Raw genomic sequence first — 55,015 nt, 5'->3', positions numbered from 1 at the left:
CTTCAGGTCGAGCATCCCGTCACGGAGGCGATCACCGGGCTCGATCTGGTCGAGTTGCAGCTCAAGGTCGCGGCGGGCGAGCCGCTCGGCTTCACGCAGGCCGATGTGAAGGCGACCGGCCATGCCGTTGAGGCGCGGCTCTATGCGGAGGACCCGGAGAAGCGCTTCCTGCCCTCGACCGGCAAGCTCTGGGCGCTGCAATTCCCCGATGGCGAGGGCATCCGCATCGACACCGGCGTCGAGGCCGGCGATACGGTGACGCCGTTCTACGACCCGATGATCGCCAAGGTGATCGCCCATGGCGCGACCCGCGACGAGGCGCTCGACCGGCTCGGTGCGGCGCTGGGCGAGACGATCGTTGCCGGTCCGCGCACCAATCTCGCATTCCTGAAGAAACTGACCGAGGCCGACGGCTTCCGGGCCGGGCCGTTCGATACCGGCTTCATCGACCGCAACATCAGCGCGCTCGGCGCCGAACCGCAGCCGCTCGACGCGGCGGCGGTGGCGGCGGCTGCCCTGCAACTCGAGGAGGAGCGGCAGGAGGCCGGCATGATCGAGGCGGCCGGACGGGCGGAGGGCGAGTCACGCTCGCCCTGGCTTGACCCGGACGCCTTCTCGCTGATGCCGCGCCAGCCGCTGGGGCTGCCCTTGCTCGTCGATGGCGAGCGCATCGAAGCGCAGATCGAATGGCATGGCGAGGACGCTCGCGTCAGCCTGCCGGGCCACGAGATCGGCGAAGGCGAGCACGAGATCGCGCTGGCCGAAGGCGAGGGCGGTACGTGGTTTGCGCTGCATCGCGGCCGCCAGACGGCGGTGTCCCTGTTCGATCCCTTCAAGGTCGATCTCGAGGCGGCCGCCGGTTCGGGCGGCGTGGTCAAGGCGCCGATGCATGGCAAGCTGGTGGCTCTCTTCGTGGCGCCCGGCGAGGCGGTGACCAAGGGCCAGCGGCTCGCCATCGTCGAGGCGATGAAGATGGAGCATGTGCTGACCGCGCCGCGCGACGGCACCGTCAGCGAAGTCGCAGGCGAGCCCGGTGCGCAGGTGGCAGAAGGTGCCAAGGTGGTTGTGATCGGTGAATAGCTGAATCGGCGGAATCGCTTGCGGGCGATTGCTTCGATTCTGATTCAGGCGGTTCCCGTCATGGTCGGGCTTGTCCCGACCATCGACGTCTTGGTCGATGCCGTGCGGTGAAGACGTGGATGCTCGCCTCAAGGGCGAGCATGACGGCCCTCAGCCGTCCAACGCCGCGATCGCTCGTTTCGCAACGGCGAGATTGACCTCCGCCAGCGGGTCGCCATCCGCCATGAACCAACTGGCCGACAGCCCGCACCAGGCGACGATCCAGCGTAGCAGCCGCTTTCGCACCAGCCCGGATTTCGCCAGCACGATCTCCAGCCGCCGCTCGAAGATGCCGGGCGCGACGGCGACCGGCGGCTCGGGATCGGCGAGGTCGGGGTCGCAGAACAGGATGGTGTATTCGAAAGCGCGGTCGCCGATCACCGATTTCGGGTCGATAGCGAGCCAGCCGCGGCCTTCGAAATCGAGGACGTTGTCGTGATGCAGATCGGCATGGAGCGGCAGGATTTCCCGCTGGGCAGGCAGGAGCGCGCTTGCCTCCGCAGCGGCCCGAGCAAGCAGGCCGCCATGCCGCGCCGCCGCCGGAAAGAGGTCCTTGAACCAGATGTCGAGCGGGATCAGCCCCGCGGGGGCCGCGCCGCGCGGTTTTTGCAAGGCGGCGATGGCGTCGCAGAGGATGGCGGTGGCCTCGTCATCGCCCTTCGCGCCGCTGCGGGCCATGGCGGCGAGCGAGCGCCGGCCCGTGGCGCGCTCGATCAGCATCGCCCCGCCATTCTCGCTGCGCGCGAGGAGACGGGCAGCGCCGTCACCGCTCCAAAATTCCAGCGGCAGGTAACCGCGGCGCTCGTCCTCGCAGGCCGGCAGCTTCAGCATGGCCGGCGCGCTGTCTTGCAGGACGGGCAGGAGCAGGCTGCCGCGCGTCGCGATTGGCGCGCCATCCGGGACAAGCTCCCAGCGTGTGAGCCAGGGCTCGAACGAGCTTGGAGAAATCGCGTTCATCCGCGGCCGATGATCGGGAACTGCTCGGCTTCGTAGATCTGGCCGGATACCGGCGCGCTGTCGTCCGACAGCCAGAAGGCGGTATGGGCGGCGATTTCCTCCGGCTGCATGATGCGGCCGGTCGGCGCGTCGCGCAGCGGCAGATGGTTCTGCCAGCCGGGCTTTCGTCCCTCGCGCTGCTGCGTCGCGTCCTCGTTGGCGGTCCAGGTCCAGCCGACATTGAGCTGGTTGGCGCGGATGCGCTCCGGGCCGAGCGTGTTGGCGAGATTGCGCGTCATCGTCATCAGCGCGCCCTTCGACATCGAATAGACGGTCAGATTCGACAGCCCGCAATAGGCGTTGATCGAGCCGACGGTGACGATGGCGCCCGGCGACTTCTGGGCCCGGAAGGCGTGGATCGCGGCCTCGGCGCAGAGCAGCGGCGCCCGCGTGTTGATCGCGAACATATGGTCGAAGAAGGCGGCGGTGGTCTCGCCGAGGATGCCGCGCGGATAGATGCCGGCATTGTTGACGAGCCCGTCGATGCGGCCGAAGGCGCCGACCGTGGCATCGACGATGGCCTGTGCCGTGGCAGGCTCGGCGAGGTCGCCGGTGATGCCGCTGGCGGCGGCGCCGAGCCGGGCGACCGCCGCGTCGACTTCGGCCCGGTCTCGGCCATGAATCAGTACCTTTGCCCCCTCGGCAATGAGGCGCTCGGCCATCGCATAGCCGATGCCGGTGGAGGAACCGGTGATGAGGATGGCCTTGCCTGCAAGTCCGCGCATGATGATCGTCCGTAGCCTGTCGAGGGAAAGAGCATGACGGTGAAGCGTATCGTGGCGAACATGCTAACCGCCGAGCCGGCGCTGGCAAAACCCTTCTACGGCAGCATTTTTGACATGCACCCCGTCATGGACCACGGCTGGATACAGACCTATGCGGCAGGCGGCGACCCCGCCGGGCCGCAGCTCAGCTTCGCCAGCGAGGGCGGCTCGGGCGCGCCGGTCCCGGACCTGTCGATCGAGGTCGATGACCTCGACGAGGTTCTGCGCAAGGTGGAGGCGGCCGGGCTGCCGATCGAATACGGTCCTGTCGACGAGCCGTGGGGCGTGCGCCGCTTCTTCTTGCGTGACCCGTTCGGACGGCTGGTCAATGTGCTGGCGCATCGCGGCTGAGGCGATCTGTGGAGAAGGGCCGGGGAGGCTGGCCGGCGGGCGCTTCGAGGCCTATTTTACCGGCCATGTCCCTTCACCTGCTCAAGCTCTGCGTCGGCGCGGAATCGATCGGCGACCTCGAAGAGTGGATCGCCGAACGCCAGGCGCAGCGGCGTGCCCGTGGCGAGCCGGCCGAACAATTGCACACCACACGCATGGTGCCGAAGAAGGTCGAGGAAATCCTCGATGGCGGCTCGCTCTACTGGGTGATCAAGGGGCAGATCTCGGCGCGCCAGCGCCTGACCGATATCCGGCCCTTCACCGACGCCGAGGGTATCGGGCGCTGCCATCTCGTCATGGAGCCCGTGGTGGTTCCGGTCGAGCCACGCCCGTTCCGCCCGTTCCAGGGCTGGCGCTATCTCCAGCCCAAGGACGCGCCGCGCGATCTCTCCGAGCATGGCGGCGATCTCGGCGAGATGCCGGAGGAATTGCGGCGGGAACTCGCGGGGCTCGGGTTGCTGTAGGCGACCGGCTCAGCCTTTCAGGCCGAGGAAGGCGAAGGGCTTGGCCGGGACGAAGCTCCCGGTCGCGTCGCCCGCATAGGTGTGGTCCTGGTCCTTGCCGAGATCGAGCTTGCGGGTGCCGCCCGCAGTCGAGAAGTCGATCTTCTCGAGGTCCACCCAGAAGGTGTTCGGCGTCAGCGCCGACTCGAAGAAATACAGTTTGCGGGCATGGTCGAAGACCGTGCGCCAGCGCGTCGAGGAGATGTTCGGCTGGTCGGGCGTCGTCAGCCCATAGGGCACCGAGACGTTGCGGAGCACGCTGAAGACGCTGGCAACGGCGCGGTTCGGATCGGGGTCCTTCGGGATCGCGTTCGCGTAGAACGCGGCGCGGACGAAACGATCGGAGGCGCGGTTGGTGCCGGGCAGCATCACGGTGCCGCCGATCTGCTTCCAGTATTCGGCGAGCGCGAGCTGCTTCTCGAAGATCGGCGAGTTGGTCATGACCTGATAGGCGCGGTCATGATGGATGACCTGCCTGCCGCCGACATACTCGATGATGGCGCTGTCACCGCTGGAGTCGGAGAGCGAGAGATGCACGGTGGCGAGACGATTCTCGCCCGGCATCATGTCGGTGACGAGGGTGAAAGGTTCCTCGCGCAGCGCGGTGACCGCCTCGCTCACCGTGGCGAAGTTGTCGAGCACGTATTGCGCCCAGAGTGAGATGCTCAGCCCCGGCTTCGAGGCGGCCTCGAACTTCGGATATTCGGATTCGACCAGCCAGAGCAGATTGGCCGAGAGCCCGGCCTCGTTGACGCCGTCGCTGCTGGAGATGTCGTAGGCGGAGGCGATCACGCTGCCATATTTCGCCGTCCAGCGCACTGTGTTGGCGCCGGTCTCGCCGGTGCGCTCGACGCCGCGCGGCAGGATCCAGAGATTGGTGGCGATGTCGCTCTTCCAGTCCATCGAGCGCGCTGTGACGACGCTGCCATTCGCTCCGAAATAGACGAAGCGCGTGCAGGCCTGGACAGCCGTGTCGGCGAGCAGCGCGCAGGCGAGAAGTATGGCGGCGCCCCGGCGCAGGAACGCGTTTCGGCCGCGCGCTGCGCTACCCGATGCATGGATCATCCACCGCTCTCCTCTGGCTCTGGCGCTTTCAGCATGCCGACCGCTAACCAGACGGCTGCCCGGATACGGCCAGCGTAGCGTTTCCGTTTGGCGCCGCAATCACAGCGGCGGCGGCGTTCAGACCGGAATGTTGTCGATCAGGCGTGTGCCGCCGATGCGGGCGGCGAGCAGCAAGCGGATCGGCCCATCCGCCAGCCCGGTAATCGGGGCCAGCGTCTCGGCGTGGCGGGCTTCGAGATAGTCGAGTTCGAAGCCGGCGGTGATGATCTCGTTCTGCGCGTCGGCGACCGCCCGGAACAGCGGATCCTCGTTGCGGATGCGCGCGGCAAGGACCTGCATCACGCGGTGGAGGACCGGCGCCAACGCCCGATGCTCGGGCGAGAGGTAGCGGTTGCGCGAGGACATGGCGAGGCCGTCCGCCTCGCGGAATGTCGCGAGAGGAACGACGGTGATGCCGAGATCGAGATCACCAGCCATCCGCGTGACGACCTTGAGCTGCTGATAGTCCTTCTCGCCGAAGATCGCGCAATCGGCGCGGGACTGCGTGAAGAGCTTGCAGCAGATTGTCGCGACGCCCTCGAAATGCGTCGGGCGGAAGCGGTCTTCGAGGCCKACGGCGGCTGGGCCCAGCAACAGCACCCGCGTGGCGAAGCCCGCCGGATACATCTCTTCGACCGAAGGGAAGAAGACGGCATCGGCGCCGGCAGCGAGGAGCTTGGCGCAGTCGTCGTCGAAGGTGCGCGGGTACTTCTTGAAATCCTCGTGCGGAGCGAACTGGGTCGGGTTGACGAAGATCGAGACGATCACCCGCTTCGCGTGGCGTTGGCCTTCGGTGACCAGCGCGATGTGGCCCGCATGCAGCGCGCCCATGGTCGGCACCAGCGCGACCTTTTCGCCGGCCGCGTGCCAGCCGGCGACGGCTTCGCGCATCGCCGCGACCGTCTCGAAAACCGTGATCCCAGCCATGGACTTCTCTTTCTCGTCTGCGTCGATCTTCGCAGCCCTCATCCTGAGGAGCCGCGTAGCGGCCTCTCGAGGATGCCCCAGGAGGTTCCGGAACCGTCTGAAGCACCTTTCGAGACGCGGACTTCGTCCGCTCCTCAGGATGAAGCCTGAGAGGAACAGGCCGATCTCCGTCCGGGACGGGTAGCAAATCCGGTGTCGATGGCCAATATCAGAACCAACGAGAACGATTCCGTCGGATCGATGGGTTGATGAGCGACAAGAACGATCGCGCTGTCGGCAAGGCCGCCGCGACCACGCCGACAGGGCATTCGCAGCCAGGCGAAATCGACCGCTTCCTCGGAGCGGCGAAGCGGCTGGCGCCGCTGGCAACGGGGCAGGCCGGACGGCTGGTCTTCGCGCTCGATGCCACGATGAGCCGCCAGCCGAGCTGGGATCTCGCCTGTTCGCTGCAGGCGCGGATGTTCGAGGTCGCCGGGCAGAGCGGGGGGCTCGCGGTCCAGCTCGTCTATTTCCGGGGTATCGGCGAATGCCGCGCCTCGGGATGGGTCGGCGAGCCCGAACGGCTGACCGGATTGATGCGCAGGATCGCCTGCGAGGGCGGGCAGACGCAGATTGCCCGCGTTCTGCGCCATGTCCGCGACGAGGCGGCAAAGGTGCCGTTGCGCGCTTTCGTCTTTGTCGGCGACGCAATGGAAGAGGATGTCGATGCGCTGGGGGCGCTGGCGGGCGAGCTCGGCCTGCGCGGCATCCGCGGCTTCGTTTTCCAGGAGGGGGGCGATCCCGCCGCGAGCGCGGCCTTCGCGACGATCGCGCGGCTGACCGGCGGCGCGCATGCGCGCTTCGACGTGACGGCGCCGGCTTCGCTATTGGAACTGCTGCGCGGCGCGGCGGCTTACGCCGCTGGCGGGCGCGAGGCAATGCTGCGGCTCGCCGGATCGAGCCCGGCGGTCAAGGGCCTGCTCGCGGCCATGGACGGAGGGCGCAAGTGAGCCTGCTCTACGGCGTTGCCGTCCTGATCCTGGTCTGGTGGCTGGCGAAGCTGTTCGCCGGGACCAATCCCAAAATGCTTGCGCGGCTGATGAAAACTGTCGGCGGCGTCGCCTCGCTCGGCGTGGCCGGGCTCTTGATGGTGCGCGGACGCCTGGATATGGCGGTCTTTCTCGGCGGCATYGGCGCCTGGCTGCTCGGCTGGAGCGCGACAGGGCCGGGCGGTATCCGTTTTCCCTGGGCCGACCGGTCCGGGCCGAGCCCGGGCGCCAGCTCGAAGGTCGGCTCGGCGCTGCTGGAGATGGAGCTCGACCACGATAGCGGCGCGATGACCGGCAGCGTCAAGGCGGGCGCCTTTGCGGGCCGGCCGCTCGACAGCCTGGGAATGAGCGAGCTCAGCGCGCTGATGCGCGAATGCCTGGCGCGCGATCCCGATGGCACGCGCCTGCTAGAGGCATATCTCGACCGCCGGTCGCCCGGCTGGCGTGAAGACGCTCAGCGTGATCGCGACGCGGGGCAGGGCGGCGCGGCGGGCACGGGCGCGATGACGCAGCAGGAGGCCTACGAGATCCTGGGGCTTCAGCCGGGGGCGAGCGAGGAGGCGGTCCGCGAAGCCCACCGGGCTTTGATGAAGCGCATCCACCCGGATGCCGGGGGCACCAGCGGCCTTGCCGCTCGCGTCAACCAGGCCAAGGACGTCCTTGTGAAGCAGCGATAGCGAAGGGTGCGGGGAGTGCGTCTGCGACATGGCGTGAACTCCTTTCCCTGGCCGGTCAGCCCGCCCTGCGTCCTGACGGACGCAGGTTCGGCGATCTGTCTTTGCGATTGCGCATCGGATTCTCCCGAAAGCCGGATTCCACTTGTCGGTCCGATGCTCAGCTGCGGGTGGCGAAGCAGGAGAAGCCGCCGCGCTTCAGCTGCGCGCAGGCGTTCTGCGCGTCCTTCGGATCTTCAAAGCCGGCGAAGCGGGCGCGGAAAAGGGTGGAGCCGCCCTTCTCGACCTTCTCGGTGAAGGGCGAGGCGCTGGCCAGCGAGCCGGAAGCCTTGGCGCGAGCACGGGCCAGGATCTCCTTGGCCTTACCCTCGTCATCGGTCGCACCGAGCTGGATCACCCATTTTCCGGAGGCCACGACCGCAGCCTGATGAGACATGGCGGGAGCGGGCTCGGGGGCCTGCACCTTCGCCGGCGCGGCTTCTGCCTTGCGGGCCACGCTGGCGGCCGGCGCTTCGGCCTTTGCCTCGGCGACCTTCACCGGCTCGGCGACGGGCTCGGGCGCCCTGGCGATGGAGGAGGTGACGTCGACATTCGCCGGCGGGCGCAGAACCTTGGCGTCGGCCGGCTGGGCGCCGATCGACCAGCGCATCGCTGATGGCGTCGTGGTCGCGGAGACCGGGCGCATGCCGGAGATCTGCAGCGGCTGGCCACCGGCGACGGCGACCGGGCGCGGCGGCGCGATCGGCGTGGTGGTCGGCATCGGGGCATAGGCGCGGGCGGCGGCTGGGAGCGGCTGTTGCTCTTCAGCCTGGGGCTGCTGGCGCGGGCGCGGAACCGGGATAGGCGCCGGCTCGGCAGCGGCCTGCTGGCTGGCGGCAGCGCGCGGGCGCTCCTCCGGCTCAGGTGCCTCGGCGACCATCACCGAGGAACGGCCACTGGTCGCGGCGCGCGGCAGATTGGCCAGCACGAGGTCGGTCATGATCTTGTCGCGCGAAGCACCGGAACGGCCGCCGAGCACGACCGAGACGACGTGCCGGCCTTCAGACTTGGCCGAAGTCATCAGGTTGAAGCCGGAGGCGCGGGTGTAGCCGGTCTTGATGCCGTCGACGCCCTCGACCTTGCCGAGCAGGCGGTTATGGCCGCGGATGGTGCGGCTGCCATACTGGAACGCCCGCGTCGAGAAGAGCGGGTAGTATTTCGGGAAGCGCTCCTGGATGGCGCGGGCGAGAATGGTGAGATCGCGCGCGGTGGTCAGGTTCGGCGGCGAATGCGGCAGGCCGTGCGGGTTGTAGAAGCGCGTCGAGCTCATGCCGAGCGACCGCGCCTTGCGCGTCATCTGCTCGGCGAAAGCCTCTTCGGAGCCGGCGATGTTCTCGGCGACGACGACAGAGGAGTCGTTGGCCGAGAGCGTGATCATGCTCTTGATCACGTCCTCGACCGCAATGGTCGAGCCGGGGCGCAGGCCGAGCTTGGTCGGCGGCTGCGAGGCGGCGTAGGACGAGACCTTCAGCCCGGAATCCATCGAGAAGCGGCCGCGCTCCATCTGCTCGAACAGCATGTAGAGCGTCATGACCTTGGTGAGCGAGGCCGGGATGCGCGCGGCATCCTCGTTGACCGCGTGCAACGTGCGGCCGGTCCTGGCATCGACCACCATCGCCGCGTAGGGCGGCGTGTAGCCGCCGCCTGCCGCATGATGCCGGCGCTTGCGCGCCTCGGCCGGGGAGGAGGCCATCGTGGCCGCGACTGCGGCGATGCCGATCAGCCCGACAACGGCCCGCAGACGCGGCCGCTGAAACACAACGCAACCCAGAACCATGAACTCGCCTCGAACTCACTGTCGTTCCCGTCCCGCGCTCATTTTCGTGGCACGCAGGACACAGTAGGGGGAGGTTAGGAGGATGCGGTTACGGAGCCGTTAAAACTTGAACGGTTGCGACCGGAACGATCTGCGTTTGGTGCAATGCAGCGTCCTGTTGACATTCATGTTGCAATGCACAATATGGCGCCAGTCCCGGTGGTGATCTCTTCATACGACCTTGGGGCGACGCGTAGGGCCGCTTTGGCCCATTCACTCTGAGGCGGCACCCAAGGTGCCAGGGAGAGACGACCCATGATCCAGCAGTTCGAGACCATCCAGAAGGCTTCCAAAGAGAACGTCGACGCCGCCCTGAAGGCTTTCGGCGTCACCTCCAAGAGCGTGCAGACGATCGCCGTCGAGGCGACCGACTACGCCAAGAAGTCCTTCGAGGCCGGCACCGCCACGCTCGAGAAGCTCGCCGGCGTGAAGACTTTCGACAAGGCCCTGGAGATCCAGGCCGACTACTTCAAGACTTCGTTCGAGGGCGCGGTCGCCCAGCTCACCAAGATGGGCGAGCTCTACACCGCTCTCGCCAAGGACGCTTACAAGCCGTTCGAAGGCATCGTCGCGAAGGCTGTCCCGACCGCTCCGAAGGCGTGATGCCGGCAGGCCGCCGAAAGGTGGCCTGACCTTGAGCGAGTTTCGGTTGCGTATGGAGCCCGGTCGCGAGACCGGGCTTTTCTGTTGGGGCCGACGGGCTCGGCGTTACGGTGTGAATATCGGGCGTTCGCCGCCAGGCCCGGCATCAAGCTTCGAAAATATGGCCAGCGCGCTCGAGCAAGTTTTTGGATTTATCCCAATCGCCGCCGGGAACGAGGATATGCTCGCCGTCGAAGGTGCAAATCACGAAGACGCCGACGCCATTCGCGGAGAGGGGCGCAATTAGCGAGCGCACGATTCCGGTCGCGTTGAAGGGGATGGGGCCGATGCTGCGGAAGCAGCGCCAATTCAACTCGGCTTCGACTGTTTCGGGAATCCGCTCCTGCAGGCAGACAAGAGTGAGTTCGTCGCCGGCCCGTATCGCAGCGGAAAAGCCAGGGCCGTCGAACCAGTTCGGAAGAGGCGATGCGGCTCCAAGGCGCGCGACGCCGTAAATGCCGGAAACGCTGCGCAGCTTTACGGCAATCGACATCGTCGGACCCTCCGTCGCGGTCTTCGCTTCCGCCCATCCGCCGGCCTGGGAGCGGGCGTTGCCCCTGAGCCGGCGCTTTGATCCCTTCGCCGCGACATCGGGGGCGAGGCGGATCCCCTTGTCACGGAACAGATTTCAATCGGCAAGGCCATCCCGGCACATCGTCGGTCTCGCGGTGGCGGCCGATTGCGCAGGAGTGCATGCCGACCTTCTTTTTGAACCGATTGAAAACGCGGCCCGTTGGGCGCATCTCTAGGGGGGAATGCGCCGCCGTCGCGGTGCCGGAGGTTTCGGTTCTCGCCATGCTCGACAAATCAGTGCCGCCCCGCACGCTCAAGCTCAACGCCGCCGACAACGTCGTCGTTGCGGTCGACCCGGTCGATGCCGGCGTGACGGCGGCGGGCGTCGAGGCGCTGAAGCGGATCCCGCGCGGGCACAAGATGGCGATCACCCCGATCGCCAAGGACCAGCCGATCCGCAAGTTCGGGCAGATCATCGGCTTCGCGACGAACGACATTGTGCCGGGCGAATGGGTGCACGAGCACAATACGGGCTTCCATGCCTTCGATCGCGACTACGCCTTCAGCGCCGAGGCCAAGCCCGAATTCGTGCTGCCGGTCGAGCAGCAAGCGACGTTCGAGGGCTTCCGCCGGGCCAATGGCAAGGCCGGCACGCGCAACTATGTCGGCATCCTCACTTCGGTGAACTGCTCGGCCTCCGCCGCGCGCTTCATGGCCGAGGAGGTGAAGCGTTCCGGTTTGCTCGACGATTATCCCAATGTCGACGGGGTGATCGCGCTCACCCACGGCACCGGCTGCGGCATCGACTACAATGGCGAGAGTTTCGAGGTGCTGAAGCGCACCACCTGGGGCTATGCCTGCAACCCCAACATGGCGGCGGTGCTGGTCGTGGGCCTCGGCTGCGAGGGCTTCCAGATCAGCCGCATGAAGGAGGCCTATGGCGTCACCGAGAGCGACGTCTTCCGCACGCTGACGATCCAGGAGACGGGCGGGACGAAGAAGGCCGTCGCCGCCGGCATCGACGCGCTGAAGACCATGCTTCCGATCGCCAACAAGGCGGCGCGCGAGACAGTGCCGGCTTCCGAGCTGATGCTTGCGCTGCAATGCGGCGGCTCGGATGGCTATTCGGGCATCACCGCCAACCCGGCGCTGGGGGCCGCCGTCGACATCCTCGTCGAGCATGGCGGCACGGCGATCCTCTCCGAGACGCCCGAGATCTACGGCGCCGAGCATCTGCTGACGCGCCGCGCCGCGACGCGCGAGGTCGGCGAAAAGCTCGTCGGTATCATCAAGTGGTGGGAGGATTACACCGAGCGCGCCCGGATGAGCATGAACAACAACCCCTCGCCGGGAAACAAGGCGGGCGGGCTCACCACCATCCTGGAGAAGTCGCTCGGCGCTGCCGCGAAGGGCGGCACGAAGACGCTCTCGGCGGTCTATCACTATGCCGAGCCGGTGACGGAGAAGGGCTTCGTCTACATGGACACGCCCGGCTACGATCCGGTCGCGGCGACGGGGCAGGTGGCCGGTGGTGCCAATATCCTCGCCTTCACCACCGGCCGCGGCTCCGCCTATGGCTGCAAGCCGACGCCCTCGATGAAACTCGCGACCAATACGCCGATCTACGAGAAGATGATCGACGACATGGACATCAATTGCGGCGATGTGCTCGACGGCGTCTCGCTGGAGCAGAAGGGCCGCGAGATCTTCGAGAAGCTGCTCAAGGTCGCCTCGGGCGAGAAGACCAAATCCGAGCAGCTCGGCTATGGCGACGCCGAATTCGTGCCCTGGCAGATCGGCGCGACGATGTGAGGGCGGCCGGGCAGGGCTTTCCTCAGCCCTGCAGCAGCCTGACGCGCGTGCCCCAGGGGTCGAGGCTCTCGAACCCGCCGGAGAGCGGCGTTGTCGTGACGCCGGCCGCAGCGAGGCGGTCGGCCTGAGCGGCCATCAGCTCGCGCTTTTCCGCCATCAGCGAGAACCAGGCGAGGCCGGTGCTGCCTTCGTCGCGCGGCCCGGCGCCCGCGCTGTTCCAGGTGTTCAGCGCCAGGTGATGATGGTAGCCGCCCGAGGACAGAAAGCTCGCGGTATCGCGCCGGCTCGTCGGCGCCAGACCGAGCAGATCGCGATAGAAGCGGTCGCCCGCATCGACATCGCCGACGCGCAGATGGATGTGCCCGATGCGCAACCCGTCCGGCGCCTTGGCGTAGTCGGTTGCGCGCGTATCGGTGAGCGCCAGGATGCCGTCGACGTCGAGCCGGTGGGTGCCCATCACGACCCGGCCGTTTTCCCAGCGCCAGCCTTCGGCGGGGCGGTCGGCATAGACCTCGATGCCGTTGCCTTCGGGATCGTTGAGATAGACGGCCTCGCTGACGCTGTGGTCGGCGAAGCCCGTCAACGGCGTGCGGTTGCGCGCGACATGGATCAGCCAGCGCGCCAGATCGCGCCGGCTCGGCATCAGGAAAGCGATGTGGAAGAGCCCGGCGGCGGTCGGAGGCTCCAGCGCCGCATCCGGCCGCGGCTCCAGCGTGAGCAGGGCGCCTTCGCCGGTGCCGAGCGTGACGGAGGCGGCGCCGCGCGCCAGCACGGACAGGCCGATGACGTCGCGGTAATAGTTGGTCACACGCTCGACATCGCGCACCTTGAGCGCCGCGGCACCCACCCTGATCGGCGTCCTGCTTGCGAAGCCCGGCCCCGCTGCGGGTGCTGCGACCGGTCCCCCCTCGGCGCGGGCGGCGAAGGATGCGGCTGCCGCGAGCGAGGAGGCTCCTGCGAGCTGAAGCAGGGTGCGGCGGGTGTGGGCGCTGTTCATCGCTCGGCATGCTCGCACATTGGAGAAAACGTGCGGCTTCAAGGCCATGAAATTCCGCCCGGCGCATCTCACAAGCGCGTGGCGGATTGTCCGCCGATGATTTTCGGCAGGTCTCGCAGCAGGGCTGCGGCGATTTTTCGCGACGCCCTGAACCGGATCGGTTCAGGCTGCGACCAAGCAGCGGGCCGGCGCGACCGTCGAGGTGGGCCGGCTTATCTGCCATCGGTTGGGGACATCATGAAGACCGTGTTTCTCGTAACGATCCCGCGTGTTCTGCTCGGGCTGCTTTTCCTCGTCAGCGCCATCGACGGCTTTTGGTGGCTGGCGACCGGGACCAATCTCATTCATCCGCCGACGAGCGAACGCGGGCTCGCCTTCGAGGCGGCCCTTCAGAACTCGGGCTTCATCTGGCCGATGGTCAAGGTGGTGAACCTGGTCGGGGGATTGAACCTGCTGTTCAACCTGGCGCCGGCCTTGGGCCTCGCGCTGCTCGCGCCGATCATGACGGTGATCGTGTTCTTCCACCTCGTGCTGAACCCGCAGGGTCTTCCCATCGCGCTCATCATGACGGTGCTGGGCTTGCTGCTGGTCTTCGCCTATCGCGACCGCTACCGGGCGCTGTTCCGGTAGAAGCGGTCTCCTGTACGGAAGCTCTGGCCCATTCTCGCGTCATGGTCGGGCTTGGCCCGACCATCCACGTCTTCGTTCACAATATGCGGTGCCCAAGACGTGGATGCTCGCCACAAGGGCGAGCATGACGGGGCAACTGCGCTCCCGGCAAATCTCTCAGATCGAGAAGCCCTTGAGCCGGTCGCCGAGCAGGCCGATCCGCTCGGCTGCGACATTGGCGATCGCGATGCGCAGATGGTTTTCCTGCCCAGGCCCGAAATAGGGGCCGGGCAGGGCGAGGACGCCGCGCTCCTCTACCAGGCGGCGCACGACCTCGGCTGCCGGCGTGCCTTCGAAGGGGTGGGCGACATAGGCGAAATAGGCGCCTGCCGACAGCACACGCCAGTCGTTCAGCGGCGCCATCGCCCCGCGGAACGATGCCGCGCGGTCGTTGATCTCGGCGCGGTTGCGCTCGCGCCAGTCGCGGATGCCGTCGATGCCCCAGGTGATGGCGGTCTGCCCGGCTCGAACCGGGCTGATCTGCACGCAGTCGAGCACCTTGCCGATCTGGGTTAGGACGGCCTCTCCTGCCGTAATGGCTCCGAGCCGCCAGCCGGGAACGGCATAAGCCTTCGAGAAGCTGTAGAGACCGATCACTGAATCCTGCCAGCCGCTTGCGGTGAAGACCTCATGCGGCGTTGCGATAGTGGCGGGCAGGAAGTCGCGATAGGTCTCGTCGAGCACCAGCCAGATGCCGCGCCGGGCACAGAGTGCGGCGAATGCCGCAATGGTTTCCGGTGGGTAGACCGCGCCCGTCGGGTTGTTGGGCGTGACCAGCACGATCGCGCGGGTGCGATCGTCGATCAGCGCCTCTGCCGTCGCCGTGTCGGGGACGAACCCGGCCTGGGGTGCGCAGGGCAACGGGCGCGGCTCGATGCCTAGCATCGTCAGCGTCATCTCGTGATTGAAGTACCAGGGCGTCGGCAGCAGCACGTTGTCGCCGGCTCGGGCGAGCGCCATCATGGTCACGGCGTAGGCCTGATTGCAGCCCGAGGTGACGGCCACTTCGCCGGGGGCGAAGGGCGCGCCGTAGATCCGCGAAATCTCCGCCGCATAGGCTGCGCGCAGCGATGCGTCACCGGTGATGCTGCCATAGCGCGTGGCGGAGGCGTCCGCAGCCGCCTCGGCGAGCTTGTCGAGCAGCACCTGCGGCGGCGGCGAGCCGGGGACGGCCTGCGACAGGTCGACCAGCGGTCCGAAGCGCCCGTCATAGGCGCGCGCCCAGCCCTGGGCCTCGGGGATGGGCGGGGTGCCGGTGTCGATGAGATCGGGATTGAGCGGGGCGAGCAGGGGCGTCGGCATGATCCGACTGGTTTGCTGCCTGCGCCTCGTTGCGTCAATCGCCTTGGAAGCGTCGCAAGCGCGGCCCATATCTGGCGGGCTTCCAGTTCAACCGGGTGAGCGCAGCCATGCAGGACGAGACCGAGGACGCGATCGCCGAGCTTCATGCGATGCTCGACCGGGCCGACAGCATTCTCAGCTTCACAGGCGCCGGCATCTCGACGGAATCGGGCGTGCCGGATTTCCGTTCGCCCGGTTCGCCCTGGATGGTCAACAAGCCGATCCCGTTCGAGGCGTTCGTGCAGAGCCGCGAGGCGCGGATCGAGGCCTGGCGGCGCAAATTCACGATGGACGACCACTATCGCGAGGCCCGGCCCAATATCGGCCATCAGGCCCTGGCGAAGCTGGTCGCGGACGGGCGTTCCCCCGCCATCATCACCCAGAACATCGACGGGCTGCACCAGGCCTCCGGCGTGCCGGCCGATCAGGTGATCGAGCTGCACGGCAACGGCACCTACGCGACCTGCCTCACATGCGGCTGGCGCCATGAGCTCGCGGCGATCCGCCCGGCCTTCGAGGCGAGCGGCGAGCCGCCGAGCTGCATCATGTGCACGGGGCCGGTGAAATCGGCGACGATCTCTTTCGGCCAGGCGATGCCGCAGGAGGCGATGATGCGGGCGCAGGCGCTTGCGCTGGATTGCGACCTCTTCCTCGTCGTCGGCTCGTCGCTGGTCGTCTACCCTGCGGCGACGCTGCCCGTGATCGCGAAGCGGCAGGGCGCGAAGCTCGTCATCCTCAATCGGGAGCCGACGGAGCTCGATCCGATCGCCGATCTCGTCATCCGCGCGGAAAGCGGAGCGGCCCTGGGGCGGCTCGCCCCCTGAGTCGATAGGCTCGATAGGAGCCATCCGAGGCCGGTCCCGCATCCTGACGGGCGCGAGCGGCAGTTTCCGCACCATCGGAGCCCGCGGAGATGTGGACGACGGCGTGGGGGCTGTATACCGCATCCTTAGCGATGCTATCGTGGCTACACGAATCAAGCGTTGTGCGTGGGGGCGAGCGGCACATGTCCGACGAATTCGGTGAGAGCGGGCGGCCACCGATGGGTCCCATCCAGTCACTCAACCGCGTCATGCGGCTCGATGGGCCAAGCGGTCACGCTTCCGAGGTTCCGGTCGAGATTGCCGGCTACGTCAAATGGTTCGACGTCTCGAAAGGCTACGGCTTCGTCGTTCCCGAAACGGGCGGCGCCGATATCCTCGTGCATGTCACCATTCTGAAGCGCGATGGTTTCAATACGATAGCGGAAGGCGCTCGCATCGTGCTCGAAGCCGTCGAGAAGAATCGCGGGCGCCAGGCCGTGAGGGTGCTCTCGATCGACACCTCCTCCGGGCGCCACCCCTCCGAGATGCCGATGGCGCGCACGAACGTCGCGGTTACGCCGACCAGCGGGCTCGAGCTCATGGTGGTGAAATGGTTCAACCGGCTGCGCGGCTTCGGCTTCGTCTCAAAGGGCGAGGGCGCACCCGACATCTTCGTGCATATGGAGACGCTGCGGCGCTACGGCCTCGTCGAGCTGATCCCGGGACAGACAGTTCTGGTGCGCTACGGCCCCGGGCCGAAGGGGTTGATGGCCGCAGAGATCAGGCTCGAGCAGGGCGGTGCTGCCGTCTCGCATTGACGAACCGCTAAGCATGACGACGAAATCGGGCGCGTCGCCGAGCCGCTGTCGGCGACATTCCGGCCGATCGGCTTAAGCACGCAGTTCGCTTTTACGCTTCCTCAATCGACGCGCTTATGATGAGGCTTTCTCGGGAGGCCTCTCCATCCTCGTTCTCGTCAGCGATCACGACGGCCGGCGCCATTCACTGCAGCGTACGCTCTCGCTCTGGGGCGCCTGTTCGGCGTGCGGCCCGAGCGAGCTGGGCTCCGTTACGGCAAGCGGTCGGCTGCTCGTCGTCGATCTCGACCTGTCGAGCCGCGCCGCCATCGAGACGGCGCGTACCATCCTCGCACCCTATCGACTCGCCGGAGCGCCCTGCCTTTTCTTGCTGGGAGACATGTCGCCGCGTTCTCAGACGCAGGCTCACGCACTCGGTGCGCGCGAGGTGCTGTCCGTCGACGCGCCTCGCTCCGTTCTGCTGGACAGGGTCGGCCATCTGCTCGGCTCGGCCGCTCCGACGAGCACCGGCGCCGGGCTCCAGGGCCGTTTCATCGCAGCCTCGGCAGCCCTCGGCGATCTGCTCGATGCGGCTGCGACCGGGGGACATCTGCCGGCAGCGGCGATCAACGGCAGCGTCGAGGCGCTCAATCGTGCGGCGGAAGGCGGTGACCTCGATGCGTGGCTCGATCTCGTCTGGCAACATGACGACGCCACCTATCAGCATTGCCTGCTCGTCTCGGGGCTGGCGGCCGCTTTTGCGCACCGCCTCGGCTTCGGCGAGGCCGATCGACGGCTCATCACCGGCGCGGCCGTGCTTCACGACATCGGCAAGGCGCGGATTCCGCTCGCAATTCTGCGCAAGCCCGGCGGACTGACGGCGGAGGAGCGCAAGACCATCTGGCAACATCCGCAGATCGGCCATGACATGCTGGTCGCGCAGGGTGGATACGCGCCGATGATTCTGGCTGTGGTGCTTTCACACCACGAATACCTCGACGGATCCGGCTATCCGCAGGGACTGATTGGCGGCCAGATTCCGGATCCGGTTCGGATGATCACGATCTGCGACATCTATGCGGCCCTGATCGAGCGGCGCCCCTACAAGCCGCCGATGCCCCCGGAGGAGGCCTATGCCGTGCTGGTCGGGATGGCGGGAAAGCTCGATCGCGATCTGGTGCGGGTTTTTGGCGAAGTGATCGTCGCCGCCTCGGCCGCCCGCCTCGGACGGCATATCGAGACGAGGGCGATGCCGACGCGGCTGTCCGGAACCGCGGGCTAGGCACCTAGACGGCGAAGGAGGTTCCGCAACCACAGGAACTCGTCGCATTCGGGTTGGTGATGCGGAAGGACTGACCAATCAGGTCGTCGACGAAGTCGATGGTGCAACCCTCCAGCAGATCGAGCGAGGTCTCGTCGATCAGGACGGTCGCGCCGTCGCGCTCGATGACGAGATCGTCCGGCGCCCGCTCCCGGTCGACGTCGAAGATATATTGGAAGCCGGAGCAGCCGCCACCGGCGACGCTGACGCGCAGCATCGAGCCCGGCGGCTCCTGAGCCATCACCGAGAGAATTCGTTTCGCGGCATTTGCGGTGACCGCGATGCCGCGCGGGTTGACCGCAAGATCGGTCGACATGGGCAGATGCTCCTTGCACCCTGGTTGTCCTGAAAGGTAATGGCCCCGCAGCGCCTCTACAAGCACGGCGCCGCGACGGGGCTGCCATGCCGGATCCACAGAGCCCACCCTTCGGCTTTTCCTTCGCTGCCGGCATCGAGCCGGGAGAGCGCTGGCGCGCGCCTTATGCCTGCCGCTCCAGCATGAGCCGCGGGCGGCTCGTCGGCGAGCCGGCCTCCGCGACGCGCGGCGAATTCCAACGTGATCGCGACCGCATCATCCATTCGACCGCCTTCCGCCGGCTGAAGCACAAGACACAGGTCTTCGTGTCGCACGAAGGCGACCACTACCGGACCCGGCTGACCCACACGATCGAGGTCGCACAGATCGCCCGCGCCCTGGCGCGCGCGCTCGGCCTCGACGAGGACCTGGCCGAGGCGCTGGCGCTGGCGCACGACCTTGGCCATACGCCCTTCGGCCACACCGGCGAGGACGCGCTGGAAGAGTGCATGACCGGCTTCGGTGGTTTCGACCACAACGCCCAGACGCTCCGGATCGTGACGCGGCTGGAGCAGCGCTATGCCGATTTCGACGGACTCAATCTGAGCTGGGAGACACTGGAAGGCCTCGTCAAGCACAACGGCCCGTTGCTCGACCGAGAGGGCAGGCCGACGGCGCGTTATGCCAAGGCCGGCATCCCCATCGCGATCGTCGAGTATCAGCAGCGTCAAGATCTCTGGCTCGATAGCTATGCCTCGGCCGAGGCGCAGGCCGCGGCACTGGCCGACGACATCGCCTACAATGCCCACGACATCGACGACGGCCTGCGGGCCGGGCTGTTCGGCCATGCCGAACTCAGAGCCGTGCCGTTCCTGGCGGAACTGCTTGGCGAGATCGAGCGATTGCATCCGGGATTGGAACGGCCGCGCCTGACCAATGAGCTCGTCCGCCGGGTGATCACCCGATTCGTCGAGGACGTGATCCGGGAGGCGCAGGCGCGGCTCGTGGCGCTGGCGCCGGCCGACGCCGATGCGATCCGGCGCGCGGACGCGCCGGTCGTCGCCTTCTCGCCAGCGATCGAGGCCGCCGACCGCGCCATCAAGGGCTTCCTCTATCCCAACATGTACCGGCACCCGCGGATCGCGCCGATCCGCGAGCAGGCGGCGCAGGTGGTGCGCGAGCTGTTCGAGCGCTTCAGCGCCGATCCTGCTGCAATGCCGGAGGAATGGGCGGCGGGCTGCGACGGGCTCGACGATCACCGCCGGATGCGCCGCATCGCCGACTACATTGCCGGCATGACGGACTGGTATGCGCTCGACGAGCACCGTCGTCTGTTTGACGTTACCCCCCCGCTGCGATAGGGCCGGGCGGCTTTCCTCCGCATTCGTGGCCGCAATGAACCTGTTCGAGATCTATTCCGCCCGTCTTCACGCCGCGCTCTCGGCACTCGCCGAGCGAGGCTCGCTTCCGGCCGGCCTCAATCTCGCGCGCGTCGTGGTCGAGCCGACCAAGGATCCGGCCCATGGCGATCTCGCCACCAATGCCGCGATGGTGCTGGCCAAGGATGCCGGCACGAACCCACGGGCACTGGCAGCGCTGCTGGTCGAGGAACTGGCGAAGGACCCGGAGATCACCAAGGCGGAGATCGCCGGCCCCGGCTTCATCAACCTGACGCTGCAGCCGGCCGTGTTCACGGCGGTGCTGAAGGCGGCCATCGAGGCCGGGCTGGATTACGGGCGCGGCGCGCAGAAGCCGGAACCCAGGGTCAATGTCGAGTATGTCTCGGCCAACCCGACCGGGCCGATGCATGTCGGCCATGGCCGCGGCGCCGTGTTCGGCGACGCGTTGGCGAGCCTGCTCGCCTTCGCCGGACATGACGTCACGCGCGAATACTACATCAACGATGCCGGCGCGCAGGTCGACGTGCTCGCCCGCTCGGCGTTCCTGCGCTACCGCGAGGCGCTGGGGGAGGATATCGGCGCGATCCCGGAAGGGCTCTATCCCGGTGATTATCTGATCTCGGTCGGGCAGTCGCTGGCCGACCGATACGGGCCGGCGCTGCGCGACAAGGCCGAGTGGGACTGGCTCCCGCTCGTCCGGCAGGCCGCGATCGACGGCATGATGGCGATGATCCGCGACGATCTTGCTGCGCTCGGCGTCGTCCACGACCTCTTTTTCTCGGAGCGCTCGCTGCAGGGCAGGGACGGCGATGTCAACGCCGTGCACCAGACCATCGAGGATCTGCGCTCGCGCGATCTGGTTTACGAGGGCCGGCTGCCGCCGCCGAAGGGGCAAAAGGACGAGGATTGGGAGGATCGCGAGCAGACCCTGTTCCGCGCCACCCGGTTCGGCGACGATGTCGACCGGCCGCTGCTGAAGTCGGACGGCAGCTACACCTATTTCGCCAACGACATCGCCTATCACCGCTCGAAGTTCGTCCGCGGTTTCCCGGAGATGATCGACGTCTGGGGCGCCGACCATGGCGGCTATGTCAAGCGCATGCAGGCGGCGGTGAAGGCGGTGACGAACGGGCAGGGCTCGCTCGACGTCAAGCTCTGCCAGCTCGTGCGCCTGCTGCGCAACGGCGAGCAGGTGCGCATGTCCAAGCGCTCCGGGGATTTCGTCACCCTGCGGGAGGTCATCGACGAGGTCGGCCGCGACGCCGTGCGCTTCATGATGATTTTCCGCAAGAACGACGCGACGCTGGATTTCGACCTCGCCAAAGTGGTCGAGCAGTCGAAGGACAATCCGGTCTTCTACGTCCAGTACGCGCATGCGCGCTGTGCTTCGATCTTCCGTCAGGCGCGCGAGGTTTTCCCCGATCTCGATCTCTCGCCGGCGGCGCTGGCCGGAGCCGATCTCTCGATCCTGACCGACGAGGCCGAGGTCGGCATTCTCAAGACGATCGCGGCCTATCCGCGAATCATCGAGGGAGCGGCCGCGGCGCACGAGCCGCATCGCGTGGCATTTTTCGTCCACGAACTGGCGAGCGCTTTCCACTCATTGTGGAACAAGGGCAAAGACTCGCCGCAATTACGATTCGTTAATCAAACTGATCGAAAGTCGACCTTGGCGAGATTGGCGTTCGTGCACGCAGTGCGCAGCGTCCTTGCTTCCGGTCTGGCTGTCGCCGGAGTTGCGGCGCCGGAAGAGATGCGCTGACGGAGATTTCCGGCGGCGCGCACGAGGTCAAGTTGACCGCGCGGGATATCGCCTTTTCCATAGGGGGAGGCGGCTCGTGCTGCAATGGATCGTACCATGAGTGAGCCCGCTAGGAATCGTTTCGCGCTCGATCTTGAAGATCTCGAGCGCCAGCTTCGCGGGGCAGGGCAGGCGCCGCGCTCCGGCCATGCGCCCGATCCGCTGGCGGAGCTGACCCGCATCGTCGGGCAGGACGACCCGCTGAAGGATATCTTTGCCGAGCGCCGTGCGGCGGCGCCGCGATCGGTGCCGCGACAGGAGCCGAGCTTCGAGGTTGTGCCGCCGGCTCCCGCGCCGGCCGTGCCCCTTCAGGCTGCGCCGCCGGCCGAGCTGCGCGGTGCCCTTGATGAATTCGAGGCGCTGCTGCGGCAGACCGAGCCGAGGCGGCAGGCGCAGACCTCCGCCGCTCCGGCCGCGCCGCCGCAGGTTCATGCCGAACCTCAGTATGACGATTATGATCTGCCCGAGCCGCTGCCTTACACCCAGCCGGCACCGATGCGCGGCGGCGTGCAGGCCCGCGACCTCGATGAGCAAGGCGGCGTCCATGCGATGCAGGCCGCCTATGCCGAAGAGCCGGCGCAATATTCCTATGCGCAGGCCCAGCACTCCTACGCCCAGGCCCAGCACGGCGCTCAGGCCCAGGAATATGCCGAAGACGATCTGCCGGATCTGGAACCGCGTCGCTCGCGCAAGGGGCTCTGGGCGGCCGCGGCGGTCATCGCCGTCGGCCTCGTCGGCGTCGGCGCGACCTTCGCAATGCGCGGCGGTTCGGCGACCAAGGACGGCCAGCCACCGATGATCGCGGCCGACCGTGGCCCGGTCAAGGTCGAGCCCGCCAATCCGGGCGGCGCCGAGATTCCGAACCAGAACAAGCAGATCTACGAGCGCAGCGCCGAGGCTCCGCAAGGCCAGAGCAAGCTGGTCAACAATGAGGAGCAGCCGGTCGACGTTCAGCAGGCCGCCCGCTCGATGCCGCCCCGCGTCGTCATGCCGGGGCCCGGTGCCGGATCGGCTCTGGCCGCCGCGCCGAGCGCGCCGGAGCGCAGCATCACGCCGGCCGAGCCCGGCCTGATCCCGATGCCTCCGGTGCCGGGGCTGGGCGAGCCGCGCAAGGTCCGCACGGTCGCGATCCGTCCCGATGGAACGCCGGTTCCCACCGGAATCGACCAGCCGATCGCGACGGGCTCGGCCCCGAGCCGCTCGCTCGGCACTGCCACGGCGAGTGCGCAGCCCTCGCCGCAGCGCTCCGCAGCTGCGGCGCCCGCTCCTGCCGCGCCCAAGGTTCAAGAGCGTGCGACGACACCGCCTGCCGCGACCACGCCGGCGGCTCCGACCCGTCTTGCCAGCGCTCCGGCGTCGGCCGCACCCGAGGCTGCTCCGGCGACGGCCGCGGTACGGGCCGGGACCGGCGATTTCGTGGTGCAGCTCGGCGCGCCGGGCAGCGAAGCCGAGGCTCGGGCCACCTTTGCCGCGCTGCAGCGCAAATATCCGCAGCAGCTCGGCGGCCAGTCGCCGATCGTCCGAAAGACGGAGCTGGCCGGCGGCAAGACCGTCTATCGCCTGCGCGTCGGACCTTATTCCCGCGAGGATGCGTCGACGATGTGCTCGGCGCTCCAGGCCGCGGGCGGGCAGTGCTTCATCGCGAAGAACTGAGCTCGCGCGGAGCAGGTTGAGAATTGGGCGGCGGCATCCGGAAGGGTGCCGCCGTTCTGCTTTGAAACCGGCGCATGGCGGGGTGAGGGGCGTGCTTGTTTCACCGCCCCGACCGTGCGAGTAGCCTGCCAACAACAGAAGGCTGCCAAGGATATCACGGCAGCCGTTGCTAGCTGGAGGTTACCCCATGGATCGCCGTCATTTCGTCAAGGTCGCGGGCGCGGGCGCGGCCGGGAGCGCGGCCATCGCTGCCCCCGCAATCGCGCAGTCGCAGCCCAAGATCAACTGGCGGCTGACCTCGAGCTATCCGAAGAGCCTGGATACGCTCTACGGCATCTCGACCCATGTCGCGAAGCGCGTCGCAGAGGCGACCGACAACAACTTCCAGATTCAGGTCTTCGCGCCCGGCGAGATCGTGCCGGCCCTGCAGGCTCTCGACGCCGTCCAGAACGGCACCGTCGAGTGCAGCCACACGCTGGCGAGTTTTTATATCGGCAAGGACCCGGCCTTCGCTTTCGAGACCTCGCTGCCCTTCGGCTTCAACACGCGCCAGCAGAATGCCTGGCTCTATCAGGGCGGCGGGCTGGAGCTCTGCCGCGCCTTCATGAAGAACTACAACATCTACACCATCCCGTCCGGCAACACCGGTGCGCAGATGGGCGGCTGGTTCCGCAAGGAGATCAAGTCGCTGGAGGATCTGAAGGGGCTGAAGTTCCGTATCGCCGGCCTCGGCGGCCGGATCATGGCCCGCCTCGGTGTCGTGCCGCAGACCATCGGCGGCGCCGACATCTATCCGGCGCTAGAGCGCGGCACGCTCGATGCGGTCGAGTTCTCCGGCCCCTATGACGACGAGAAGCTCGGCTTCGTGAAGGTCGCCAAGTACTATTACTATCCGGGCTTCTGGGAGGGGAACGCCAATGTCAGCTTCCTCGCCAACCAGGACAAGTGGAACGAGCTGCCGGCCTCCTACAAGGCGATCGTCGAAGCGGCCTGCGCCGAGGCCAATGCGCTGTGCGTGGCCAAATACGACCACAACAATCCCGATGCGCTGATTCGCCTTGCCGGCACTGGCGCCGAGCTGCGGCCCTTCCCGCAGGAGGTGATGGCGGCTGCGTTCAAGGAGGCCTTCGCCATGTATGGCGAGCTTGCCGCCAGCAATCCCAACTTCAAGACTTTCTATGATTCCTTCCTTCCCTACTGGAAGAAGGAGCAGCTCTGGTTCCGCATCGCCGAGCTGCCGTTCGACGCGTTCAACGCGCAGAATTACCAGCAGGTGAAGTAACGCGATGGACGGGCGCGGATCATTCTTGACCGCGCCCGCGCCGCTTTCTAACCCGGTACGATGACATCGCGCGCCTTCATCGCCGGCTGCCTCGGCACGAGCCTCACTGCGGACGAGCGCGCCTTCTTCCGCGACGCCCGGCCCTGGGGCTTCATCCTCTTCAAGCGCAACACGCAGACGCCCGAGCAGGTTGCGGCTCTAACGGCGGAGATGCGCGAGACCGTCGGCTGGCATGCGCCGATCCTGATCGATCAGGAGGGCGGGCGCGTCCAGCGCATGGGCCCGCCGAACTGGCCGAAATATCCGTCGGCGCGCGCTTTCCACGCCATCAACGACCGCGTCCGCCAGCGCGAGATCGTCCGGCTTTCGGCGCGGCTGATGGCGCATGACCTGAAGAGCGTCGGCATCGACGTGGACTGCCTGCCGGTGCTCGACGTTCCCGTGGCGGGCAGCCATGACGTGATCGGCGACCGCGCTTATGCCTATGATCCCGATCAGGTGGCGCGGCTCGGCCGGGCGGCGGCCGAAGGGTTGATCGCCGGCGGCGTGCTGCCGGTCGTCAAGCACATGCCCGGCCACGGCCGCGCACGGGCCGACAGCCATCACGACCTGCCTGTCGTCGATGCTTCGCTCGACGAACTCAGGGCGCATGATTTCCGCCCGTTCCGGCACCTCGCCGACATGCCGTTGGCGATGACGGCGCATGTGGTGTTCACGGCGCTCGATCCGAAGCATCCGGCGACCGTCTCCCGCAAGATCGTGCGCGAGGTCATGCGTGGCGAGATTGGCTTCGACGGGCTGATCATGACCGATGATATTTCGATGAAGGCGCTGTCCGGTTCCTTCGAGGCCAAGGCGCGCGCCGCCATTCGCGCCGGCGTCGACGTGATCCTGCACTGCCACGGCATCATGGAGGAGATGGTCGCGATCGCCGGCGCGGTTCCGGAAATGACCGGAATCCGCGCACGCCGCGCGGCGGCGGCACTCGGCCGCATCCGGCACGAGCCCGAGCCGATCGATCTTGAGGCTGCGCGCGCGGAATTGGCCGCCGCGCTTGCGCTGAGCGCCTGAACAGCCGAATTTGCTTCGGTGCCGACCCTAGATCTCAGCCCTCATCCCGAGGAGCCGCGAAGCGGCGTCTCGAAGGATGGTCCAGAACGCACTGGATCCTCCTTCGAGACGCAGCCTGAGGGCTGCTCCTCGGGATGAGGGCAGAGAGATCGAGAGGCTCGATCGCGGCAGAGGGCAGAGCTGCATGACGGCCGAGTTGCCATTCGAGGAGGATGCCGCGCGCCGTGAAGGCGAGCCCTCGCTCGTTGTCGATGTCGACGGCTATGAGGGGCCGCTCGACCTGTTGCTCGATCTCGCGCGCCGCCAGAAGGTCGATCTTCATCGCATCTCGATCCTGGCGCTGGCGGAGCAATATCTCACCTTCGTCGAGGAGGCGCGGGCGCTCAGGCTGGAGCTCGCGGCCGACTACCTCGTGATGGCGGCGTGGCTGGCCTATCTGAAGTCGCGGCTGCTGCTGCCCGAGCCGCCCAAGGGGGAGGAGCCGAGCGCGGCCGATCTCGCTACGGCGCTGGCGCTCCGCCTGCGCCGGCTGGAAGCGATCCGCGCCGCCGCACGCAAGCTCGCCTCGCGCGAGCGGCTGGGCCAGGACATCTTCGCGCGCGGCGCCCCCGAGGAGATCGTCGCAGGCGCCCGTCCGGTCTGGGAAGCCGAGCTCTACGACCTGCTCGCGGCCTATGCCCATCAACGCCAGAAGCGGGTGCAGGGGCATATCTCGGTCGGCCATCGCGTCGTCTGGTCGCTGGTGGAAGCCCGCGAGGCGTTGCAGCGACTGATCGGCGAGGCCGGGGACTGGACCGAACTGGACAGCTATCTGACGCAATACATGACCTCCCATGGCCTGCCGGCGCGGGAGATGCGGGCGACGGTCAGGGCCTCGGCCCTGTCGGCCATGCTCGAAATGGTCAGGGAAGGGGTTCTCGACCTGCGGCAGAACGAGGCTTTCGCGCCGATCGAGCTGCGCCGTCGTTCGGCACGGCCGCAGATTCTGCCCTTCGCCGGCAAGGATGCCTCATGACTGCCGCGACGGCCGAACCTCTGGACGCTGCGGATGGCGGCGGCGTCGAAGCTTTCGCCCAGGCACAGCGCATCGTCGAGGCGCTGCTTTTCGCGTCGGCGGTGCCCCTGTCGGCGGAGGCCTTGGGCCGGGCGATCCCGCCCGGCATCGTGGTCGAGCAGGTGCTGGCCCGGCTTGCGGAGAGCTATGCCATGCGCGGCGTCAACCTGCGCCAGGTTGCCGGCGGTTGGGCCTTCCGGACGGCGCCGGACCTTGGCTATCTGCTCGCCGCCGAGGCCGAGCCGCCGCGCAAATTGTCGCGCGCCGCGCTCGAGGTTCTGTCGATCATCGCCTACCACCAGCCGGTGACGCGGGCCGAGATCGAGGATATCCGCGGCGTCGCCACCGCCAAGGGCACGCTCGATATTCTGCTGGAGGCCGGCTGGGTGCGGCTGCGCGGACGGCGTCGCTCGCCGGGGCGCCCGGTGACCTACGGCACGACGCCCGGCTTCCTCGATCATTTCGGCCTCGACCGGATCGACGACCTGCCGGGCCTGGAGGAGTTGAAGGGAACCGGCTTCATCGAGGGCCGCCTGACGCGGGACTTGCAGGTGCCGGTTCCCGACGACGATCCGGGCTTGCGCGACGACGAGGACCCGCTCGGCGATCTGTTCAGCCCGCTTGACGACGGCGAGGGCGGGCCGCAACAGGGGTGAGGCGGACGGCGCCGTGTACCTCAGCCCTCATCCTGAGGAGCCGCGTAGCAACGTCTCGAAGGATGGTCCAGCGCGCTCCGGAGCATCCTTCGAGATGCAGCCTGACGGCTGCTCCTCAGGATGAGGGCTGAGAAACTGGGCCGCGCAGGGAGCAATCATTGGCACGCAGCGAGATCAAGGCGGGGTGGCTCGGCTGGGGCCGGCGCGGGACAGCCGGCGCGGCGATTGCGATGGCGCTCGGCTTCGAGGGCGTGACGCAGCGCTTCGGCGAGGTGACGGCGCTATCCGGCGTCTCACTTATGGTCGATCCGGGCGAAATCGTCGCGCTGCTCGGCCAGTCGGGCTGCGGCAAGACGACGCTGCTGAGGCTCGCTGCTGGCGTCGAGCGGCCGAGCGCGGGGCGGGTGCTGCTGGAAGGGCGCGATGTTTCGGCACCGGACCGGTTCGTCGAGCCGGAGCATCGCGGTGTCGGCTTCGTCTTTCAGGATTATGCGCTGTTCCCGCATCTGACCGTCGGCGAGAATGTCTGCTTCGGCCTGCGCGGGCAGAGCGCCGCGTCGACGGAGGCGACCGCGCTCAGGGCGCTCGCGCGCGTCGGCCTTGCCGATTTCTACGGGGCCTACCCGCATATGCTCTCCGGCGGCGAGCAGCAGCGCGTGGCACTGGCGCGTGCCATCGCGCCGCGCCCCGGCGTGCTCTTGATGGACGAGCCCTTCTCCAATCTCGACCGGCGCCTGCGCGACGTGGTCCGCGACGAAACCGCCGCGCTGCTGGAGGAAACCGGCGCCACTTCGATCATCGTGACGCATGATCCGGAGGATGCGATGCGCATCGCCGACCGCATCGTGCTGATGCGGGCCGGGCGCATCGTCCAGATCGGCACGGGGGAGGAGCTCTATCGCAGGCCCGCCAGCCTCTTTGCCGCCCGATTTTTCTGCGATTTTACCGAGGCCGAAGGTCGCGTCTCGGGAGGCGCGATCGATACGCCGCTCGGGCGCTTCGCGGCGCCGGGGGTGCCGGAGGGAAGTGAGGCGATCGCCTGCATCCGGCCGCATCGGGTGCGGATTGTGCCGAAGGGCTACTATCTGCCCGGGCGGCTCGTCGCGCGGCGCTTCCTGGGCGAGGTCGATCATCTGCTGATCGCCGTGGAGGGGTTCGACCGTGCGCTCTCGGTGCGGGCTGCGTTGTCGGACGAGATCACGGTGGGCCACGAGGTCGGCGTCGAGATTCCGACCGACGAAGTCCTTGTGTTTCCGGCGGCAGATCAATAGGTTCCGCCGCCGAGCGATCGACCGGGCAGGATTGGGTTGGGGATTTCTCCCGGTCGAGGCATTTTCGGAGGAGTTTCGCCATGGGTGGCGTGAGCATTTGGCATTGGATCGTCGTCGGCGTCATCGTGATGCTGCTGTTCGGGCGCGGCAAGGTGTCCGAGCTGATGGGCGATGTCGCCAAGGGTATCAAATCGTTCAAGAAGGGCATGGCGGAGGACGATGAGCCGACGCCGAGCGCGACGAATGTCGATCCCAAGGTGATCGATCATACCCAGGCCAGCAACACAGCTGCGCAGGCTCAGGCCAAGGCCGAGCACAAGGGCTGATGCGGCTTGCGTCCGCTGGACGCGGTTTTGGTGATGCGCGCGTTCTGATCCCTCGGCCTTGACGGCTGAGCGGAGGCGCGCCGAGAGGACGAGCCCTCGATGTTCGACATCGCCTGGAGCGAGATGGTGCTGATCGGCGCGGTGGCGCTGGTGGTGATCGGCCCCAAGGATCTGCCCAAAGCCCTACGCACGGTCGGCCAGACGGTCGGCCGTATCCGGCGTATGGCAACCGAATTCCAGGGGCAGTTCAACGAGGCGATGCGCGAGGCCGAGCTCGCGGACCTCAAGAAACAGGTCGAGGATGTCGGCGGGTCGGTGTCGAGCGCGCTCAACACCGACTACAAGCCGATCGAGGAGCCGAAGGATTTTTCGGCGTCGGGCGCGGGTGAAGCCACCCAGCCCGATGACGCGGCGCTGAAGGAGGCCGAGGCCAAGCTTGCTGCGCTGCCGGCGCCGGAGCTGCCGCCGATCGACATCGCCGCCGAGACGCCGACGCCTGCCGAGGAGTCTGTTCCCGCGGCCAAGCCGAAGCGGACGCGCAAGACGAAGGCTCAGGAAGAGCTGGTGGCCGAGAGCGCCCCGGCTGCCGAAGCTGCGCCCGCCACCGAGGCGGGCGAGATCGCCGAGAAGGCGAAACCGGCCCGCGCGCGCCGGGCCAAGGTCGTGGCGGATGCGCCGGAAGAGCCCGACACGGCCTTCCCGGAGGCCGCTTCGAGCGAGGCGCCGCAAGACGCGCCGAAGCCCACCCGCAAGCGCAAGCCCAAGGCATCCGACGCCAAGGGTGAGGAGACTTCCGCATGAGCGTCGCCACTCCTCGCGAGGGCGAGGACGACATCGAGGCCTCGCGCGCGCCGCTCATCGAGCATCTGATCGAGCTGAGGGCGCGGCTGATCAAGTCGCTGATCGCCTTCCTCATCATGTTCTTCATCTGCTTCGGCTTCTCGACGCAGATCTACAACATCCTGGTGAAGCCCTATGTCTGGGCCGCAGGCAGCGCGGCCAATGCGCAGCTGATCTATACCGGCCCGCTCGAGCTGCTCTTCACCCATATCAAGGTCGCCGCCTTCGGCGCCGGCTTCTTCGCCTTTCCGGTGATCGCGACGCAGGTCTACAAATTCGTCGCGCCCGGCCTCTACAAGAACGAGAAGGCCGCCTTCGCGCCGTATCTGATCGCAACGCCGGTATTTTTCACGCTGGGCGCGCTGCTGGTCTTCTTCTTCGCCATGCCGGTGCTGATGAAGTTCTCGCTCGGCATGCAGCAGGCTGCGACCGAGACCCAGGCCGGCATCGCGCTGCTGCCGAAGGTCAGCGAATACCTGTCGCTGATCATGACGCTGATCTTCGCTTTCGGCATCGCCTTCCAACTACCGGTGATCCTGACCCTGCTCGGGCAGGCCGGCATCATCGATTCGCAGTTCCTGAAGGACAAGCGCCGCTACGCCATCGTCTTCGTGTTCGTCGTGGCGGCAGTGCTGACCCCGCCGGACGTGATCTCGCAGCTCATGCTCGCGATCCCGATGCTGCTGCTCTACGAACTCTCGATCTTCTCGGTGCGCCGGGTGGAGAAGAAGAGCGCTGCGGCGAAGGCTGCTGAGGACGCGGCGGAGTAGGCGATCTCCCTCTCCATCGTCACTCCGGGCGCAGCGAAGCAAAGACCCGGAATCCATCGTAAAGCGACTTGCGCTACGATAGATTCCGGATCGGTGCCGCTTCGCGGCTTGTCCGGAATGACGGAGAGAAGGGATGTGGCTCTACATCATGGCGAGCGGCTGGAACGGCACGCTGTACGTCGGAGTCACAAAAAGCCTCAGCCGCCGGGTCGCTGAACATCGCGAGGGGCGTGGCTCCGAGTTCGTTCGCCGATACGGCGTCATTCATCTTGTCTATGCGGAGCGGCATGAACGTGCCGACGAGGCGATCGCGCAGGAAAAGCGCGTCAAGCACTGGCGGCGTGAGCGGAAGATCGCACTCATTGAGGCCGGGAATCCGAATTGGCGCGATCTCTACAATACGATCCATCTTGATTGACGGAAGTCCATGTCCGTCTTCTCACCCGCATCGTCATCCCGGCCGCAGCGAAGCGGAGCGCCGGGATCCATCGTAGAGCTGGAGCCTAGTGATGGATCCCGGAGCGGCGCCGCTTGCGCGGCTTGTCCGGGATGACGGCGCGTTTCGGTGGCCTGTCACTACAAGGTTCTCTGTTCCCTCCCGCGTCGTCCCGGTCTAGAGCATCCTGCGCTGCATTCCGCAGCGATGCATGGCCGGACGACGATGTACGACATCAGATGGATTCGCGAGAACGCCGCGGCGTTCGATGGAGGCTTGGCGCGACGGGGCCTGGAGCCGCTGTCGTCGTCGCTGCTCGCGCTCGATGATGTCCGCCGTTCCGCCATCGCCAAGGCGCAGGGCGTGCAGGAGCGCCGCAACGCGCTTTCCAAGGAAATCGGCAAGGCGATGGGCGCGAAGGATGTCGCGCTCGCCGAGAAGCTGAAGGCCGAGGTCGCGGCGCTCAAGGAAGAGCAGCCGGCGCTCGAGGCCGAGGAGAAGGCCGCGAAGGAGGCGCTCGACGAGAAGCTCGCCGCGATCCCGAACGTGCCGTTCGACGATGTGCCGGATGGTGCGGACGAGCATGACAATGTCGTGCTGCATATGCATGGCGTGAAGCCGGAGGAGCGCGGGCTGCTGAGGGGTATCAACGACCCCAAGCAGCATTTCGAGCTGGGCGAAGCGCTCGGCCAGATGGATTTCGAGAAGGCGGCCAAGCTCTCGGGCTCGCGCTTCGTCGTGCTGCAAGCCCAAGTCGCGCGGCTGTCGCGGGCGATCGGGCAGTTCATGCTCGACACTCACACCGAGGAGCATGGGTATACGGAGGTCAATCCGCCGCTGCTGGTGCGCGACGATGCGATGTTCGGCACGGCGCAGCTGCCGAAATTCGCCGGCGACCAGTTCCGTGCCGTCGCCTTCGAAATGCCCGAGCATCTGAGGAACCACGGTGCGGCGGCCGAGGTCTGGGAATCGCTGGCGGAGACCTGGGCGTCCGAAGAGGGCAAGCTCGAGCAGGCGACGTTCAACTCGGTGATGCAGGCGCTTCACGACGGCAAGGTTGCGCCGGACGAGCGCGACCAGATCACCGCCTTCGTCGAGGGGCTGCGCCGCGATCTCGCCATCGCGCGCCACGGTCAAGCCCGCGCCGAGCAGTGGGGCGACGCGTTCGGCGGGGGGCATTGGCTGATCCCTACCGCCGAGGTTCCGCTGACCAATCTGGCAAGGGAATCAATCCTTTCCGAGGAGGAGCTGCCGCTTCGATTCAGCGCCCTGACGCCCTGCTTCCGAGCCGAGGCCGGCTCGGCCGGCCGCGATACGCGCGGCATGCTGCGCCAGCACCAGTTCGAGAAGGTCGAGCTCGTCTCGATCACGGCGCCGGAGAAGTCGCGCGAGGAGCATGAGCGCATGCTCGCCTGCGCCGAGAACGTGCTGAAGAAGCTCGACCTGCATTATCGCGTGATGACCCTGTGCACCGGCGACATGGGCTTCGCCTCGCAGAAGACCTGGGACATCGAGGCCTGGCTGCCCGGCCAGAAGACCTATCGCGAGATCTCGTCCTGCTCGGTCTGCGGCGATTTCCAGGCGCGGCGCATGAATGCGCGCTACAAGACCAGGGACGGAAAGGGGCCGTTCTTCGTCCACACCCTCAACGGGTCGGGCACGGCGGTCGGCCGGGCGCTGATCGCGGTGATGGAGAACTACCAGAATTCCGACGGCTCGATCACCGTGCCGGAGGTTCTGGTGCCCTATATGCGCGGCGTGACCAAGATCGAGAAGGCGGCCTGAGATGCGTATTCTCGTCACCAATGATGACGGCATCCATGCCGAGGGGCTGGAAGTGCTGGAGCGCATCGCGCGCCAGCTCTCCGACGATGTCTGGGTCGTGGCGCCGGAGAGCGACCAGTCCGGCGTGGCGCATTCGCTGTCGTTGTCGAATCCATTGAGACTCCGCCAGATCAGCGAGAAGCGCTTCGCCGTCGCGGGCACGCCGACCGACTGCGTCATCATGGCGGTGCGCTCGGTGATGGCCGAGGCGCGGCCCGACCTCGTGCTCTCTGGCGTCAACCGCGGCTCCAACGTCGCGGAGGACGTGACCTATTCCGGCACCATCGCGGCCGCGATGGAGGGCACGCTGCTCGGCATTCCCTCGATCGCAGTCAGCCAGGCCTATACGCCCGGCGACCGCAGCAATATCCGCTGGGACTGCGCCGAGCATCATGCGCCCGGCATCATCCGCCGGCTGTTGGCGGAGGGCATTCCCGAGGGCGTGCTCTTCAACCTCAACTTCCCCAATGCGGGGCCGAGCGAGGTGCAGGGCGTTGCCGTCACGGTGCAGGGCCGGCGCGACCAGGAGCTGGTCAAGCTCGAGCCTCGCAAGGACGGGCGCGGCAATCCCTATTTCTGGATAGCCTTCCAGCGCAGCCGCAAGGAGCCGGCGAACGGCACCGATCTGCGCGCCATGGCCGAGAACCGCATCTCGGTCACGCCGCTGGAACTCGACCTGACCCATGAGCCGACGCTGACCCGCTTCGCGCAAGTCTTCGCCTGAGAGGCGGCGAGGAGGGGGCATGAGCGAGGAGGCGCCGGCCAGCGAGGGCGAACGTACCGTCGCCTTCCTGCTGTCGCTGAGGGCGCGGGGGGTGCGCGACCTCACGCTGCTGCGCGCTATGGAGCGGGTGCCGCGCGATCGTTTCGCGCCGGCCCGCTTTGCCGATCTCGCGCGTGAGGACGTCTCGGTGCCGCTGCCTTGCGGCCAGACGATGACCGCGCCGCATACCGTCGCCAATTTGCTCGGCGCGCTCGACATGCAGATGGGCGCGCGCGTGCTCGAAGTGGGCACCGGTTCCGGCTATGTCTCGGCGCTGCTGGCGGCGTTGGGCGGCGAGGTGGTTTCGCTGGAGCGCTATCGTTCGCTGGCGCTTGCCGCGCATGAGCGGGTCAGCGGCAGCGGTTTCGGCCAGCAGATCGATCTGCGCCATGCCGATGGCTTCCAGCCCGATCGCACGCTCGGCCGCTTCGACCGCATCCTCGTCAACGGTGTCACACAGACGGTGCCCGAGGCGCTGCTGATGCGGCTGTCGAATGGCGGACGACTGGTCGGCGCCCTGCGAATCGAGGGGGTGGCAAGGCGGGTGGTGGTCACGCGCGTCGGCGACGATCAGTTCGACCACGCGACCGGGCCGGTGCTGCGCCTGCCGCCGCTGGTGCCGGGTATTTCGCGCGCGCTCTGACGCCTGACCGCCCCAACCGGCGGCGGTTGCGGCGAGACGGCATGGAGCCGCTGCCCTCCCGGCGAGAATCCAAAAAAGTGAAGACGGCTTCGCCAGCGAAACGCTTTCGTAACCTCAACGGGACTTTAATGACCGTCATCGAGTTGCGTCGTTCGCGAGTACTCTGTTCATGCGTAGCCAAGCCGGATCGATCAATCATCGCGCTCTCCGTCGTCTCTCGACGGTGTGCCTGCTTGCCGTCGGTGTCAGCGCCTGCTCCTCGGACGCGTTGCGCTTCACCGAGACCCCTTTCGACAATCCCTTCAGGACTGCACAGGCCCCGGCGCCTGCTCGCGATCCGGCTACCACTGGCTCGATCGGGCGCTCTGCCAGCGCGCCGCTGCAGCCGGTTCCGTCGGCGCCGGTCGTGCGGGCGCAGCCTCTGCCGCCGCCGCAATCGGCCGTTGCGCTGAACTCGGCGCCGCCGCAGGCCGTCTCCGGCAGCGCTGCCGGCTGGTCGGCGCAAGGCGGCACGCCGGTCGTGATCGCGCAGGGCGAGAATCTCGACATGATCTCGTCGCGCTATGGCGTGCCGCGCGCCGCTCTGATGTCCGCGAACGGGCTGAGCAGCGCCAATGTGCCGCCGGGCACACGGATCACGGTACCGGTCTACAATGCGAGCGGCACCTCCGCTCCGGTTGCGGCCGCCGCTCCGGCCCCTCAGGCGACGCCGGCTCCGGCCCCATCGCAGCGTTTCGTCGCCGGTCCGGCTCCGGCCCGTCAGCCCGCTCCGGTCGTCGATGCGAAGGCGCATGCCAAGGCCGCGGCCGATGCCAAGGCCGCCGCTGCCGCGGAAGCCAAGACCAAGGCCGCCGCAGACGCCCAGGCGATGCGCGAATCCCGTGCCCGTTTCGCTGCCGAAGCCAAGGCCAAGGCAGATGCCCGCAAGACAGGCGCTGCCGTGCCGGCCGCAAAGCCCGTCGCCGAGGCGAAGCCCGCGCCCGTTCCGCAGCCGGTGAAGACCGCCGCTCCCGCTCAGCAGCAGGCGAAGCCGGTCGTGGTGGCGAGCGCACCCGCCGCCGAGCCGAAGCCGACCGCGATCCCGAAGGCGGAGCCCGCCGCCGAGCCGAAGACCACTGCCAGCCTGCCGAAGCAGGAGGAACAGGCGTCTTCGGGCGACAAGGCCGATTTCCGCTGGCCGGCTCGCGGCCGTGTGATCACCGGCTACAGCAAGGGCGGCAATGAGGGCATCAACATCGCGGTTCCCGAGGGCACGCCCGTCAAGGCGGCCGAGGGCGGCACCGTCGCCTATGCCGGCAGCGAGCTGAAGGGCTACGGCAACCTCGTCCTGATCCGTCACCCGAACGGATATGTCTCGGCCTATGCCCATAATGGCGAGCTCAAGGTGAAGCGCGGCGACGCCGTCAAGCGCGGCCAGGTCGTCGCCAGTTCGGGCCAGAGCGGCAACGTCTCCTCGCCTCAGCTCCACTTCGAGCTGCGCAAGGGCTCGACCCCGGTCGATCCGACTCCCTACCTCAACAACTGAGCCGCGTTCGACGCGAAAAGTTGCCAGCCTTCGATCGGTTCGCGAGACCCTCCCGATCGAAAAAAGGACGGGGCGGCCCCAGGAAGGGCTGCCCCGTTTTCGTTTGTTTTGCGATCGCCCGTCATGCTCGCCCTTGTTGCGAGCATCCACGTCTTGAACACCGCACTGCATCGATGAAGGCGTAGATGGTCGGGACAAGTCCGACCATGACGCGACGGCGCTTCACCCCTCCAGGCGCTTGCCCAGCCGGCCGGCGAGGTCCTGGATGTACTGCCAGGCGGTGCGTCCGGAGCGGGAGCCGCGCGTCGTCGCCCATTCCAGTGCGTCGCGGCGCAACTCCTCCGGGTCGATCGCCAGCCCGAAATGGCCGGCATAGCCGTTGATCATCTCCAGATACTCGTCCTGGCTGCATTTGTGGAAGCCGAGCCAGAGGCCGAACCGATCCGAGAGCGAGACCTTCTCCTCGATCGCCTCGCCCGGATTGATCGAGGTCGAGCGCTCATTGTCCATCATGTCGCGCGGCAGCAGGTGGCGGCGATTCGAGGTGGCGTAGAACACGACATTGTCGGGGCGCCCCTCGACGCCGCCGTCCAGCACCGCCTTCAGCGACTTATAAGAGGTGTCGTCGCTGTCGAAGGACAGATCGTCGCAGAAGACGATGGCGCGGTGAGGATCGCTGCGCAGCTGGCTCATCAGGGCAGGGAGGCTCTCGATGTCCTCGCGATGGATCTCGATCAGCTTCAGCGGCAGCGCGCCCTTCGGCAGATGCTGGTTGGTGTCGGCATGCACCGCCTTGACCAGCGAGGACTTGCCCATGCCGCGTGCACCCCAGAGCAGCACGTTGTTGGCGGGCAGGCCCTTGGCGAACCGCTCGGTATTCTCGGCCAGCGTGTCGCGGACACGGTCGACGCCGCGCAGGAGCGAAAGTGCGACGCGGTTGACCTTCGGCACCGGCACAAGCTCCGACCCCGTGGTCTGCCAGACGAAGGCGTCGGCGGCTTTGAGGTCGGCCGACTTGCGCCGCGGTGGCGCGATCCGCTCAAGCGCATCCGCAATCCGCAGTAGCGTCGCGAGGGTCTGGTCGGGGGCGGTCTCGGTCGTGGTCATGGCTCTGCGCCTTCGTTTCATCCTGCCGAACCGTACCGTACCGTCCGGTACGGTTGCTGTGGTTAGCTAAACCGCGTCGTGGATCGAGCGCAAGGGGCATTGCGCGAATGGCAGCAAGCCCATAGGTGAGGAGCGCGCATGGGCAACCGGGCGTGTCCGATTGATTTCACGGCATTGCTGGCTATAGTCCGCGCGATTTTTAGGCCGGGCGATGCTTTTGCCGTGTCCTGCGGCCGGCGGCCTGCTGCGCCGTCGTTAGAGAGGAGTTCTTCAGTGATCACCCCCGCTTTCGCCCAGGCGACAGGAGCCGGTGGCGGCACCGACATGCTGATCCAGCTCGTGCCGTTCCTGCTGATCTTCGTTATCATGTGGTTCCTGATCATCCGGCCGCAGCAGCGGCGGGCGAAGACGCATCAGGAGATGATCAAGAACGTGCGCCGCGGCGACACGATCGTGACCTCGGGCGGGCTGATCGCGAAGGTGTCGAAGGTCATCGATGACGCCGAGCTGGAAGCCGAGATCGCCGACGGCGTGCGCGTGCGCATCGTGCGCGGCATGGTCCAGGACGTCCGCTCGAAGAGCGAGCCGGTCAAGAGCTGACTTTGACAATCGATCGCGTTTTCGCATTCGGACGGCGTCGTCCGGATGCGGCGTGATCTAAGGCACGACAACAAGGCTGTTCACGCAGATGCTTCGTCTCCAGGCCCGCAAGGTCATTCTCGTCCTGCTCGTGCTGATCGTCGGCTGCGGGCTCGCCGTGCCGAACCTGTTCTCGCCGGAGACGCGCAAGGCCATCGCCGACAACGCGCCGTCCTGGATTCCGCGCATCTTCCTGCCGATCCATGCGGTCGTGCTCGGCCTCGACCTGCAGGGCGGCTCGCACGTCCTGCTCGAGATCGACCGGGCGGAGCTGGTGCGCAGCCAGGTGACACAGCTGCGCGACGATGTTCGCCGCGTCCTGCGCGAAGAGCGCATCAGCATTCAGGGCGGCATCCAGACCACGACGCGCGGTGTGCAAGTGCGCGTCCCGGACGCGGCCGAGCGTGCGCGTGTGCTGCCGAAGCTGCGGGAGCTCGCTCAGCCGATCGGCACGCTCGGCGCGTTCGGCCCCTCGGGCAACCAGTCCATCGCCATTGCCGAGCAGCCTGACGGGCTGATCCAGCTGACCGTGACGGAAGCCGGCTCGAACGAGCGCATCCGCCGCGCCGTCGAGCAGGCGATGGAGGTTCTGCGCCGCCGCGTCGACGCGCTCGGCACCACCGAGCCGAACATCCAGCGCCAGGGCCTCGACCGCATTCTGGTGCAGGTGCCGGGCCTTCAGGATCCGCAGCGCCTGAAGCAGATCCTCGGCGACACCGCCAAGCTCGAATTCCGCCTCGTCGGCGACGCCAACAGCAGCGATGTCGACATGCTGCCCTCGCAGGATGCCGGCGGCCAGACCGTCCCGGTCCTGCGCCAGCCCTCCGTCGACGGCGCCGACCTGATCGACGCGCAGCCGGCCTTCGATTCGCGCAGCGGCCAGCCGATCGTGAACTTCCGCTTCAACATCCGGGGCGCGCAGCGCTTCGGCCAGATCACCACCGAGAATCTCGGCCGCCCGCTGGCGATCGTGCTCGACAACAAGGTGATCTCCTCGCCGGTGATCCAGTCGCCCATCACGGGCGGCTCGGGCCAGATCTCCGGCAACTTCACGGTCGAGCAGGTCAACAACCTCTCGATCCTGCTGCGCGCCGGCGCGCTGCCCGCCAAGATGACGATCGTCGAGGAGCGCACCGTCGGCCCCGGCCTCGGCGCCGACTCCATCCGGGCCGGCAAGATGGCAACCCTGATCGCGACCGTGATGGTGGTGATCTACATGCTGGCGACCTATGGCATCTTCGGCCTGATCGCGAGTATCGCGCTCGTCGTCCATGTCGGCCTGATCTTCGGCCTGATGTCCTTCCTCGGCGCGACGATGACGCTGCCCGGCATCGCCGGCATCGTGCTCACCATCGGCACGGCGGTCGACTCCAACGTGCTGATCTACGAGCGCATGCGCGAGGAGGAGCATCAGGGGCGGAGCCTGGTCTCGGCGCTCGAGGCAGGCTTCCAGCGCGCCTTCGCGACGATCATCGACTCCAACGTCACCATGCTGATCGCGGCGGTGGCGCTGTTCTCGCTCGGCTCCGGCCCGGTGCGCGGCTTTGCGGTCGTGTTCATCCTGGGCATCCTCACCACCGTCATCACGGCGGTGACGCTGACCCGGATGCTGATCGCGCTCTGGTATCGCTGGGCCAAGCCCAAGCACCTCCCGTTCTGACGCTGCCAACCCCTTAGGAGATTGGCCATGCGCATGCGCCTGCTTCGTATCGTTCCCGACAACACCCGCTTCAAATTCGTCTGGTTCCGCCGCGTCAGCTATCCGCTGTCGGCTGCCTATTCGGTCCTGGTGCTGGCGCTGTTCCTGACGGTCGGCCTGAACTTCGGCATCGACTTCAAGGGCGGCACGCTGATCGAGATGCAGTCGAAGGCCGGTGCGGTCGACATCGCCCAGATCCGCCATACCGCGAACGGGCTCGGCTTCGGCGATGCCGAGGTGCAGGAATTCGGCTCGGGCGGCGAGGTCTCGATGCGCTTCGGCATGCAGCCGGGCGGCGAGACGGCTCAGCAGGCGGTCGTCGTGAAGGCGCGGGACGCTTTCGCGTCGCAGTACGAGTTCCGCCGTGTCGAGACGGTCGGGCCGCGCGTCTCGGGCGAATTGGTGCAGGCCGGTACGCTCGGCGTCGTACTCGCGATCGTCGGCGTGCTGATCTATCTCTGGTTCCGCTTCGAGATGCCGCTGGCGATCGGCGCGATCCTCGGCACGCTGCACGACATCGTGCTGACCATCGGCTTCTTCCTGATCACGCAGCTCGAATTCAACCTGACCTCGATCGCGGCGATCCTGACCATCGTCGGCTATTCGCTGAACGAGACCGTGGTCGTGTTCGACCGCACCCGCGAATTGCTGCGCCGCTACAAGACCATGCCGGTTGCCGAGCTCCTCGACCTCTCGGTGAACTCGACGCTGTCGCGCACGGCGATGACGGCGACGACGACTTTCCTGTCGTTGCTCGCGCTGGTGCTGTTCGGCGGCACCGCGATCGAGGGCTTCGCGCTCGTCATGCTGTTCGGCGTGGTGATCTGCACCTATTCGGCGATGTTCATCTCGACGCCGGTGCTGCTCTACATGGATGTCCGCTCGGCGGGCGCGCGTGAGGAAGCGCAGGAGACGGCGCGCGCCAAGGCTTCAGCCGCCAAGGCCAAGGCCTGAGCGGCTTCATGCCGCGCTTCGAGGGCTTCGTTCCCGGCCGCTTCCCGCTCGATGCGATCGGGGCGGGTGGCTTCCGCTTCGCCGAGATGAGTCATAAGGGCTCGATCATCGCGACGCCGGCCGGCATCCGGATCTGGCCAGTGACGCGCTTTTCCGAAGTGACGATCGAGAGCCTGCAGCCCGTGCTGGACGAGGCCGAGAGCATCGACTTCCTGTTGATCGGGACAGGGGCCGATATTGCCTTCATTCCGCCCGCTCTGCGTGATCCGCTAAGGCAGGCCGGGATCACCGTCGAGGGCATGGCGACCGGTGCGGCTGCCCGCACCTATAACGTGCTCGTCGGCGAGGATCGGCGTGTAGCAGCGGCGCTGATCGCGATCGAGTAAGGCGCCTGCGATCCGGGATGTCGATCATACCGGCGATGCGTAGCGGGGGCGGGGCGCTTGCCTTACATTAGAAGCGGCCGAGGTCGGCCGAGGCGGAACAATGCCGCATACTGAAACCGACGATCGCAGAGACATCGCTCCGGCGCGCCTGCCGGACGCCTATGCCCATTGCGCGACGCTCGTGCGCGAGCAGGATCAGGATCGCTATATCGCCGGCCTCTACGCCCCCGACGATCGCCGGGCGGCGCTCTACGCGCTCTATGCCTTCAGCCATGAGATCGCGCGGGTAAGGGCGCTGGTCAGCGAGCCCCTGCCGGGCGAGGTCAGGCTGCAATGGTGGCGCGACGTGCTGGAAGGCCAGTCGGGCAGCGAGACGCAGGCACATCCCGTGGCCGCGGCCCTGCTCGACACGGTCCGGCGCTACCGCCTGCCGCTTGCGCCGCTGACGGCGCTGATCGATGCCCGCATCTTCGATCTCTACGACGATCCGATGCCCTCTCTGCGCGATCTGGAGGGCTATGCCGGCGAAACCGCGAGCGCGGTGATCCGGCTGGCCTGCCTGATCCTGGCAGGCGGGCGCGATCCGGGCGGGGCGACGGCCTGCGGCCATGCCGGTGTCGCCTATGCGCTGACCGGGCTGATGCGCGCTTTCCCGTGGCACGCGGCGGAGGGGCAGGTCTACCTGCCGGCCGACATTCTCTCCCGGAACGGCGTGACGCGCGACGACATCGTGCGCGGGCGTGGCGGACCGGGCGTGCTCTATACGCTCAAGGAACTGCGGGAGATCGCTCGCAACCACCTGAAGAAGCTCGCGGGCCTGAGCGAGTCGATTCCGCCGACGCTGAGGCCGGCCTTCCTGCCGGTGGCGCTGGTCGAGCCCTATCTCAGGCGGATGGAGACGAGAGGGTACGATCCCTACCGGAGCATCATCACCCTGCCGTCCTGGCGGCGGCAGTGGATCCTGTGGCGGGCGGCGCGGAAAGGGTGAGAGTTTATGCTCGGGACTGATCCGGGTATCGCCTGACGCACAGGTTCCGGCACTTCATCCTGTCAGAGATTCTCGGGTCAGCGCTTCGCGCCGCCCGAGAATGACGGGCCAGCTTATTGCGCCGCCTTCGCCTCGACGCCGCTCGCCCAGGCGTCCATCTCGACCTTCGCCCGCGCCGTCAGCGCCTGCTTGCGGGCCACGCTCTTGGCCGGCCCCTTCAGGCGCTTGCCGTCGGGGCCGGTGGTTGCCACGCCCTCGATCAGCGGGAACAGACCGAAATTGATGTTCATCGGCTGGAAGGAGCGCGGCCCCTCGTCGATGGTGACGATGTGGCCGCCGGTGATGTGGTTGACCAGCGCGCCCAGCGCCGTCGTCGCAGGGGGCAGCGGCAGGTCCCGGCCCAGACGCTCGGCCGCGGCCATGCGTCCTGCCAGAAGCCCGGTGGCGGCGCTCTCGACATAGCCCTCGCAGCCGGTGATCTGGCCGGCGAAGCGCAGGCGCGTATCGGCCTTCAGCCGCAGATGCTCGTCCAGCAGCTTCGGCGAGTTGAGATAGGTGTTGCGGTGGATGCCGCCGAGCCGTGCGAACTCGGCGTTCTGCAGGCCGGGGATCATGCGGAAGATCGCGGCCTGCTCGCCATATTTCAGCTTGGTCTGGAATCCCGTCATGTTGAAGAGGGTGCCGAGCGCATTGTCCTGCCGGAGCTGGACCACAGCATAGGCCTTCACGGTCGGGTTATGCTTGTTGGTGAGGCCCACCGGCTTCATCGGCCCCCAGCGCAGGGTTTCGCGGCCGCGCTCGGCCATCACCTCGATCGGCAGGCAGCCGTCGAAATAGGGCGTGCCTTCCCATTCCTTGAACTCGGTCTTCTCGGCGGCGAGCAGCGCGTCGATGAAGGCCTCGTACTGGTCGCGGTGGAGCGGACAGTTGATGTAGTCGGCGCCGGTGCCGCCGGGGCCGGCCTTGTCGTAGCGCGACTGGAACCAGGCCTGGTCCATGTCGACCGAATCGAAATGGACGATCGGCGCGATGGCGTCGAAGAAGGCGAGCGAATCCTCTGATGTGAGCGACTGCAGGCCTTGCGCCAAGGCAGGGGAGGTCAGCGGGCCAGTCGCGATGATGACATTGTCCCATTCGGCCGGCGGAAGGCCGGCGATCTCGCCTCGGTCGATGGTGACGAGCGGGTGGCTCTCCAGCGCGGCGGTGACGGCCTGCGAGAAACCGTCGCGGTCGACCGCGAGCGCGCCGCCGGCCGGCACCTGATGGGCATCGCCCTTGGCCATGATCAGCGAGCCGAGGCGGCGCATCTCCCAATGCAGCTGGCCGACGGCATTGCTCGAGGAATCGTCGGAGCGGAAGGAGTTCGAGCAGACGAGCTCGGCAAGCCCTTCGGTCTTGTGGGCGTCGGTGCCGCGCACGGGGCGCATCTCGTGGATGACGACCGGGACGCCGGCCTGAGCGATCTGCCAGGCGGCTTCGGAGCCGGCGAGACCGCCGCCGATGATGTGTACTGGTTCCATGGCTGCGATGTGTCCGCAGCCGGCTTTGAGGTCAAGCCTTTTGACTTTCCGCGCATTCCTATCGTTCGGATGGCGCTGATCCAAACAAGGCGTGCGGGACCTGAAATGCAAAATGCCCGCCGTGAGGCGGGCATTCGCTCTTCGACCAAGTTCGGGGGGAGGGGGAACCCGAACCCGGGAGAAACTACACTGAACGCGCGGCGCCCTATGCGCGGCGGTTCGAAATCAGGATCTTCAGGCCGACGCGTGCGAGCGGGCGATGAAGGTGATCTCCGAGCGCGACAGGCCGAGGTCATCGAGCTCGCGGTCGGTGAGGCGGGAGAGCTCGCGAACGGTCTCGCGATAGCGGAAGTAGGCTCGAATTTTGGCAGCGATCATCGTGACGAACATGGTGGTTTTCCTTGCGTATTCCGGAGCGGGGCGGTGCCCACAGCGATAATTTCGTTGTGCAGTGCATATAAGTCAGGCGGCCTGCCTCTAACAGTGGCTGTCGCTCAGCTCTGTTATGCTTTTTGTGCATGGCCAATTAAGTTTCCGGTCATTTTTGTGAGATCGATCTGCGCTGAGGTAAGGGATGTGTCCGAAATGTGATTGATTCTCTGCCTATGAATTGATCGGAGGCGCCATTTTGGGACGGGCTCTGCGCGAGCTGCCTATTTGGTAGTCATATTGCACTTGCTCAGTCGAGCGCCGTTCGCTTGCGGCAATTTTGCATTGCGAAATAGGGCGCGGTTGGGCTCGAGCAAGCGGCCGAGATGGATCGACAGCGGTTCGTCGAATCCGTGAGGATGGGGCGCTGTCTGCCGGGCAGAAATTGCCCGATCCGCCCGGCGCGGCAAGCGCCTCCTATTGCGGACTATCATCTAACATATTGAAATAGATGATAAATACCCGATTCTTGGCAGCGGCCTGGAGATTGCAGGTCCGTAGTCCAGCAGAAAGGAGCGCGCGATGTCCGTCTCGTTCTCGACCTCGAACTGGCCGATCAATCTACCGACCACCTATGCGACCAAGCCGACGGCGGAAGGCGAATCGCAACAGGATTCCGCCGCGTCCACGGCCGCTTCCTCGTCGTCGCCCTCGTCCTCGACCGAGGCCGAGTTTCTGAAGATCGCCCGGATGACGCCCGAAGAGCGGGTCCAGAAGGCGATCCTCGACAAGCTGGGCATGACCGAGGAGCAGTTCAACAAGCTCGACTCGAAGGCCAAGGCCGACGTGATGGCCAAGGTCCGTGACGAGATGCTCAGGCAGATGGAGGCGAAGAACGAGCGCCGGACCGGAGCCTTCGCCGATATCAGCGTCTGAGTGCGCCGAGCCGGGCTGATGCGCTGAAGCCGGGCTTGCGCCCGGCCTCGTTCGTCAAGGTCCGATCCGCGTCGGCCTTCAGCTCGCCTTGCCGGCGTCGAAGCGCAGCAGCCGCAGCGCGTTTGCTGTGACGATGACGGTCGCGCCGGTGTCGGCGAGGATCGCGACCCAGAGCCCGGTGTAGCCGAGCACGCTGGTGACCAGGAACACGGCCTTCAGCCCGAGCGCGATCGTGATGTTGGCGCGGATATTGGCCATCGCCGCCCGCGCCAGCCGGATCAGCGCCGCGACGTCGCGGACGCGGCTCTTCAGCACCGCGCCATCGGCCGTCTCTAGCGCGACATCCGTCCCTGAGCCCATGGCGACGCCGATGCTGGCCGCTGCAAGCGCCGGCGCGTCGTTGATGCCATCACCGACCATCATCACCGGGGCTTCGGCAGCGAAGGCCTTGATCGCCGCGACCTTGTCGTCGGGCATCAATTCGGCCTTGTGCTCCATGCCGAGGCCGGCGGCGATGGCGGCGCCGGTGCGGGCATTGTCGCCGGTCAGCATGGCCGAGCGGATGCCCATCGCCTTGAGTTCGGCGATTGCGGCAGCGGCGTCCTCGCGCGGCTCGTCACGCAGCGCGATGAGGCCGGCGAGCGCGCCGTCGACGACAACCGCGGCGACGGTCTTGCCGGCTGCCTCCAGTTCTTCGGCGGCGAGGCGTGCCCTTTTGTCGAAGGCAGCGCGCGTCTCCGCGTGCCGCGGCGCGCCGACGAAGATCGCGCGGCCGCCGACGCTGCCGGTAACGCCCTGGCCGGCGAGCGCCGCTGCCTCGGCTGCCGGCGCATAGGCGATGCCGTCGGCGCGGGTGCGTTCGAGCACGGCTTCGGCGAGCGGGTGGGCAGAGCCGTGCTCGACGGCGGCGGCCAGCGCCAGGACCTCCGATTCGCTGGCGGCGAGGGCGACGATGTCGGTGACGCGCGGCTTGCCCTGTGTCAGCGTTCCGGTTTTGTCGAAGGCGACGAGGCCGGTCTTGGCGGCGGTCTCGATGACGACGCCGCCCTTCATCAGCAGGCCTTGGCGGGCGCCGGCCGAAAGAGCGGCGGCGATCGCGGCCGGCACCGAGATGACCAACGCGCAGGGGCAGCCGATCAGCAGCAGCGCCAGAGCGCGGTAGATCCAGATCGACCATTCGGCGCCGAGCAGGAGCGGTGGCACCAGCGCGACCAGCAGGGCGAGCCCGACGATCGCCGGCATGTACCAGCGCGAAAAACGGTCGATGAAGCGCTCGGTCGGGGCGCGGGCCTCCTGCGCTTCCTCGACCAGGCGGATGATGCGGGCGATGGTGTTGTCCTCGGCCGCCTTGTCGACGCGCACGCGCAGCGCCGCCTCGCGATTGACCGAGGCGGCGAAGACGGGTTCGCCGACACCCTTGGTCTTCGGCACGGATTCGCCCGTGACCGGGCTCTCGTCTATGCCGGAGATGCCGTTGGTGATCTCGCCGTCGGCCGGGATGCGGTCGCCCGGGCGGACGAGCACGATCTGGCCGATTTTCAGGCTGGCGGCATCGACCTGCCGGGTCGCGCCGTTCTCCTCGACGAGGGCGGTCTTGGGAACGAGATCGCCCAGTGCCCGGATCGAGGCGCGGGCGCGGTCGGCTGCGACGCCTTCGAGAACCTCGCCCACGGCGAAGAGGAAGACGACCAGCGCCGCTTCCTCGGCCGCGCCGATGAAGAGCGCGCCGACGGCGGCGATCGTCATCAGCATCTCGATGGTGAAGGGAATGCCGGCGCGGGCGGCCGCGAAGGCGCGCTTGGCGACCGGGAATACGCCGATGACGCAGGCCAGGATGAAGGCCCAGTGGCCGATATCGGCGGCAAGCAGGCGGATGGCGTATGCGGCGCCGAGAAGCAGGCCGGTGCCGAGGACGAGGCGTCCCTTGCCGGTCTGATACCAGCGTGCGCCGTCGGGCGTCACTTCATGGACATGGCCGGGAAGGCCGTGGCCATGGTCGCTCGCCGGCGCTGCCTTGGCGGGTTTCGGGTCATGGTCGTGTCCATCGTGGCCGTGAGCATGGTCTTGGCTGTGCGCGTGGTCCGAGCGGCAGGCTTCGCCATGCTCATGGCCGGCAGGGCCATGCTCGTGCCTGCCGTGATTCTGCCCGCCATGATCATGCTCATGATGGTCGTGGCCGCAGCAACTGCCCTTCGCGGCCGGCTTCTCAGCCGGGGCCCTCGCCAGCGCCGCGGCCGTGTAGCCGAGCCCGTTGACGCGCTTCTCGATCGCCTCAGGCGTGGTCTGGCCCGCATCCAACGAGAGCGTCAGGGTCTCAGACATCACCGAAAGCTTGACGTCGCTGACGCCGGGGAGGCGCTCGACCGCGCCGCGAATCTTCGTCGCGCAGCTCGCGCAATCCATGCCGCCGACCTTCCAGGAGAGGGTCTTGGTTTCGGCTGGGGATGGGGCGGCCATATCTTCAGTCTCCGTGTGGCTTCGCTACGGGACCTCTTCTCTACAAGCTGTAGCCACTTCAGCTTCAAGGGAAAAATTCGGGTTCAGCGTGCACGGCGCCATAAGACTGCAAGCAGAAGCCGAAGCGCCGAAAACCAGGCGTGTCCCATTATGTGCCCAGCGCCTGCATGCAGTATGCGCAAGGCGATTGACGGGCCCGGGAAGACGACCGGATAGTTCGCTCCAGGGAGGAGCGAGCGAAAAAATGGCGCAGCCAAGACCGTCCACGGCCCTCGCCGGGCTCAAGGTACTCGATTTGACCCGCGTGCGGGCCGGGCCGACCTGCGTGCGCGTCTTCGCCGATTTCGGCGCCGACGTGATCAAGGTGGAAAGCCCGCCGGGGCTCGATCCCAACGAGAACATGAGCGGCCCGCGCCTAGGGTACGACATGCAGAACCTGCATCGCAACAAGCGCTCGCTGGCGCTCAATCTGAAGACGCCGGAGGGCAAGGCGATTCTGATGAAGCTCGTCGACGATGCCGATCTGCTCGTCGAGAACTTCCGGCCCGATGTGAAGGAACGGCTCGGGCTCGATTTCGAGACGTTGCACGCCCGCAATCGGCGGCTGATTCTGGTCTCGATCTCCGGCTTCGGCCAGTCCGGCCCATACCGGACCCGCGCGGGCTTCGATCAGATCGCACAGGGCATGGGCGGGATGATGTCGGTGACCGGCCTGCCGGGCCAGGGACCGGTCAGAGCTGGAATAGCGCTCGCCGATTCCTCCGCCGGGCTCTACGGCGCGGTCGGCGCGCTGGTGGCGCTGCAGGAGCGCGCCACCTCGGGCAAGGGGCAGTGGGTGCAGACCTCGCTGCTCGAAGCCCAGATCGCGATGATGGACTTCCAGGCGGCGCGCTATCTCGTCGAGGGCTCCGTTCCGCCGCAGGCTGGCAACGACCACMCCTATCAGACGCCGATGGGCGTCTACCGCACGCGCGACGGCGCGATCAATCTCGGTGTCGGCGGCGAGGAGCAGTGGCGTTCGTTCTGTCGCGCGATCGGGCGGCCGGAATGGGGGGCGGATGCGCGCTACGACAGCACGGAGAAGCGCTTCGAGCGTCGTCCGGAACTGCGGGAGGTGATCGAGGAGCGGCTTGCCGAGGCTGACAGCTCCGCGTGGCTGGAGATCATGGAGCGTCACAGCGTGCCGGCCGGCCCGATCTACGCGGTCGACCAGATGTTCGAGGACCCGCAGGTGCGCCATCTCGGCATCGCCAGGCCAGTGAGCCATCCCGAACTCGGCGATATCCGCCTTGTCGGCCAGCCGGTGACGCTCTCGCGCACGCCGGCCGATGTCGCGACGCCGACACCGGCGGCCGGGCAGCATAATGACGAGATCCTCGCTGGGCTCGGCTATGACGAGGCAGGGCTCGCAAGACTGCGGGCCGAAGGCGTGATCTGATGGAGGCCTGCGTGAACGACGAAATCCTGTATGCAGTCGAGAATGGGGTGGGCACGATCACGCTCAACCGGCCCCAGGCGCGCAACGCGCTGACCTTCGCCATGTATGAGCGCATCGCCGAGATCTGCCGTGATCCGGCTGATCATGGCGATCCGCGCGTGATCGTCATGACCGGGGCCGGCGACAAGGCCTTCGCGGCCGGCACCGATATCGCCCAGTTCCGTGCCTTCAAGAGCGCCGAGGACGCGCTGGCCTATGAGGAGCGGATCGAGAAAGTGATCGGCACGATCGAGCGCTGTGCGGTGCCTACACTCGCTGCGATTTCCGGTGCGGTGACGGGGGGCGGCGCGGCGATCGCGCTCGCCTGCGATCTCAGGATCGCGAGCATGACGGCGCGCTTCGGTTTCCCGATCGCGCGCACGCTCGGCAATTGCCTGTCGATGGAGAATTATGCGCGGCTTTACGCCATCCTCGGCCCGGCAAGGGTCAAGGACATCGTCTTCACCTCGCGGCTGGTCGAGGCGGAGGAGGGGCAGCGCATCGGTCTCTACAGCGAGTTACTGCCGGACCATGCTGCGTTGATGGCTCGCGCGGGCGAGCTTGCGCAGACCATTGCTGGCCATGCGCCGCTGACCATGCGCGCGACCAAGGAAGCGATGCGCCGCCTGACGGCCGCGACCGCCGAAGGGCTCGACGGCAGCGACCTCGTGACGCTCTGCTACACCAGCGCCGATTTCCGCGAGGGCATGGAAGCCTTCCTCGGCAAGCGCCCGCCGAACTGGACGGGGCGCTGATTCGAGCTGTGCCGCTATTCCGGGGCAGGCCGCGGGCCTGAGGCCGCACCCGTGGACTCCGCAATCGTCATGCTCGGGCTTGACCCGAGCATCTCGTGCCAAGCGTGCTTCGAGCGCCCCATCTTCGCGCGATTCTCAGGTCTCCCTTCGGTCGCCCGAGAATGACGGTGGTGAGCGGCCCCGCTCAGCCGTAGCTGCGCTCCAGCCTGCGGTCGATTGCCAGCGCCGCCAGCGTGCAGAGCGCGCCGGAGAGCAGATAGACGCCGACCCAGGCGAGGCCGAAGGTGCTCGATACGGTGAGCGCCACCAGCGGCGCGAAACCGGCGCCGATCAGCCAGGCGAAGTCGGAGGTCAGTGCCGCGCCGGTGTAGCGGTACTGCGTGCCGAAGCTCGAGGCGACCGCGCCTGCGGTCTGGCCGTAGGAGAGACCGAGGAGGCCGAAGCCGATGATGACGTAGATCGTCTGGCCCGCCTGGCTGTCGCCGAAGAGCAGCGGCGCGACGATGCTCGACAGGCTGAACAGGGCGATCATCGCACCGGACAAAAGCAGAGTGTTGCGGCGGCCGATCTGGTCGGCGATCAGGCCGGAGGTGACGATCGCGCCCGCTCCGACGACGCCGCCAGCGCCCTGGACCAGCAGGAATTCCGAGACCGAGCGGTCGGTAAAGAGGTTGATCCAGCTCACCGGGAAGATGGTGACGAGGTGGAAGAGCGCGAAGCTTGCCAGCGGCACGAAGGCGCCGAGGACGAGCGTGCGGCCATGAACCCGGATGAGTTCGGACACCGGCACCGGCATCAGCTCGCGCGTTTCCATCAGCTCGGCGAATTCATGGGTCGCGACCATGCGCAGCCGGGCGAAGAGCGCCACGACGTTGATCGTCAGGGCGACGAAGAAGGGGTAGCGCCAGCCCCAGCCGAGAAAATCCGCCTTCGAGAGCGCACCCTCGAAATAGGCGAACAGCCCGGCAGCGAGGATGAAGCCGAAGGGGGCACCGAGCTGCGGCAGCATGGCATACCAGCCGCGCCGATTGGGCGGCGCGTTGAGGGCGAGCAGCGAGGACAGGCCATCCCAGGCGCCGCCGAGCGCGATGCCCTGCAGCAGCCGGAAGCCGGCGAGGATGACGACGGACCAGATGCCGATCGTCTCGTAGCCCGGCAGGAAGGCTATGGCGGCCGTCGCGCCGCCGAGAAGAAACAGCGCCGCAGTGAGCTTGGTCGCCCGGCCGTAGCGCCGGTCGATCGCGAAAAACAGCACCGAGCCGAAGGGGCGCGTCACGAATGCCAGCGCGAATATGCCGAAGGCGTAGAGCGTGCCGGTGAGCCGGTCGACGAAGGGGAAGACCAGTTCGGGGAAGACCAGCACGCAGCCGAGGCCGAAGACGAAGAAGTCGAAATATTCCGACGTCCGGCCGATAATGACGCCGAGCGCGATATCGGCGGGCGTCACATGGTCCCGCCCGTGCTCGTCCGTCAGATGCCCCGATGAATGGCTCGCCGCGTCAGCGCTCATGACCGCGAATTCCTCGCTGGGGGGCTCACCGGAACAACCGGACTTGCCCGCACCTCATACAAATGGATACGGTGGATAGAAGCCACCCGTCAAACCGCCGCAATGGGACAGATTGTCCGATGTGCGGTGCGAAAGAATGGGAATAGAGAACGTCGGTTCCCGGAAGAGGGAGGTCTCGAGTCTCTTGCGCATCTTTCGTTTTTTAGCGGCTTTGCCGGTTTTTGCGCTGCTTGGCGGATGCCAGTGGGTCCTGCTGTCGCCGTCGGGCGATGTTGCGATGCAGCAGAGAAACCTCATGCTCGCCTCCACGGCGCTGATGTTGCTCATCATCATTCCGGTGATGGCGCTGACGATTTTCTTCGCCTGGCGCTACCGTGCCTCGGCCAATGCCAGCTATCATCCGGATTGGAACCATTCGCTGCCGCTTGAGGTGGTGATCTGGTCGGTGCCGCTGCTGATCATCATCGTGATCGGCGCGATGACCTGGATGGGCACGCATCTGCTCGATCCCTATCGGCCGCTCGACCGCATCAGCGCTTCCAAGCCGACCGTCGAGGCGAGAGCGGGTGGCAACGGGCCGACAAAGCAGCCGCTGGTGATCCAGGTCGTGGCGCTCGACTGGAAATGGCTGTTCCTCTACCCGGCGCAGGGCATCGCCTCGCTGAACGAGGTGGTGGCGCCGGTCGATCGGCCGATCGAGTTCCGCATCACCTCCTCCTCGGTGATGAACTCGCTCTTCATTCCCGCGCTCGCCGGCCAGATCTACGCAATGCCGGGCATGCAGACGAAGCTCAACGCCGTGATCAACCATCCCGGCGACTTCGAGGGCTTCTCGGCCAATTACAGCGGCGCCGGCTTCTCAGACATGCGCTTCCGCTTCCACGGCGTCGACGAGAAGAGTTTCGGCGAGTGGGTGCAGGGCGCGATCCGCAACGGCAACCCGCTCGGGCGCGAGGAGTATCTCGTGCTGGAGAAGCCGAGCGAGCGCGAGCCGGCGCGCCTGTTCCGCGACGTGCCCTCCGATCTCTTCGGTGCCATCCTGAATATGTGCGTCGACCGCGCGAAGATGTGCATGCGCGACATGATGGCGATGGACGCCAAGGGCGGCGGCGGCAAGGAAGGTATCCATATCGTTGCGCAGCTGGAATACGACAAGAGCGTACGCCGGGGTGGGCAGCCGATGCCGCCGCGCCCCTTCGTGACGGCGATCTGCACGCCGACCGATGTCTACGGCACCGCGGGCGTCACCGCCCGCGTCGCCAACTGAAGCGCTTTCGCTAGCGAGCCGAGTGAACAATGACCTCCTATCCCGACTGGTGGAAGCTGCTGTTCGGACGCTTCACCCTCGAGGCGATCCCCTATCACGAGCCGATCCTGATCGGGACGTTCGCCGCGGTCGCGCTCGGCGGCCTCGCGCTCATCGCGCTGATCACCCGCTTCAAGCTCTGGGGCTATCTCTGGCACGAGTGGTTCACCAGCGTGGACCACAAGAAGATCGGGATCATGTACATGATCCTGGGCGTGATCATGCTGCTGCGCGGCTTCGCCGACGCGCTGATGATGCGCGGCCAGCAGGCGATCGCCTTCGCCGGCAATGAGGGCTATCTGCCGCCGCAACATTACGACCAGATCTTCACGGCCCACGGCGTGATCATGATCTTCTTCGTGGCGATGCCCTTCGTCACGGGCCTGATGAACTATGTCATGCCGCTGCAGATCGGCGCGCGCGACGTCGCCTTCCCCTTCCTGAATAATTTCAGCTTCTGGATGACGGTGGGCGGCGCCGTGCTGGTGATGATGTCGCTCTTCGTCGGTGAATTCGCCAAGGTCGGCTGGCTTGCCTATCCGCCGCTCTCGGGGGCGGCCTACTCGCCCGGGGTCGGCATGGACTACTACCTGTGGGCGCTGCAGATTGCGGGCGTCGGCACGACCTTGTCGGGCGTCAACCTGATCGCGACCATCGTGAAGATGCGCGCTCCCGGCATGGACTTGATGAAGATGCCGGTCTTCAGCTGGACGGCGCTGTGCACCAACGTGCTGATCGTCGCGACCTTCCCGATCCTGGCGGCGACGCTCGCGCTGCTGACGCTCGACCGCTATGTCGGCACCAACTTCTTCACGAACGATCTCGGCGGCAACCCGATGATGTACGTGAACCTGATCTGGATCTGGGGCCACCCGGAGGTCTATATCCTGATCCTGCCGATCTTCGGGGTCTATTCGGAGGTGGCCTCGACCTTCTGCGGCAAGCGCCTCTTCGGCTATGCCTCGATGGTCTATGCGACGGTGGTCATCACCATCCTGTCCTATCTTGTCTGGCTGCACCATTTCTTCACGATGGGCTCCGGCGCCAGCGTGAACTCGTTCTTCGGGATCACGACGATGATCATCTCGATCCCGACGGGCGCGAAGATCTTCAACTGGTTGTTCACGATGTATCGCGGCCGCATCCGCTTCGAGCTGCCGATGATGTGGCTCCTGGCGTTCATGCTGACCTTCGTCATCGGCGGCATGACCGGCGTGATGCTCGCGGTGCCGCCGGCCGATTTCGTGCTGCATAACAGCCTGTTCCTGATCGCCCATTTCCACAATGTCATCATCGGCGGCGTGGTCTTCGGCGTCTTCGCCGGCATCGCCTACTGGTTCCCCAAGGCCTTCGGCTTCAAGCTCGACCGGTTCTGGGGCCTGCTCTCCTTCTGGTTCTGGGTGATCGGCTTCTACGTCGCCTTCATGCCGCTCTATGTGCTCGGCCTGATGGGCGTGACGCGGCGCCTCAGCCGGTTTGAGGATCCCTCGCTGCAAATCTGGTTCGTGGTTGCGGCTGTGGGAGCGGTGCTGATCGCCCTGGGGATCCTCTGCTTCCTGATCCAGATCGGTGTCAGCATTATGCGCCGCGAGGAGTTGCGCGATACGACCGGCGACCCCTGGGACGGGCGCACGCTGGAATGGTCGACCTCGTCGCCGCCGCCGGCCTACAACTTCGCCTTCACGCCGATCGTCCACGACCTCGACGCCTGGGCCGACATGAAGAAGCGCGGCTACAAGCGTCCGCTCGGCGGCTTCCGGCCGATCCACATGCCGCGGAACACCAGTGCTGGTCTGATCATCGCCGGGCTCGCGACAATCTGCGGCTTCGCTTTGATCTGGTACATCTGGTGGCTGGCGGCGCTCAGCTTCGTCGGCGTCCTGGCGACGGCGATCGGGCATACCTTCAACTATAACCGCGACTTCCACATTCCGGCCGAAGCCGTTCTGCGCGAAGAGGATTCGCGCACCCAACTGCTCGGCCGGGCCTGAGGGGCGATGATGGCTAAGGCGATAGCGGAAGCGCAGGCTGCGAACGGCGTTCCGGCGTTCTACGTGACGGAGGAAGAGCACGAGCACTCCGGCGGCTCGACCATGCTCGGCTTCTGGCTCTACATCATGAGCGACTGCCTGGTTTTTGCGGTCCTCTTCGCGACCTTCGGCGTGCTCGGGCGCAACTATGCGGCCGGGCCATCAGGCGCCGATCTGTTCGACCTCAGGCTGGTCGCGATCAACACGGCGATGCTGCTGTTCTCCTCGATCACCTACGGCTTCGCCATGCTGGCGATGGACAAGGGCCGGCAGGCGGCGATGCAGGGCTGGCTCGTCGTCACCGGCCTCTTCGGCCTCGCCTTCCTCGCGATCGAGCTCTACGAATTCGCGCATCTCATCCACGAGGGCGCGACGCCGATGCGCAGCGCCTTCCTGTCCTCCTTCTTCACGCTGGTCGGCACGCACGGGCTGCACGTCACCTTCGGCCTGATCTGGCTGACAGTGCTGATGGTCCAGGTCAGGCGGCGCGGGCTGATCGAGGCCAACCGGCGCCGGCTGATGTGCCTGAGCATGTTCTGGCACTTCCTCGACGTCGTCTGGATCGGCGTCTTCACATTCGTTTATCTGATGGGCGTGCTGAAATGAGCGCTAGCCAGAACCACGCCGAACATCACGACGAGCATGGCGGCGACGGTCAGCCGCATGGCAGTCTGCGCGGCTATGTCACCGGCTTCCTGCTTTCGGTCGTCCTGACCGCGATCCCATTCTGGCTGGTCATGAACGACGTGCTCAGCAATTCGATGCTGACCGCAATCGTGATCATGGGCTTTGCCGCCGTGCAGATCGTCGTCCACATGGTCTATTTCCTGCACATGAACAGCCGCTCCGAGAGCGGCTGGACGATGATGGCGCTGATCTTCACGATCGTCATCGTGGCGATTGCGCTCTCCGGCTCGTTGTGGGTGATGTACCACCTCAACACCAACATGATGCCGACCGAGCTGCACAAGATGTGAGGCGGCTCGTGCCCGCGGGCGCTACGGGCAAGCGGCGCGC

Annotated in this window: 54 protein-coding genes (2 of these 54 only partly in view); 40 read left to right on the top strand and 14 right to left on the bottom strand. The window is 66.8% G+C overall.

The window, feature by feature from the left end; all coding sequences use genetic code 11:
- On the top strand, positions 1-1,080 hold the 3' portion of the coding sequence (locus AC1DE3_RS18425) for an acetyl/propionyl/methylcrotonyl-CoA carboxylase subunit alpha (RefSeq protein WP_476778678.1). Its footprint begins 906 nt before the window's first position; the window shows 1,080 of its 1,986 coding nt (coding positions 907-1,986); its start codon lies off the left edge, out of view; its stop codon occupies positions 1,078-1,080.
- Positions 1,081-1,230: 150 nt separating this feature from the next.
- Here AC1DE3_RS18425 and AC1DE3_RS18420 read toward each other — a convergent pair whose 3' ends face one another.
- The gene (locus tag AC1DE3_RS18420; protein WP_476778677.1) at positions 1,231-2,076 is read right to left on the bottom strand and encodes an aminoglycoside phosphotransferase family protein; all 846 of its coding nucleotides are present in this window, start codon (positions 2,074-2,076) and stop codon (positions 1,231-1,233) included.
- Positions 2,073-2,840, bottom strand: coding sequence for an SDR family NAD(P)-dependent oxidoreductase (locus tag AC1DE3_RS18415; protein ID WP_476852637.1), 768 nt, complete (start codon positions 2,838-2,840; stop codon positions 2,073-2,075). The genes AC1DE3_RS18420 and AC1DE3_RS18415 overlap by 4 nt, the downstream gene beginning before the upstream one ends.
- Positions 2,841-2,873: 33 nt before the next feature.
- Between AC1DE3_RS18415 and AC1DE3_RS18410 the strand changes: the two genes are divergently transcribed.
- Together AC1DE3_RS18410 and AC1DE3_RS18405 are read left to right on the top strand one after the other, a co-directional pair.
- Positions 2,874-3,230, top strand: a complete 357-nt coding sequence (locus AC1DE3_RS18410; RefSeq protein ID WP_476778675.1) for a VOC family protein — start codon at positions 2,874-2,876, stop codon at positions 3,228-3,230.
- 65 nt (positions 3,231-3,295) lie between these two features.
- Entirely contained in the window at positions 3,296-3,733 is a 438-nt protein-coding gene (locus AC1DE3_RS18405) for a DUF1489 family protein (RefSeq protein ID WP_441512752.1), read from the top strand.
- Between the two features lie 9 nt (positions 3,734-3,742).
- Here AC1DE3_RS18405 and AC1DE3_RS18400 read toward each other — a convergent pair whose 3' ends face one another.
- The gene (locus tag AC1DE3_RS18400; RefSeq protein ID WP_476778674.1) at positions 3,743-4,837 is read right to left on the bottom strand and encodes a linear amide C-N hydrolase; all 1,095 of its coding nucleotides are present in this window, start codon (positions 4,835-4,837) and stop codon (positions 3,743-3,745) included.
- Between the two features lie 117 nt (positions 4,838-4,954).
- Positions 4,955-5,803, bottom strand: coding sequence for a pantoate--beta-alanine ligase (panC, locus tag AC1DE3_RS18395; RefSeq protein WP_476778673.1), 849 nt, complete (start codon positions 5,801-5,803; stop codon positions 4,955-4,957).
- A gap of 248 nt (positions 5,804-6,051) precedes the next feature.
- Here panC and AC1DE3_RS18390 point away from each other — a divergent pair, with 248 nt between their 5' ends.
- Together AC1DE3_RS18390 and AC1DE3_RS18385 are read left to right on the top strand one after the other, a co-directional pair.
- On the top strand, positions 6,052-6,792 hold the full coding sequence (locus AC1DE3_RS18390; protein WP_441512749.1) for a VWA domain-containing protein: 741 nt from the start codon (positions 6,052-6,054) through the stop codon (positions 6,790-6,792).
- Positions 6,789-7,508, top strand: a complete 720-nt coding sequence (locus AC1DE3_RS18385) for a DnaJ domain-containing protein (protein WP_476852636.1) — start codon at positions 6,789-6,791, stop codon at positions 7,506-7,508. Before AC1DE3_RS18390 ends, AC1DE3_RS18385 begins: the two co-directional genes overlap by 4 nt.
- A gap of 157 nt (positions 7,509-7,665) precedes the next feature.
- Here the strand turns inward: AC1DE3_RS18385 and AC1DE3_RS18380 are convergent, their stop codons facing one another.
- Positions 7,666-9,321 carry an SPOR domain-containing protein gene (locus tag AC1DE3_RS18380; protein WP_476852635.1) on the bottom strand — a complete coding sequence of 552 codons (1,656 nt, stop codon included), beginning with the start codon at positions 9,319-9,321 and terminating at the stop codon, positions 7,666-7,668.
- Between the two features lie 294 nt (positions 9,322-9,615).
- On the opposite strand from AC1DE3_RS18380, the gene AC1DE3_RS18375 reads away from it, so the two are divergent.
- A complete protein-coding gene (locus AC1DE3_RS18375) occupies positions 9,616-9,963 on the top strand; it encodes a phasin family protein (RefSeq protein ID WP_441512746.1) in 348 nt (115 codons plus the stop codon).
- Positions 9,964-10,108: 145 nt separating this feature from the next.
- Here the strand turns inward: AC1DE3_RS18375 and AC1DE3_RS18370 are convergent, their stop codons facing one another.
- The gene (locus AC1DE3_RS18370) at positions 10,109-10,495 is read right to left on the bottom strand and encodes an ACT domain-containing protein (RefSeq protein WP_476852634.1); all 387 of its coding nucleotides are present in this window, start codon (positions 10,493-10,495) and stop codon (positions 10,109-10,111) included.
- 302 nt (positions 10,496-10,797) lie between these two features.
- On the opposite strand from AC1DE3_RS18370, the gene AC1DE3_RS18365 reads away from it, so the two are divergent.
- Positions 10,798-12,327 carry a UxaA family hydrolase gene (locus AC1DE3_RS18365; RefSeq protein ID WP_476778669.1) on the top strand — a complete coding sequence of 510 codons (1,530 nt, stop codon included), beginning with the start codon at positions 10,798-10,800 and terminating at the stop codon, positions 12,325-12,327.
- Positions 12,328-12,349: 22 nt separating this feature from the next.
- Here AC1DE3_RS18365 and AC1DE3_RS18360 read toward each other — a convergent pair whose 3' ends face one another.
- Positions 12,350-13,324: a VOC family protein gene (locus AC1DE3_RS18360; RefSeq protein ID WP_476778668.1), complete on the bottom strand. Its 975-nt coding sequence runs from the start codon at positions 13,322-13,324 to the stop codon at positions 12,350-12,352.
- Between the two features lie 237 nt (positions 13,325-13,561).
- Between AC1DE3_RS18360 and AC1DE3_RS18355 the strand changes: the two genes are divergently transcribed.
- Positions 13,562-13,954, top strand: a complete 393-nt coding sequence (locus tag AC1DE3_RS18355) for a hypothetical protein (RefSeq protein WP_476778667.1) — start codon at positions 13,562-13,564, stop codon at positions 13,952-13,954.
- 156 nt (positions 13,955-14,110) lie between these two features.
- Here the strand turns inward: AC1DE3_RS18355 and AC1DE3_RS18350 are convergent, their stop codons facing one another.
- Positions 14,111-15,295 carry an aminotransferase gene (locus AC1DE3_RS18350; protein ID WP_476778666.1) on the bottom strand — a complete coding sequence of 395 codons (1,185 nt, stop codon included), beginning with the start codon at positions 15,293-15,295 and terminating at the stop codon, positions 14,111-14,113.
- A gap of 107 nt (positions 15,296-15,402) precedes the next feature.
- Between AC1DE3_RS18350 and AC1DE3_RS18345 the strand changes: the two genes are divergently transcribed.
- The 3 genes from AC1DE3_RS18345 (at position 15,403) to AC1DE3_RS18335 (ending at position 18,216) form a co-directional block, all read left to right on the top strand.
- Positions 15,403-16,158, top strand: coding sequence for an SIR2 family NAD-dependent protein deacylase (locus tag AC1DE3_RS18345; protein ID WP_441512740.1), 756 nt, complete (start codon positions 15,403-15,405; stop codon positions 16,156-16,158).
- A gap of 182 nt (positions 16,159-16,340) precedes the next feature.
- On the top strand, positions 16,341-16,955 hold the full coding sequence (locus tag AC1DE3_RS18340) for a cold-shock protein (protein WP_476852633.1): 615 nt from the start codon (positions 16,341-16,343) through the stop codon (positions 16,953-16,955).
- Between the two features lie 379 nt (positions 16,956-17,334).
- A complete protein-coding gene (locus AC1DE3_RS18335; protein ID WP_476778664.1) occupies positions 17,335-18,216 on the top strand; it encodes an HD-GYP domain-containing protein in 882 nt (293 codons plus the stop codon).
- Between the two features lie 4 nt (positions 18,217-18,220).
- On the opposite strand, the gene AC1DE3_RS18330 is transcribed toward AC1DE3_RS18335, so the two are convergent.
- Entirely contained in the window at positions 18,221-18,571 is a 351-nt protein-coding gene (locus tag AC1DE3_RS18330) for a HesB/IscA family protein (protein WP_441512737.1), read from the bottom strand.
- Positions 18,572-18,657: 86 nt separating this feature from the next.
- Between AC1DE3_RS18330 and AC1DE3_RS18325 the strand changes: the two genes are divergently transcribed.
- The 16 genes from AC1DE3_RS18325 to AC1DE3_RS18250 all read left to right on the top strand — a co-directional run bounded on the left by AC1DE3_RS18325 (position 18,658) and on the right by AC1DE3_RS18250 (position 35,865).
- On the top strand, positions 18,658-19,911 hold the full coding sequence (locus tag AC1DE3_RS18325; RefSeq protein WP_476778663.1) for a deoxyguanosinetriphosphate triphosphohydrolase: 1,254 nt from the start codon (positions 18,658-18,660) through the stop codon (positions 19,909-19,911).
- Between the two features lie 34 nt (positions 19,912-19,945).
- Positions 19,946-21,712, top strand: coding sequence for an arginine--tRNA ligase (gene argS, locus AC1DE3_RS18320; RefSeq protein ID WP_476778662.1), 1,767 nt, complete (start codon positions 19,946-19,948; stop codon positions 21,710-21,712).
- Positions 21,713-21,808: 96 nt separating this feature from the next.
- Positions 21,809-23,404 (top strand): SPOR domain-containing protein, encoded by a 1,596-nt coding sequence (locus AC1DE3_RS18315; RefSeq protein ID WP_476778661.1) that lies wholly within the window; start codon positions 21,809-21,811, stop codon positions 23,402-23,404.
- A gap of 187 nt (positions 23,405-23,591) precedes the next feature.
- Positions 23,592-24,686 (top strand): TRAP transporter substrate-binding protein, encoded by a 1,095-nt coding sequence (locus tag AC1DE3_RS18310; protein WP_441470675.1) that lies wholly within the window; start codon positions 23,592-23,594, stop codon positions 24,684-24,686.
- Between the two features lie 60 nt (positions 24,687-24,746).
- Positions 24,747-25,757 carry a beta-N-acetylhexosaminidase gene (gene nagZ / locus AC1DE3_RS18305; RefSeq protein ID WP_476852632.1) on the top strand — a complete coding sequence of 337 codons (1,011 nt, stop codon included), beginning with the start codon at positions 24,747-24,749 and terminating at the stop codon, positions 25,755-25,757.
- A 184-nt stretch (positions 25,758-25,941) separates the two neighbouring features.
- Complete coding sequence (locus AC1DE3_RS18300; RefSeq protein WP_441512732.1) at positions 25,942-26,772, top strand: segregation and condensation protein A; 831 nt, start codon at positions 25,942-25,944, stop codon at positions 26,770-26,772.
- Entirely contained in the window at positions 26,769-27,467 is a 699-nt protein-coding gene (scpB, locus tag AC1DE3_RS18295; protein ID WP_476778659.1) for an SMC-Scp complex subunit ScpB, read from the top strand. Before AC1DE3_RS18300 ends, scpB begins: the two co-directional genes overlap by 4 nt.
- A 158-nt stretch (positions 27,468-27,625) precedes the next feature.
- Positions 27,626-28,738, top strand: coding sequence for an ABC transporter ATP-binding protein (locus AC1DE3_RS18290; protein WP_476778658.1), 1,113 nt, complete (start codon positions 27,626-27,628; stop codon positions 28,736-28,738).
- A gap of 80 nt (positions 28,739-28,818) precedes the next feature.
- Positions 28,819-29,064 carry a twin-arginine translocase TatA/TatE family subunit gene (locus AC1DE3_RS18285; protein ID WP_441470671.1) on the top strand — a complete coding sequence of 82 codons (246 nt, stop codon included), beginning with the start codon at positions 28,819-28,821 and terminating at the stop codon, positions 29,062-29,064.
- Between the two features lie 99 nt (positions 29,065-29,163).
- Positions 29,164-29,865 carry a Sec-independent protein translocase protein TatB gene (gene tatB, locus AC1DE3_RS18280; protein ID WP_476778657.1) on the top strand — a complete coding sequence of 234 codons (702 nt, stop codon included), beginning with the start codon at positions 29,164-29,166 and terminating at the stop codon, positions 29,863-29,865.
- Positions 29,862-30,674 (top strand): twin-arginine translocase subunit TatC, encoded by an 813-nt coding sequence (tatC, locus tag AC1DE3_RS18275; protein ID WP_476778656.1) that lies wholly within the window; start codon positions 29,862-29,864, stop codon positions 30,672-30,674. Before tatB ends, tatC begins: the two co-directional genes overlap by 4 nt.
- A 133-nt stretch (positions 30,675-30,807) precedes the next feature.
- Positions 30,808-31,092, top strand: coding sequence for a GIY-YIG nuclease family protein (locus AC1DE3_RS18270; protein ID WP_476778655.1), 285 nt, complete (start codon positions 30,808-30,810; stop codon positions 31,090-31,092).
- 243 nt (positions 31,093-31,335) lie between these two features.
- On the top strand, positions 31,336-32,895 hold the full coding sequence (gene serS / locus AC1DE3_RS18265; protein WP_476778654.1) for a serine--tRNA ligase: 1,560 nt from the start codon (positions 31,336-31,338) through the stop codon (positions 32,893-32,895).
- A 1-nt stretch (position 32,896) separates the two neighbouring features.
- Positions 32,897-33,658, top strand: coding sequence for a 5'/3'-nucleotidase SurE (surE, locus tag AC1DE3_RS18260; RefSeq protein ID WP_476778653.1), 762 nt, complete (start codon positions 32,897-32,899; stop codon positions 33,656-33,658).
- 19 nt (positions 33,659-33,677) lie between these two features.
- On the top strand, positions 33,678-34,340 hold the full coding sequence (locus AC1DE3_RS18255) for a protein-L-isoaspartate O-methyltransferase family protein (RefSeq protein ID WP_476778652.1): 663 nt from the start codon (positions 33,678-33,680) through the stop codon (positions 34,338-34,340).
- 169 nt (positions 34,341-34,509) lie between these two features.
- Positions 34,510-35,865: a peptidoglycan DD-metalloendopeptidase family protein gene (locus AC1DE3_RS18250; protein ID WP_476778651.1), complete on the top strand. Its 1,356-nt coding sequence runs from the start codon at positions 34,510-34,512 to the stop codon at positions 35,863-35,865.
- A 222-nt stretch (positions 35,866-36,087) separates the two neighbouring features.
- On the opposite strand, the gene AC1DE3_RS18245 is transcribed toward AC1DE3_RS18250, so the two are convergent.
- Positions 36,088-36,972, bottom strand: coding sequence for an ATP-binding protein (locus tag AC1DE3_RS18245; RefSeq protein WP_476778650.1), 885 nt, complete (start codon positions 36,970-36,972; stop codon positions 36,088-36,090).
- Positions 36,973-37,245: 273 nt separating this feature from the next.
- On the opposite strand from AC1DE3_RS18245, the gene yajC reads away from it, so the two are divergent.
- The 5 genes from yajC (at position 37,246) to AC1DE3_RS18220 (ending at position 41,638) form a co-directional block, all read left to right on the top strand.
- Complete coding sequence (gene yajC, locus AC1DE3_RS18240; RefSeq protein ID WP_441512724.1) at positions 37,246-37,572, top strand: preprotein translocase subunit YajC; 327 nt, start codon at positions 37,246-37,248, stop codon at positions 37,570-37,572.
- A gap of 88 nt (positions 37,573-37,660) precedes the next feature.
- Positions 37,661-39,271: a protein translocase subunit SecD gene (gene secD / locus AC1DE3_RS18235; RefSeq protein ID WP_441512723.1), complete on the top strand. Its 1,611-nt coding sequence runs from the start codon at positions 37,661-37,663 to the stop codon at positions 39,269-39,271.
- 33 nt (positions 39,272-39,304) lie between these two features.
- On the top strand, positions 39,305-40,264 hold the full coding sequence (gene secF, locus AC1DE3_RS18230) for a protein translocase subunit SecF (RefSeq protein WP_476778774.1): 960 nt from the start codon (positions 39,305-39,307) through the stop codon (positions 40,262-40,264).
- Between the two features lie 8 nt (positions 40,265-40,272).
- The gene (locus AC1DE3_RS18225) at positions 40,273-40,650 is read left to right on the top strand and encodes an Mth938-like domain-containing protein (RefSeq protein ID WP_476778649.1); all 378 of its coding nucleotides are present in this window, start codon (positions 40,273-40,275) and stop codon (positions 40,648-40,650) included.
- A gap of 100 nt (positions 40,651-40,750) precedes the next feature.
- Complete coding sequence (locus AC1DE3_RS18220; RefSeq protein WP_476778648.1) at positions 40,751-41,638, top strand: phytoene/squalene synthase family protein; 888 nt, start codon at positions 40,751-40,753, stop codon at positions 41,636-41,638.
- Positions 41,639-41,751: 113 nt separating this feature from the next.
- On the opposite strand, the gene trmFO is transcribed toward AC1DE3_RS18220, so the two are convergent.
- Together trmFO and AC1DE3_RS18210 are read right to left on the bottom strand one after the other, a co-directional pair.
- The gene (gene trmFO / locus AC1DE3_RS18215; RefSeq protein WP_476778647.1) at positions 41,752-43,158 is read right to left on the bottom strand and encodes a methylenetetrahydrofolate--tRNA-(uracil(54)-C(5))-methyltransferase (FADH(2)-oxidizing) TrmFO; all 1,407 of its coding nucleotides are present in this window, start codon (positions 43,156-43,158) and stop codon (positions 41,752-41,754) included.
- Between the two features lie 234 nt (positions 43,159-43,392).
- Positions 43,393-43,548, bottom strand: a complete 156-nt coding sequence (locus AC1DE3_RS18210) for a DUF1127 domain-containing protein (RefSeq protein WP_441512719.1) — start codon at positions 43,546-43,548, stop codon at positions 43,393-43,395.
- 561 nt (positions 43,549-44,109) lie between these two features.
- Between AC1DE3_RS18210 and AC1DE3_RS18205 the strand changes: the two genes are divergently transcribed.
- Entirely contained in the window at positions 44,110-44,463 is a 354-nt protein-coding gene (locus AC1DE3_RS18205) for a hypothetical protein (RefSeq protein ID WP_441512718.1), read from the top strand.
- A 78-nt stretch (positions 44,464-44,541) separates the two neighbouring features.
- On the opposite strand, the gene AC1DE3_RS18200 is transcribed toward AC1DE3_RS18205, so the two are convergent.
- Positions 44,542-46,920 (bottom strand): heavy metal translocating P-type ATPase, encoded by a 2,379-nt coding sequence (locus AC1DE3_RS18200; RefSeq protein ID WP_476852631.1) that lies wholly within the window; start codon positions 46,918-46,920, stop codon positions 44,542-44,544.
- 244 nt (positions 46,921-47,164) lie between these two features.
- Here AC1DE3_RS18200 and AC1DE3_RS18195 point away from each other — a divergent pair, with 244 nt between their 5' ends.
- The gene (locus AC1DE3_RS18195; protein WP_476852630.1) at positions 47,165-48,358 is read left to right on the top strand and encodes a CaiB/BaiF CoA transferase family protein; all 1,194 of its coding nucleotides are present in this window, start codon (positions 47,165-47,167) and stop codon (positions 48,356-48,358) included.
- Positions 48,359-48,369: 11 nt separating this feature from the next.
- Entirely contained in the window at positions 48,370-49,152 is a 783-nt protein-coding gene (locus AC1DE3_RS18190; RefSeq protein ID WP_476778644.1) for an enoyl-CoA hydratase/isomerase family protein, read from the top strand.
- Between the two features lie 184 nt (positions 49,153-49,336).
- Here the strand turns inward: AC1DE3_RS18190 and AC1DE3_RS18185 are convergent, their stop codons facing one another.
- On the bottom strand, positions 49,337-50,662 hold the full coding sequence (locus AC1DE3_RS18185; RefSeq protein ID WP_476778643.1) for an MFS transporter: 1,326 nt from the start codon (positions 50,660-50,662) through the stop codon (positions 49,337-49,339).
- Positions 50,663-50,798: 136 nt separating this feature from the next.
- On the opposite strand from AC1DE3_RS18185, the gene cyoA reads away from it, so the two are divergent.
- The 5 genes in view from cyoA to AC1DE3_RS18160 are tightly spaced (at most 29 nt apart) and all read left to right on the top strand, a layout consistent with a single transcriptional unit that may run on beyond the window.
- A complete protein-coding gene (gene cyoA / locus AC1DE3_RS18180; protein WP_441512713.1) occupies positions 50,799-51,929 on the top strand; it encodes a ubiquinol oxidase subunit II in 1,131 nt (376 codons plus the stop codon).
- A 29-nt stretch (positions 51,930-51,958) separates the two neighbouring features.
- The gene (gene cyoB, locus AC1DE3_RS18175; protein ID WP_476852629.1) at positions 51,959-53,959 is read left to right on the top strand and encodes a cytochrome o ubiquinol oxidase subunit I; all 2,001 of its coding nucleotides are present in this window, start codon (positions 51,959-51,961) and stop codon (positions 53,957-53,959) included.
- 9 nt (positions 53,960-53,968) lie between these two features.
- Positions 53,969-54,604, top strand: a complete 636-nt coding sequence (gene cyoC, locus AC1DE3_RS18170; RefSeq protein WP_476778641.1) for a cytochrome o ubiquinol oxidase subunit III — start codon at positions 53,969-53,971, stop codon at positions 54,602-54,604.
- Entirely contained in the window at positions 54,601-54,975 is a 375-nt protein-coding gene (gene cyoD, locus AC1DE3_RS18165; RefSeq protein WP_441512710.1) for a cytochrome o ubiquinol oxidase subunit IV, read from the top strand. Before cyoC ends, cyoD begins: the two co-directional genes overlap by 4 nt.
- 8 nt (positions 54,976-54,983) lie before the next feature.
- A protein-coding gene (locus AC1DE3_RS18160) for an SURF1 family protein (RefSeq protein ID WP_476852628.1) crosses the window boundary here: on the top strand, positions 54,984-55,015 show its beginning. It continues 718 nt past the right edge of the window; only the first 32 of its 750 coding nucleotides appear in the window; the start codon lies at positions 54,984-54,986; its stop codon lies beyond the right edge, outside the window.

It is taken from the genome of Allobosea sp. 10L417 (assembly GCF_056395485.1).
This window is presented reverse-complemented; position numbering and strand designations above follow the sequence as displayed.

Coding starts and splice junctions, on each gene's coding strand:
- AC1DE3_RS18325 (WP_476778663.1), top strand. CDS start 18,658: ATGCCGGATCCACAGAGCCCACCCTTCGGCTTTTCCTTCGCTGCCGGC.
- serS (WP_476778654.1), top strand. CDS start 31,336: ATGTACGACATCAGATGGATTCGCGAGAACGCCGCGGCGTTCGATGGA.
- AC1DE3_RS18360 (WP_476778668.1), bottom strand. CDS start 13,324: ATGAACAGCGCCCACACCCGCCGCACCCTGCTTCAGCTCGCAGGAGCC.
- AC1DE3_RS18365 (WP_476778669.1), top strand. CDS start 10,798: ATGCTCGACAAATCAGTGCCGCCCCGCACGCTCAAGCTCAACGCCGCC.
- cyoB (WP_476852629.1), top strand. CDS start 51,959: ATGACCTCCTATCCCGACTGGTGGAAGCTGCTGTTCGGACGCTTCACC.
- cyoD (WP_441512710.1), top strand. CDS start 54,601: ATGAGCGCTAGCCAGAACCACGCCGAACATCACGACGAGCATGGCGGC.
- secD (WP_441512723.1), top strand. CDS start 37,661: ATGCTTCGTCTCCAGGCCCGCAAGGTCATTCTCGTCCTGCTCGTGCTG.
- AC1DE3_RS18245 (WP_476778650.1), bottom strand. CDS start 36,972: ATGACCACGACCGAGACCGCCCCCGACCAGACCCTCGCGACGCTACTG.
- scpB (WP_476778659.1), top strand. CDS start 26,769: ATGACTGCCGCGACGGCCGAACCTCTGGACGCTGCGGATGGCGGCGGC.
- AC1DE3_RS18420 (WP_476778677.1), bottom strand. CDS start 2,076: ATGAACGCGATTTCTCCAAGCTCGTTCGAGCCCTGGCTCACACGCTGG.
- cyoC (WP_476778641.1), top strand. CDS start 53,969: ATGGCTAAGGCGATAGCGGAAGCGCAGGCTGCGAACGGCGTTCCGGCG.
- AC1DE3_RS18225 (WP_476778649.1), top strand. CDS start 40,273: ATGCCGCGCTTCGAGGGCTTCGTTCCCGGCCGCTTCCCGCTCGATGCG.
- AC1DE3_RS18315 (WP_476778661.1), top strand. CDS start 21,809: ATGAGTGAGCCCGCTAGGAATCGTTTCGCGCTCGATCTTGAAGATCTC.
- AC1DE3_RS18285 (WP_441470671.1), top strand. CDS start 28,819: ATGGGTGGCGTGAGCATTTGGCATTGGATCGTCGTCGGCGTCATCGTG.
- AC1DE3_RS18310 (WP_441470675.1), top strand. CDS start 23,592: ATGGATCGCCGTCATTTCGTCAAGGTCGCGGGCGCGGGCGCGGCCGGG.
- AC1DE3_RS18250 (WP_476778651.1), top strand. CDS start 34,510: ATGCGTAGCCAAGCCGGATCGATCAATCATCGCGCTCTCCGTCGTCTC.
- cyoA (WP_441512713.1), top strand. CDS start 50,799: ATGGGAATAGAGAACGTCGGTTCCCGGAAGAGGGAGGTCTCGAGTCTC.
- AC1DE3_RS18200 (WP_476852631.1), bottom strand. CDS start 46,920: ATGGCCGCCCCATCCCCAGCCGAAACCAAGACCCTCTCCTGGAAGGTC.
- AC1DE3_RS18330 (WP_441512737.1), bottom strand. CDS start 18,571: ATGTCGACCGATCTTGCGGTCAACCCGCGCGGCATCGCGGTCACCGCA.
- trmFO (WP_476778647.1), bottom strand. CDS start 43,158: ATGGAACCAGTACACATCATCGGCGGCGGTCTCGCCGGCTCCGAAGCC.
- secF (WP_476778774.1), top strand. CDS start 39,305: ATGCGCCTGCTTCGTATCGTTCCCGACAACACCCGCTTCAAATTCGTC.
- AC1DE3_RS18350 (WP_476778666.1), bottom strand. CDS start 15,295: ATGCCGACGCCCCTGCTCGCCCCGCTCAATCCCGATCTCATCGACACC.
- AC1DE3_RS18270 (WP_476778655.1), top strand. CDS start 30,808: ATGTGGCTCTACATCATGGCGAGCGGCTGGAACGGCACGCTGTACGTC.
- surE (WP_476778653.1), top strand. CDS start 32,897: ATGCGTATTCTCGTCACCAATGATGACGGCATCCATGCCGAGGGGCTG.
- AC1DE3_RS18205 (WP_441512718.1), top strand. CDS start 44,110: ATGTCCGTCTCGTTCTCGACCTCGAACTGGCCGATCAATCTACCGACC.
- AC1DE3_RS18340 (WP_476852633.1), top strand. CDS start 16,341: ATGTCCGACGAATTCGGTGAGAGCGGGCGGCCACCGATGGGTCCCATC.
- AC1DE3_RS18390 (WP_441512749.1), top strand. CDS start 6,052: ATGAGCGACAAGAACGATCGCGCTGTCGGCAAGGCCGCCGCGACCACG.
- AC1DE3_RS18210 (WP_441512719.1), bottom strand. CDS start 43,548: ATGTTCGTCACGATGATCGCTGCCAAAATTCGAGCCTACTTCCGCTAT.
- AC1DE3_RS18300 (WP_441512732.1), top strand. CDS start 25,942: ATGACGGCCGAGTTGCCATTCGAGGAGGATGCCGCGCGCCGTGAAGGC.
- AC1DE3_RS18400 (WP_476778674.1), bottom strand. CDS start 4,837: ATGATCCATGCATCGGGTAGCGCAGCGCGCGGCCGAAACGCGTTCCTG.
- tatC (WP_476778656.1), top strand. CDS start 29,862: ATGAGCGTCGCCACTCCTCGCGAGGGCGAGGACGACATCGAGGCCTCG.
- AC1DE3_RS18415 (WP_476852637.1), bottom strand. CDS start 2,840: ATGCGCGGACTTGCAGGCAAGGCCATCCTCATCACCGGTTCCTCCACC.
- argS (WP_476778662.1), top strand. CDS start 19,946: ATGAACCTGTTCGAGATCTATTCCGCCCGTCTTCACGCCGCGCTCTCG.
- AC1DE3_RS18355 (WP_476778667.1), top strand. CDS start 13,562: ATGAAGACCGTGTTTCTCGTAACGATCCCGCGTGTTCTGCTCGGGCTG.
- AC1DE3_RS18410 (WP_476778675.1), top strand. CDS start 2,874: ATGACGGTGAAGCGTATCGTGGCGAACATGCTAACCGCCGAGCCGGCG.
- AC1DE3_RS18335 (WP_476778664.1), top strand. CDS start 17,335: ATGTCGCCGCGTTCTCAGACGCAGGCTCACGCACTCGGTGCGCGCGAG.
- AC1DE3_RS18220 (WP_476778648.1), top strand. CDS start 40,751: ATGCCGCATACTGAAACCGACGATCGCAGAGACATCGCTCCGGCGCGC.
- AC1DE3_RS18255 (WP_476778652.1), top strand. CDS start 33,678: ATGAGCGAGGAGGCGCCGGCCAGCGAGGGCGAACGTACCGTCGCCTTC.
- AC1DE3_RS18370 (WP_476852634.1), bottom strand. CDS start 10,495: ATGTCGATTGCCGTAAAGCTGCGCAGCGTTTCCGGCATTTACGGCGTC.
- AC1DE3_RS18405 (WP_441512752.1), top strand. CDS start 3,296: ATGTCCCTTCACCTGCTCAAGCTCTGCGTCGGCGCGGAATCGATCGGC.
- AC1DE3_RS18345 (WP_441512740.1), top strand. CDS start 15,403: ATGCAGGACGAGACCGAGGACGCGATCGCCGAGCTTCATGCGATGCTC.
- tatB (WP_476778657.1), top strand. CDS start 29,164: ATGTTCGACATCGCCTGGAGCGAGATGGTGCTGATCGGCGCGGTGGCG.
- nagZ (WP_476852632.1), top strand. CDS start 24,747: ATGACATCGCGCGCCTTCATCGCCGGCTGCCTCGGCACGAGCCTCACT.
- AC1DE3_RS18185 (WP_476778643.1), bottom strand. CDS start 50,662: ATGAGCGCTGACGCGGCGAGCCATTCATCGGGGCATCTGACGGACGAG.
- AC1DE3_RS18380 (WP_476852635.1), bottom strand. CDS start 9,321: ATGGTTCTGGGTTGCGTTGTGTTTCAGCGGCCGCGTCTGCGGGCCGTT.
- AC1DE3_RS18375 (WP_441512746.1), top strand. CDS start 9,616: ATGATCCAGCAGTTCGAGACCATCCAGAAGGCTTCCAAAGAGAACGTC.